Genomic DNA, 55,705 nt, shown 5'->3' on the forward strand with positions numbered 1-55,705 from the left:
TTCTCTTGCACTCTTCAGGATGATTCCAGAGCCATCTGACCTTTTCAGCAAGTTCACTCGTACTCATTGGAGTGAATAAAAGCCCGGTAACCTCATCTTTCACAATGTCAGCCATCGCTCCGAGATTAGATGCTATCACCGGCTTGCAGTGCGAAAATGCCTCAATATTTGCAAGACCGAATGTTTCGTGGACAATAGAAGGCATGACAAGAAATTTTGCATCATTGATAATCTTCCTGCATTCGAGATATGGTTTATAGCCAATGAAATCTATACTTTTTACATTTAGTTCATCAACGAGGGATTTGAAAGTCCTCGCATCAGGCCCATCTCCCACAATTTTTAGCGGGATATCTGGCAGGTCTTTCCATGCACTGATGAGAGTCCGCAGCCCTTTCTCTTCACCGAGCCTTCCAATGAAAACCGCATACTCACCATCGCGATATGTTTCCTGTTCGAACGTATCATCAACAAAATTGGGCTTTAAGAAGAGTTTTTGATCACCAAAGCCTGCATCGAGATAGATTTTCCTCTGTGATTCAGTCAGGCAGATATATCCGTCAATTTTTTTTTTGAAGGTTTGTAAATACCAATGCAGTTTGAGCATAAATGCTATGGGAATCGATTGAAGTTTTGATCCCTTAAAGCACCCGTATGTGATACTTTGAAAATATCCTCCGTCTTTGCATTCATTACAAGTAGTTCCATTCCTCATCATAAACGCCATGGGGCATAAATATCTGAAGTCATGAAGTGTCTGCACTACCGGGACCCCGGCCGTATCCGCCGCGTAGAAAACCGATGGAGAGATGAAAGGGAAGAAATTATGCAAATGAACGATATCGGGTTTTTCATCATCAAGAACCCTTTTTATTTTTTTGTAGTAATTGAACGACCAGGGCACCTGGAGGATGATGGAAAGCTTTTTAAGGGCGCCCGCTCTGTCGAACTCATCATTCGAAGGGTTTATTTTGATAACTTCGTGCCCGTGCTGCTCCAGCAGTCTTGATTCTTTGCTGAATACAATATCGTCGCCGCTCGAAGAGCCGGAACGGTGGGAGTTATGGATGAGAAGAAGCTTCATTCAGAATAAAAGGATTCTGCTACCAGGGGACAGTGTCGGTTATCGGTCTTAATCTTTTTCGAGTTCTTCCTTAACTGCTCTGGAATGTACATTAAGATGTGTAACCGAAGCAATTAATTCTCCCAGGACTTCTTCGAGCTGTTCATCCGAGAGAGTCTCAAGTTCAAGCTGGTTTATCAATTTAACGGTTGACAGGCATTCGTCCTTCAATTCATTCAGCAAAGTTGATAAAGTTGCGCTTATCTTGCTGCTGACTACCGGCATTCTTTCACCTCCCCCGCTTTAACCTTCTCCGGGCCTTTTCTATTTCCTCTGTATAAATCATAATTTCTCTTTCCCAGTACCTTATCAAGCCTGTGTCAGGAACTGCCCTGGATTTTTCTTTAGCTATCTTTTCTGTATGTTCCACAACAAGCTTTTCAAAACTTCGAATCGATTTTAAAATACGTTTCTTGTTCAAACTCCAATCCTTTTAAAGATATTATACTGTTTCTGAAGAAAAAGGTTACCCATCACCTCTTACCCACCTATAACCTCTCACCCATCACCTCTTCATAAATTTTCTTTATAAATTCACCCTTTTTCTCCCAAGTATAATGCTCCCCGACTCTTTTTCTTCCAGCCTCGCCCATCTTTCTCCTCAGATCAGAGTCACTCGCCAATTTGATGATTGCGTCTGAGAGATCATGAATCGTCTGTTCAGGATTGACAGGCTTAATCTTTATGCCGCACTCTTCGGTTACGATTTCAGAAGCACCTGGCACATCAAGGCAAATAACGGGGAGTCCGATTGACAAGGCATCAAACAAAACAGTCACACCACCTTCTTTTAGGCTTGGGTTCACAAAAATTGCACTTTTTCCCATATATTCAAGATATTCTGCAGCACTAACCTGACCTGCAAAATGTACGTTTTGTGATATGTTTTCCTCTTCACATATTTGCTGAAGTCTTTTCCTGTCCCCACCATCGCCGAGAATCAATAGTTTTGCACCTTCATATTTTTGTACAATTGCCGAGAATGCTTTCAGAAGCAGGTCGAATCCCCGCCATGTCTCCAGGCTGCCAACCGCAATAATCTGCATATTATTTTTTCTATCAGCATCAATATTCCGTGAACTGACTGCAACATCTGTTGTAACTAAGACTCTTTTTGAATATTGAAAGGGAATCCTACTTGCTGTATCGCCTGTCTTGGCTAAGATGCGATTTGCTTTTTTACACGTATGAAGAAATAACAAATTTGCTTTTAAAGAAAGCACCATGACATCTCTTAATGTTTCTCTTATTTTGGATTTACAATCAAACGACTGCCTGAACGCGGCCGGGATATGCTCGCCACCACCTAACGGCCCCCAGATAAATGGGATTACAAGAAAAGGCATTAAGGTTGGAAGCCAGATATTACCGAATGTGAGGTGGTGGACAATGGCAAACCGGTTCTGCCTATGACTTTTCCGCGCTAGCCTATATGCACCAAGTTGCCAGAGGGCATAATAGAGATGAACGCCCCTTTTCCCTCTTTTCCAAAAAGTGAGCCATTTAGGAACATCGTAATAAATAAAATGCAGATTCGGATCAGGGTTTTTCCGCAGTTCCTCCTCTATTACATTCCGATTGTTCGCTCTCGTTATCACCCATGTATCGGCAAACCTCGCAATCTGCTTCGCCCAGTTCCACCCCACACCGGGCTCGGAGCCCTTGTTGGGTTCGCAGGCGTAAGCGCTGATTAAAACCTTCGGTTTTCGCTCTTGGCTCATAGTAATTAGCTCTTGGCTCATCGTTTATGGCTCATCGTTTATCGCCGCTATGATCTATCAGCGATGAACTATGAGCTTTTTTTATGGAATTAATAAGACTTGAAAGCATTTTTCCGATGCGATCCCCAAGGTCTTTAATCTCATTGAGTTGTGCATCGCTAATCCACTCCCTATGAAGAAAAATGACAAGCAAAGTAATAGTTTCATATAATGATCCTCTGGCAATATAAAGAAACTGAATAAATTCTTTTTTAGAGTATCTGCCCTTGCCTTCTGCAATATTTAGAGCGACGGACGTAGATGCTGCTTCCAACTGCTCGATAAGCCTGTAATGTTTCCTTTCTGTCTTCATATCTTCGGTAAGATTTATTACCGTATTTGCAAACTCAACAGCCTTTTTCCATACTTCCAAATCCTCAAAAGCAAATTTAACTTTTTTCATACGATTCTTTCTCTATTATTTGGAATTTCTCCATGAGCTATGAACTATGAGCGCTCTCCTAATCACCCATCACCCATCACCTCTTATTAACTCCATCATCCCGGCCCAGGTATCGAGCATGTGTTTGATATTACCTTCTATCCTGCCTTTTTCCCGCTCGATATAAAGAAGACTTATATCAAGGAGATAGCAAAGAAGCAGGGGCATTGATAATTCGTCCCTAATCCCTACTAAACTACTATACTTACTCAACATTTTTTCATTCTTCATGACTCTTTTTAACAAGCCGGCCGGCTTAAGATGTCTGACCAGAATTCCGTCCTGGACAATAAAGTGAAAGATATCAAGCATCGGTGGATATTCTCTTTCCGCGTATTCCCAGTCGAAGACGTACAATCTGCCGTCGTGAAAGAATGTATTCCAGGGAGTAAAATCCCTGTGGCATAAGCCGAATGGAACCAATTCATTCCCGATTTTTTCTTCAATAAAATCTCTAATTTTCCCCAATTCTCTCAATCTCTCATCTTCTGAATTTCTCAACTTCTCAACCTCTAAATCTCTTACCCTCTCTTTCAGCCTCTTCGCAAACTTACTCTCCCTATATTTAATTACCATCGAGGTCTTCAGAAAAATCTCGGCGAGGAAGTCGATATGAGCATCCGAGAGATTACTGTCATATTTTGAATGAGCGCTCTTCAATGTGTCGAGAACAAGAATATCTACCCCTTTCACGGGGCCGTGATAGAGGACTTCTGGAAATAACCCGTTATTAAGACTCAGGTTACGCATATCTTCTAATATGCCGGCCTCGTTCTTCAGGAGTTCGTCAACATCTTTATTGCCGGACACTTTGATATAGCCCAGGATATCGCCGCCTGAATTCATCACCTGAATTGTTATCTTTTTGTGGCATCCTTCAGTCCCCAAAAAAATAGCGTAGTAAAGGTCATCTCGCCCGAATATCTTTTTTATCGCATCGTCATTCTTTCGGAAATAAACGGCGGGCTTTTTGCCGATATTTGTGAATCCTCCTCTGGCTGTCAGGATAGCAAGTTGCTTAAGGATTTTAGCTCTCAGCAAACTCGGTTGATAGAGGGCAAGTGATGAGATAAATAGTTTCTTATCGAAAACAGGGACTATCCAGCGCGGGTTCTTCACAGAAGGGAGAATTGAATATTTTTCATTCTTCGAATCGTGCGGAATGCCACCGGGAAGAAATTCTCCGAGAAAACCAACCAAGCTTGTAATGCTCTTAATCTGCACGCCGAAGAAGTCTCTTTGTCTGCAAGCTCTTTTCTTTCAGAATCAGATATGAGATATCTTTCACTACGTCTTCAACCGGCCTGTTCGTGGATACACGCCGGGCATTGGGGATTGCCGGCAGAACTTTCCGGAACTCGTGCACCTGTCTTTCGAGCTCGGGCAATGACAATTCCTGCTTCCTTTCATGCAACACTTCCGGCTCTGCATCGAGATATATAGTCAGATCGGGTGACGGTATGAACGGAAGGATTAGTTTTACCAGAAATCCTGGAATGTTAAACTGATACCGTTGCAGATCCACAAGGTAATCATAATAATATCTGTCAAAAATAATAATGTGTTTCCTGACTTTTGCCCAATATATTTTGACAGGATATCCTAATATATAATCGACAACATAATATAAAAACCTAATCGATGATTTTATAAAATTCTGTTTGGGATGTTTATGTGGGTTTGGATTAGTTGCAACCTCTTCTGATGGATTCCAGAACTTAAGCTTCCCCATCGAAGGCAATAAATAAGGTCTCCAGTATTGTATCCTGCCACCATGAAAACTTCCTGAAACCCTTTCAAGGAGAAGATTTCCTATCGTTGATTTCCCGCTTCCGTCTGGACCTAACAAGACAATGCTGAACCCTACCGAATGCAATAATCTTTGAATAATTCTCTTGAATTGTGCAATACCATATTGCAACATATATCCAAATGACGTATTTTTTTTTGACCATTTCCTTAACGCATTTCTGTAATCTTTAATTTGATCCCGGAATTTGTTTTTGTCTTCTAATTTTGTTAATTCTCTTATCGAATCACTGATTGCTTCACCGAAAATACCTTCAAGGTTTTTTCTGATATTTGTCGAGGCCTGTTCGACCAAAATTTTCATTTTTTCTATATGGTCTTTTTTTAGATCATTTTTCAGTATTCTTCTCATAACAAGAAACGGATATTCAATTTCTGCTGTAGGAATGAAAAAATTCTTATATTGTTTCTTATTTTCAAGCAACAGACGACTCGGCAATAAATTTGGATACCCTTTTGCGCTGAAATCTGTAAAAAAATCCAGTTGAAGCCTGAATCTCTCATCAATTTCTAAAGGTGATAATATGTAGGCGCATTTGTGATATCCGTGCCAGATTTTTTGAATAATTTCAACGTTATGTCTCGAGGCAATTTGCAGTATCAGTGAATCCAGTTTTTCGAAAGCCTCTTTGTCAATTGCTATATCAACATCAGTCGGGATAATGTCAGGCATATTTTCATAATTATTCATCACGCAATACTCGATATTTAAATCATTAAAATAATCGAATAAATTCGATAATATAACCGAATCTAGTTTCATTGATATTTTGTTGACAAATATGGTGTCAGGGGCTAGATATTAGGGATAAGGGCGGATAGTTTTTTCCCTAAAGGAATAATCATTATTTATGTAAAGCATCATACCCACTATTACAAACAAGAATTCGAAATATCTTAGCAAAAACATTACAGATGCAATAATAAGAAAATGTATTAGTATTTTATCATTTGTGTTCAAAGTTCCATTTAATAATACTGACTTTTTCTTATTCGATTTAATCAAGCCAATTATTAGCATAAAAAGCATAGACATACCCAAAAAACCGACATCTCCAGACAATAAGAATAACCCGCTATTACCTTTAAAGGGGGTATCCCTGAATAGGGGGAATCTCGGAGGCAGATAATCATCGGCATAGAAATGGACATTCCCAAGGCCAAGGCCTGTAATAGCAAAATATGGTTCTTCCTTCAAAAAATCAAACACAGCCTCATCCTGTACTTCAAGCCCGGCTTTATTGATAGTTTTTGCTATGTATGTTTCAGGTTCTCCTCCTGTGCTGAAATGCATGACAAGCATCGTTATGCCAGCAGCAATCAGCAATCCTAGAATATTTCTTGACAATCTGACTCCATAGAGTAATGTTATAAGTACCATTGCTACTCCATACCATATATACCCAGTTGTTGAATAAGTGGCAACAAGACAAATCAAAAATATTATGAGAAATATAAAATCGTACCGTATAATTTTCTTCCCGTTTAATCTATGCAAGAGAATTATAATCATGCCGACTATAAGCGCTATCCCCAAATGCTTTGGCTCTCCGGCCAAAGAATTCATCCTATGTCTCGTTTCTGCTTCCGGAATGACTAATGAACCTCCTTCATAATCAAACCCCGTTGGCCTGTGAATGGGGAACGGATCATAATTCATAAGCATGATGGATAATTCCTGGACAATTCCAAATGCGCTTAAAACAACGACCGAATAAACCATGATCTTCAATATCCTGAAAAGTTCTTCTTCATTTTTTATCACGTAAATAGGCCAGAGAACCAAATTGAGAGTAATGAGAAAAAATCCAATCTGATACATAAACCTACCTTCATTTTTAAAAAACCCTCCCACCACTGTATGTTTGTCGTGCTCAGGAATCATGAATAGAAATAAAACAGTAAGAAAAAGCGCATAGAAAACATAAAACAGCAGCAAATGAAAAAACTTATTATCTTTAATTCTTCTATAGCTTTTCATAATTAATGTTGGCCCATAGACTATCAGCGTTACTGCACTCAATATTTTCCAGATTTCGATATTAGTACCGACCCAGAGATAGAGACTTTTGAATGGCATTGTAAAAATGGCTATATAGAACGCATACAATGGATTTTTGAATAAATAGAATAAGCCTGCAATGATAATCAGAATAACAAAGACATTAAGATAATTTAAGTATAGATATGATAGGATTGATAGCATTTATTCTATTTGCACAACATTGAGAACAATTCTCTAATTTTTCTTGATATATCCTCGACTGTATAACTTCTACTTACCTCAAGAATATTATTGCGTAATATATCTTTTTTTTCTAATGCCTTTTTGATTTTGTACGCAATATCTTTGTGATCTCTCCCACTGGCTAAATAACCTGTCTTATCATTGAAAATAAGGTCGTGTACTCCTGTCACATCTGTAGATACAATGGGCAATCCGCACATTGCTGCCTCAATCAGGGCGATCGGAAAACCATTACCAAAGGAGGTATACACGTAGAGATCAGAAGCATTTAACCATAATGCAACTGCCTTTCTCTCCAACCTTCCCAACATCCTAACATTTTCTGCAATTTGCATTGTTTTGATCTTCTGCTCTAGTTCATCTCTCAAATCACCGTCACCAATCAGAAAAAGGAGTGCATTACTATGCAATTCCTTATTAAGGTATGCAAATGCGTCGAGCAACAAGAAAGGGTCCTTTTGAATATTCAACCTTCCTGTGTTTACAAGGATATCCTGGCCTATAGGCAATTGCAGCAGCTTTCTTGCTTCGATTTTGTCGTGCAATGTAAAAATACTTGGATCGGCAAAATTGGGAATGTAGTGTATCTTTTGTGATATCTCCTTATCAAATTTTACCAGCAAAGAATTATATGATTCCTTATCTGATGCAAGCAATATCATGTCGCTTTCTTTTATGACTTTATTTCTATATCTATCATACAGATTAATCATAAGGGCATTGTTAATAATCTTGTTTCTGTTCACCGCAAAGGGATTCGTTATGCCATGGACGTGATTCACAATCTTGGGAGTTGACTTCTCATTCTTTTTTTTCAGAAAAGGGAAGCTTAAAGGAATTCCATGGAAATAGAGAATATCATATCCTTCCTCAAGAATTTGTTTAGCTTTCAACTGTATGTCAAGTATCACTCTGAATATGTTCGGAATAATTTTTTTTGTTAGTTTTACTTTTGAAAATATCTTCAGTGGATATGTCCTACCGTATAAATTAATGTTCGACACTGAATCATTGTTAGTCGAAACTCCCCATAATGTAATTTCAAATTCCTTGGCCAAATAGGGCAGAATATCAACTATAAAGGACATCATTCCACCCATAGGATATGTCATATAATCCGTTGAACAGATAATCGCGACTCTTTTTTTATTCAAATTATGCTCTTACCCTCTCGAATAATAGCCTTAAATTATGCATGAGTTTAATTAAGCCTATTTTGAAAAATCCATAATCCCTGTAAGTTTTTAAAAAATACTGCCTTTGTCTGTAATGATTTTTCAAAATCCCGATTCTACTTTTATCTTTTCTTGGTGATTGCGCCCTTTTATGTATTATTTGAGTTAATGGCTGGAAATATATTGTTCCTTTATTTTTCAAAACTTTTTCAGCAACTATTGCTTCTTCACATGATAGCCACACATTTTCATCTAAATATCCTGTTTCTTCTAAAAAAGAAGCTCTGAAAACCATACAAGCACCTGATATTTTATATACCGGGACAGGTTTTGTTGATAAAATAGCATGCATATCAATATAGATAGGATTGCGTTTGAATAATTTATTAAACTGATTTCTTATAGTTAACAATAAAACTTCCCCCCAAAATGTTTCATATATATAGGGACCGTCATAAGCACCGGACGGAGTCACAATTTTGGGACCTACTGCAAATACCTTTCCATCATATTCAAATACTTCAACCAATTTATTTATAAATTCATTTTCCAGGATAATAGTGTCATTATTGAGCAAACCTATATATTCACATCCTTTTTTGTAAGCATACTTTGCGCCAACATTATTCCCTCCAGAAAATCCAAGATTGGCATTATTTTTTATTAATACAATCTTTTTATCATTAGGATACTTCTGAAGTTCTTCTTCAAGCTCTTTTACTCCTCCCTGCTCGGCACACTCTCTTTCATATTCGACAATCGCTATCTTTCCTTCAGCCCACGCTTTTATTTTTTCAATGGAACCATCTGACGAAGCATTATCAACGACAATTATCAAAAAGTCGGGATACTCAATCTTCTGCAATGACTCTAAACATTCAATAGTGTCTTGCCAACCATTGAAGTTTAGTACTATTATTCCTACCTTTTTAAATCTAGCAGAGTTGTTTTTTATCATGATTTCTTGGCAAAGACAATTATATTTTCGCCAAAACCAAATTTATTGAACGGAGTTAAAAAGATCATTAAAATTGTATTAATGATTTTTATAAATTTACTGTTTTGAATATCTATGCTATTTCCCTGTTTTCTTGTTTTAATAGCTCGGACAGAATTAATGATTCCATTGCGCGAATTATTTGTTCTTAGACTATCTATAATAAAACCGCAATCTTTTAATAAAATATTCAATGATTTAATATTGAAGACCTGAAAATGTCTTGGACTGTCAATTTGCCAATAATCAGCTTTGAATACTTTGGCAAGCAAAGAGGAAATATTGGGGGTTTCTAATAACAAAACTCCTCCTTCTTTCAAGAGCTTAAATGCTTTTTTTAATGTATAAACAGGGTCAGGCAGATGTTCAATAACGTGGCTTATCTGTATAGCATCAAAATAATTTTCAGGAAAAGATATATTGTCTACTTCTGCCATGAGAACCTTATGTCCTTTGGATTTCGCAATTTCAACTGCCTCGGAAGAAATATCAAATCCATAAGTCTTCCAGCCAAACTCTTTATATAGGTCCAGCTTCCAGCCTCCTCCGCATCCAATGTCCAATATTTTACTACCTTCTGGAAATTGTGCCGCCAGTCTCCAATAAGCAGGCACATAATTTGACAATATTTTATCAATCATTTCTTGATCTCTTTTTTTTAATATATCCTTTATTTTTATCTTAAATCTTCTCTTTAACAACCTCTCCATTCCAGTTTTCCTTGTAAATGAATGATATGAATTGGGAGGGTAATAACTGCCGATAATTTCTTTAGCAGGTCTTTCTTTCAGATAGGCGACATCACAATTTAAACACTTAACAAGAGGAAATTCTTTTAATGTTTTTGAAAATTGAACATCATAGGTATAAAAAAGAAACTGTCTATTCTCACTATAACATACTGGGCATCTTTCGATTTTTATTGAGACAGTATTCGTAGGTTCACTTAGCATATCTTATATTTCTCAAACTCTTAACCTCATTCTTCAGGAAAGTCATAGAAACAAACAGAACCATAAGGAAATAAAAGGCGACCTGTAAAACTATTAATTCGATATACCATGAAATATAGAAAATTAAAGAAAAATATAAAATGATCAAGAGCCTTTTAAAAAGTGACTGCAACGAGTGTGCAATGTGCTTCATAAGGAGCAATTCATTAATAATGAACCATATTAATAATATCCCCACCTTAACAACTGCTATTATCTTTAAATCATTTATAGTTCGCGCAACTATGAAAATAGCAACAAAACTAAGTAAAGATACAATCAAAGTTGACAAGAAATATTTTGTTTGCTGGAAATAAAGTTTATAATAATTATTGTGTAGTATCTGGATAGTTGTTATAAAAGCAACCGACAACATTAAAACTCTTATATATGGCAGTGTTCCTGAATAGTCCGGTAAAAAATAGCTTATAAATGCAACTGCAAATGGATATAAACCAAGTATTATACCCCACATTAAAACTATCACTGATGCCGACAAACTAAAAGCTTTTTTTCTTATTTCTGTCGAAGCAGCTGCCAAGTGCGGAAAAATCACCGTAGAAATAGTATTAGTAAAAACGCTGAAAATACCTAAAATAGTTATTGCAAAAGCATAGAATGCAAATTCCTTGATGGTAAAAAGTGCTCCTACAATCATTACATCTGCATTGAGAATTAAGAATACAATAAAGTTACCAAATAGCAAAGACCATCCCGATGTAATATATTTTGTTAGAATATCGCGATACCGAAATTTCTTTTTGCAGGGAAAACTTATATTTTCTTTTAGAGAATAAGTATAGATTGTGAATATAAACAGAGATGCACCGATATAACTATAAATCATTTTTTCATAATCGAGTATCTTCAAAAAATATAGAATACCTACGCTGCTTAAAAAAAGTAGTGGTTTAAATAAATTTAAGATGCTTACTATTCTAAAGCGTCTAACCGCCTGAAACGTGAATTGGAAAAAAGTGATTATGTTGAGAGCAAATGCATATATTAGTGCTAGGATTAAAATGTTTTTGTTTGTAAAACCATAGAACAAAAAAACTAAAAGGAAAATCAATGCAACAATGGTCAAATGGATAAATAGCACCCAAAAAGTATCACCTATAATGGCACTTAACTCTTTCATTTGCTTTCCAGCCCATTGTAAATAAATACCATCCGTAAACCCAAGATGCAGCAAGCCACTAAACCCGGTGTAAAGGAGAAATAATTTCCAATAGCCATAATCTTCTACTGTCAATATTTTTGGCACTATTAAACCCTGTACAAGACCTATAATGAATACACCAATATTAGCAGTGCCAACAATAGAAAGGTCATTAACAAATGTTGAAATGCTAAAAGAAGGCTTCATCGAATTTCGTATAAGAAGCGGTCAATGGGGTCAAATCTTCAATCTTCACAGGGTATTTGGGGTCAGCCCTTGAATGTTGACAAACAACATAGCTGATAGCTCATGGCTCATAGGAACAAACAAGGTACGAGGAACGAGGTACGAGGTGCGAGGAACGGGGAACGAGGATCGAGGATCGAGGTACGAGGATCGAGGTACGAGGTACGAGGATCGAGGTACGAGGATCGAGGTGCGAGGATCGAGGTACGAGGTACGAGGATCGAGGTACGAGGATCGAGGCACGAGGATCGGGAAAGCATTTGGGGTCAGCCCTTGAATGTTGACAAACAACATAGCTGATAGCTCATGGCTCATAGGAACAAACAAGGTACGAGGATCGAGGTACGAGGTGCGAGGAACGGGGAACGAGGATCGAGGTACGAGGTGCGAGGATCGAGGTACGAGGTACGAGGATCGAGGTACGAGGATCGAGGTACGAGGATCGAGGTACGAGGGACGAGGCACGAGGATCGAGGAGCGAGGCACGAGGAGCGAGGTGCGAGGATTCATTGGGAAAGAAAACTCCTTTTGGTTTTCATGAGGCCGCCGATCATCTGAGAGATTTCCTGTACTTCGCTCAACCATACATTACCTGTTTTTCTGTCGACATAACCAATTTCCATGCCAATATAAATTTGGGTTCTGAGTTCTCCGCATGAGCCTTTTGCATAAGACAAAAAACTCAGGCATTCTTTTTGTGAGGAGCGTTCGAATCCTTCTGCGATGTTACTCGGTATGGATAAGGCAGAGCGTGTAATCTGATCCTTGAAACCGTAATCTTTCAAGGCACGCAAACCTTTAAAGATGTTCACACAAAGGCTGGAAGCCCGCTTCCATACTTCCAGGTTTTCAAATTGCATAGCCGGTCTTCATTCCTGTTTCGAGGAGCGAGGGACGAGGTTCGAGGTGGCTCTCCGGAATATTTTCATCCAGAATATACATTCTTTCAGGCTACGGCAAGTTCAGGAGCACGGCTTATGAGGGCTTTCCTTGCAAGCTTTATCGCTTCAGCAATAGCTTCTCTGGACAAGGATCCCCTCCATTCTTCGATAATTGCATCCCATGACATGCCGTTTGCTACCTGTTCGAGCACATCAGCGACTAAAATGCGTGTGCCCCGAAAAACCGGGCTTCCATGACAAATTCTCGGATCAGTTACTATATATCTTCCTATCGTTTTTGCAGCCATATCTCCACCTCCATTCGTATTATGACTTTTCCCGAATTACATTACAAGTCGACAAGCTGGAAAGAGAATAAGCTCATAGCTTATTGTTGATAGTTGATGCAATATGTGCAATATGGGGTCAGCCCTTGAATGTTGACAAACGATAACAACTGTTCATTGCGTTAATCGAGTTTGTAGAGTTCATTGAGTTTGTTGCGATAATGACGTTAATAGCGTTAATGGCGTTTATTGAGTTTGTAGGGTTCAATCTGCGAACAAACTAAGAAGCTGAAAAGCATTATTTATAAATATCTCCCCGGGGACCAATCGCTTCAACATAAACAATCTTTTCATCAACACTCACATAATAAATTATACGGAGGTCTCCAATGTGATAACGATATCTCCCTTCCAGCCTCCCTTTTAGCTTTTTGATATGGGTGCCTTCCACCGGATTATGGATGATTTCCTGCATTGCCCTATTGATTCTTTTCTGAAGCTTTGCATCAAGTTTTTCATAATATCGAGCGGCCTGTTTATAGAAAACAGCCTTATACATGCTGTTTCACTTGCTCCCATGGCATGAAAGCAGCTTTTTGTTTCTTCATTCGTGCAGTCTCGGCATTTTGAATTTGCTTCATAAGATTCTTGTCAGCCAATATCTCAAAAGTCTCCCGCCATGCTTCAATATCTTCAGCTATGCTTTCCTGTATAAGATGCTTGAATTCTTCTACTGTAAGATCTTTTACTTTTTTAGTCTGTGATCTTGACATGGACATTACCTCCTTTTTCATTATACAAACTTCCTGGCGAAAATATTTGATATGGTCGTAGGGGGTCAGTGCTCCACATTTTCTGAACGGTTTGTTTTATTTCAGGAATACGTTCCTTGCAAACGGTAAATACTGTTTCCTCATCGATATCAAAATAATGATGAGTAATTATGTCTCTCATCCCCTTTGCTTTCTTCCAGTCAATATCAGGATAGCTTGCAAGAATACTTCCAGTAGTGAGTTTATCGATTTCTTTTAACGCCTCTCCTATATTGATCAACTGCATACAGATACTGTCCAGTTTCTCGAGCCCGGTGTCATCTTTCAAAAAGTCTTCACTCGATTGAATATGTTGGAATCTTTTTGTGATCTGTTCCAGAGACCATGAGATGTTTTTGAAGATGCTAATGATAAGAGACTTATCATACATAAATGACGTCCTTCTCTATTCTTGAGCGCAATGATTGATTCATCTTGTCTCTCAGCCTTACAATGTCAACCTTATTGCCCAACGCTTCCTCGATGGTCTGCTTAATGCCAATAAGGTAAAATAAATCCGGTTTTTCGATTTCAACTACAATATCTATATCACTCTGTTCCCTAAACTCGCCTCTGGCATAACTGCCGAACAACCCTATCTTTTTTAAACCGAATTCCTTCTCAAATCGAGCCTTGTGTGCAGCAATAATCCTTATGATATCTTCCTGTCTCATCTTATTAGGAATATTTTAGCATTATATCGCAAATAAGCATGCAAGTTGGCAAACTCATGTCTAATAGCGTTAATTACGTTATTAAAGTGAATAGAGTTTGTTGAGTTCGTTGGGTTTATAGCATTCTTGTAACAAACGCAGATAAGGGAAATCGCGTACGCAGAACCGGATAATAAAGTTATTTTTTGTATGCATTGGTTTTATAATACTGCTTGTACCATTCGACAAACCTGCTGATGCCGTCCCTGATGTTTGTGGAAGGCGCAAACCCTGCATCGGCTGCGAGGTCATCGATATCGAGGCATTTGGGGTCAGCCCTTGAATGTTGACAAACGATAACAACTGTTCATTGCGTTAATCGAGTTTGTAGAGTTTATTGAGTTTATAGCGTTCATTGTGTTTATAGAGAGTTTATTGGGTTTGTTGAGTTCTATCAAAAAACTGTTTGTTGCGTTCAAAGTTCCGGGTTCACGGTGTATTTTTTCGATGAGAGTTGCTCCAGAAGCAATCAGTACACTTCGTCATGTCCACCGATATCTATTAAAAGACCTTCATTCTTATCGATGAACTGGAATATTACCCTACAATCATAATCAATACTTAATGCCCAGAGTCCTTCAAGTTGCCCGGTTAATTTGTGGGTTCTTAATCGTGGACTGAAAGGATTCTTCGAAAATGCTTCCATTGCATCCCAGAATCTCTTTTTCAATTCATTATTGTTTTTAATTTTCTTTATATATATTCGTTTGAACCCCTGATCCCAGATTATCTTAATCACTCTCTAAATCCCTGTAGAAATCTTTTACCGTTCCCCGTTTCACCATCCCCTTTGTGAGATGAGATTGCACCTCTTTCACCCTTTTTGCAATCGCATTTCTTTTCGCTTCAATGAGCTGTTTCCTTATAATGTCTGCTGCAAATTCTTTATCATCAAGGGGCAAAAGATTGAATTCTTCGATTAATTTTGTTATCGTTGCACTACTCATATTCTCCTCCTTGTAATAGTCATTGTATCATAAACAGCTCTTAATCCTCTTCACTGAAGTTGAACGTCTCACAGGGGCAAATCTCCACATTACACTTTTAAAAACTACTAACGCGTTTATAGGGTTCGATTAAAAGACTGTTTGTAGGGTTTATAGGGTTCATTGGGTTTGTTGAGTTCATTGGGTTCAATATAAAACCGTTCCATGTTCAAAGTTCACTTTCAACTACCGTTCTCTGCTCTCTGTTCCAGAGTCAACATAAAGACTGTTTATTACTAAGTTCCTATTTTCTTCTCCGCGCCTTTTTGTAAATTCCCTCTCGTGATCCGAGAAGTGTCACAGTAATTTCCTTGCCTTCTATAAAATAGATTATCCGGTATTCCGGTTTTCTTCCGAAATGGTAAGAACGCTCACCGTGAAACGCACCTACCAGCGGTCGCCCAGCCTGAAAAGGGTTATCGCGGATTATAGGCAGATGTTTCATGACAATTTCTCTCTGGATATTTATTGGCAACGATTTCAGGTCCCGGACTGCTGCGGGGGATAATTCCAGTTCATATCCAGGCATGAAGAATTCTATCGGTATTTTTTTTGGAGATTTTCCAGCTTCTGAAATGTTTTGCCGGCTTTCTTTGCAGACTTGGCATGCATGCCTCTTCTATTTACAAAATCAATAAACCACCGGTCTTCTCTGATTTTGAGATAGCTGATAAAATCTATGACTTCCTTCACCTGTTTTTCAGGAAGGTCTTCAATGTTTTCAATTAATTGCTCCTTCAAATTCGACCCAGGCATTGCTTCCTCCAGCAAAATATTTTATTAGTCATAGTTTACCATAAGCATTTATTGCGTTCATAGCGTTCATTAGGTTTATTGGGTTTATTGGGTTTATTGAGTTCAAGATGAAAACCGTTCAACGTTCCGAGTTCCGTGTTCAAAGTTCACTTTCAACTACTGTTCAAGGTTCCGGGTTCAAGGTTCTCTTTTAAACTACTGTTCTTAGTAAGGTCAATTGGGATCAATTCTTCATTGTTTACAGGTATTTCGTCAGGCATAGGAAAATACAGGGGAAGGCCTCTTCCCTAAGCAACCTGGAGTCTCTTTTCCATCATCTTAATGACATCCTTGAACATTCCTGATGCTTTAAAAACCTCGACACCTATCAGGTTTCCTGACGAGTCGAGCTCAGCATGCACTCCCGGAGAGAGTTCAACAACTTCTGCCTCTTCTCCCTCTTTAGCCAAATAGAGAATATCTTCTTTTTCATCATAAAAAACTTTAAAATCTTCTATCATCCTTTCCTCCATCTTCCATTCCTTACCCTGTTCTCCTTCTGCCCTGCCTTAAGAGGATGAATGGTCAATAGCTTTACAATATCATCTTCATAATCAAATACGACCATCACATCTCTTTTTTTATTATATAAATTCACTTCCATTATTGCGACATAATACTTTGTCTCCTCGTCATAATATCTCTCTGCAGATTGTTTGATGATTACAGCAGGCAAGTCATAGTCGCTTTTTTTACTTTCAGTCTATTTTCTAAATGTTCAGAATATTTTATTTTCATCTTTATCTACTCATCATTAAAGAGGTCAGGTCTCCACATTACACATTGAAAAACACTACCGCGTCTATTGCGTTTATTGCGTTAATAGCGTTCATTGAGTTTATTGGGTTTATTGAGTTCAAGATGAAAACCGTTCTATGTTCCGAGGTCAAAGTTCAAGGTCAAGTCAGCTGGCAGCTCATGGCATTAATGACGTTAATAGAGTTCATGGGGTTTGTAGAGTCGACAGCGGGCACATAAGGGCTCCGATCATCGGAGAGATTTTCTGTAATTCGTTCAAATATTGTCCATCATAGGGTCAGCGAATAGCTAATGTTTCAATGATTTAATGACCAATTTAATATGTTTCTTGAATTCTGGGAGATTATTGTTGATCGTATCCCATACTGCTTCAACATCGACTCCAAAGTAATTATGAATAAGTATATCCCGGAAACCTGCTGCTTCTTTCCACGCTATTTCAGGATACTTATTTCTCACCTCTTTGGGTATATTTTTCACTGCTTCACCTATAATTTCGAAGTTTCTCATAACAGCATCTACAACCAGCTGATTTCTTTTGAGATCACCCAGAGACATATTTTTAGTGTATTTCTCAATCTTTCTGATGCTGTCGAGGATGTCATGGAGGAACAGCAAGGGATCTCTCTGCTTTTTAGACATATTCAACTTCACTGAGGATGCTTTTCTTTAATATTGGTTTGATGGCATTCTTCATGACCAGATCAACCTTTTTGCCGAGTAGGTTTTCGAGATAATATTTCAGTCGCATGAAATTAAAAAAATCTTTATGACCCCGTTGAAAATCAATGAGAATGTCTACATCGCTCTTAGCAGTATTAGAACTCTTCACAGACGAACCGAAAATTCCAATTTCTTTTACGTGGAATGTCTGTTCCATGTATGGCTTAGATTCCTCTAACGTTTCTTTCAACCCAATGAGATTCATAAAATCATTTTACCATAAGGAACAAGGTTCGAGGCACGACTGTTAGTTGAGTTTATTGAGTCTATAGGGTTTATCGAGTTTGTTGCGTTCGGTTAAAAGACTGTTTGTAGCGTTTATTGGGTTCGATTAAAAGACTGTTTATAGGGTTTATTGAGTTCAATACAAAAACCGTTTCCATGTTCAAGGTTTGACAGTCGTGAACTGTGAAGGGGGCATTTTATAGATACTATTTCAACCCCGCCTGTTTCAATATCGAAAGAACTGTACCACGTGGCAGTTCTCTTTTATGATAGGGGACGGTTACTCTCTTTTTTGTGGTTTTATTGTAGTACACCCTGTGGCTACCTGTTTGATGATCGAGCTCAAATCCGTTTTGCAGCAATAATCTGACGACTTGCTCAGCGGTGAGCGACGGAATCTTAGGCATATTTTAGGGTCAATACGCCTTCAAAAGTATTCGAGTCGTCGAGGATTTCTTCTCCCTGTTTTTCAACGCTTTTCAGGTACGCCTCAATTGCATCCTTAGCCATTTCTTTTGCCTCTTCAACTGTTTCTCCGTAGGTAATACATCCCGGCAAAGATGGCACAATAACCGTATATCCTCCCTCCGGTTCAGGCCTTAACACAATCCGGTATGACAATTCTTTAGTCTTCATATGCACCTCACAAGATTATTATACCATGCCGAACAGGAGAACAAACTCTGAGTTGATAGCTCATAGCGTTAATGACGTTGATAGAGTTCATTGGGTTTATTGAGTTTATTGAGTTCATTGCGTTTGTTGGGTTCGATTAAAAGACTGTTTGTTGCGTTCATTGGGTTCAATCTGCGAGCAAACGAACAAACCTGGTTTTATTCAATCTCATATGCGGGGCTGACGGTAATCTCCTCAATGCGCTCAAAATGTTTCCTGTTTCTAGTAAGAAGCGCCAGATTTTTTGCCCATGCCGTAGCTGCAATAAGATAATCGATAAGCATGTCCTGTCTTTCACCATACTTCCTGATCAATGCAAAATATTTCCGGTTGATTTGGTCGTCTATTCTGAGCACTCTTGTTTTTAAGAGCAGATTCATTATTTTCTGTCTTTCAGAATCTTTCAGTCCTCGTTTCGACAGGAGTTCTTTTGTGGTAAGAATTGAACAGTGCAGCACAATATCTTTTGATTTGAATAATTCCCTGGCCGGTTTTACTTCCTTCAGTGCATCAATAAATATATCGGTATCTATCAGGAGTTTGATTTTTGCCATTCAATAAGTTCTGCAATGAATTTTTTCCCGGTCTTCACTTTTTTCGCCTGTTTTTTTCTCAATTCTTTCACATATTCACTGCTGTCCGGGATATCCATGTATGAAAACTCTTCTTCTTTTTCTTTAAGAAACTGTGCGAAATTGACCAAGACTTTAAGCTTATCATTTGGCAAATCTCTGGTGATATTGAGTATCTCTTTCTTATAATCAACAGCAAAGCCCATAGTCCCTCCAATGGTAAAAAGTTGTTATACTCCATTGTATCATATTCATTGCAGCATCTCACAGGGGCAGGTCCTCCACAGTACACTTTGAAAACTACTAACGCGTTTATTGGGTTTATTGGGTTTATTGCGTTAAATCAGTGAGCAGGCTATCAAGTGGAAAAGCCTGCAAGCGTCCAAACTACCCAGCGGTTCGTATCCATTTGGCACGTTTTGCTGACAAAATCACGAGATAATCTCTGAATTGCTCCTGTGAATAAAGACGTAGGAAGGGCATCAGTATTTTCAAAACTTTTTCAGAGGTTGTTGGATGAACTTTCAACCGAATAACTCCAAGATGCCTGCTCAGAGGCAAAATAACCCAATCGCCAAAATGCTCATCAAGCGTTATCAGAATGCGACTTTCAGATATAGCCTTATTCAGAATCTGCCGGTCATCCGCCCTTGCCTGTCATGTTTCTGATGCACGAATGACATCGTGTCCCTTTTCGCGTAACGCTTGTGCTACCTCCCTGATCAAGATAAAGCCTTAAGCTTTCAGGCATGTACGGCTTTGAGGTCTGTATGGTCTATTGTTGCTCTCGCATAGCTGAGAGCGGCATGAATATCGTCACGGGTTAATTCGGGATACCCTGAGAGTATTGTATCCCAGGTTTTTCCCTCAGCCAGCTGCTCAAGAATCACGGTTATAGGAATTCTGGTTCCCTTAATCACCGGTTTTCCGTTGCACACTCTTGGATCAAGTTCGATTCGTTTTTTTAAGTCCATAATATAATCCACTCACCAATCATTATAGCACAGCTGGCAAGGGAACAAGCCAGCGGGCTGGAAAGCCGGCAAAATAGTTCATTAAGTCAAGGAAAAGAACAGAGTCAGGTCTCCATATTTCACATTTAATGACCGTAAAGCGTGAGTCGTGAACTGTGAAGAATTCTTCGCTGATACGCCTATGTTTTATAAATATTATCGTGGTGATCAAAATCAAAGAGTGTTACAATTTATTGTTTCTCGTCTGTTTCGTATACGAGAACAAACGAACCGCCGACAGGGACTCTCCGTTTGTTCTGCAAGGGCTTTCTGAGAGGTTTAAACCGATAGGGGTCGATAAGTATATCCTGCACTTTATTATGAATGAGGCGGAGGAGCTCCTTATCTTTTTTCTGGAGCTTCTTGAATTTCCTGTCAAGGCTTTCCTTGACGGCAAGCCTGTACATTACTTCAGACCGTATCTTTTCCTAAAATCTTCTACCGGAATAGTCTTTTCCAGTCCAATATCTCGCATTCGCAGGATAAAATCTTCCCGCAGTTCGGGTTCATCAAGAAGCCCCTTTTTGATCTCCTTAACCTCCTGCTGCAAATCAACGACCTGTTTATAAATATCTTCAAGGGCAACGTTCTTCATGTTTTATAGCCTCCTAAAACATATGATAGCATATCTTTGGAACGAACAAGCCGGCAAGCGGGCAAACGAATAGCTGATAGCTCATAGCGTTAATGACGTTAATAGAGTTCATGGGGTTTGTAGAGTTTATATGGTTCTTTGTGTTTATGGAATAAATATACCGTATGGTCTTTATCCATAAATAGCAACTGCTTCGAAGAATTCATGTTCGTACACAGCCAGAGATCAGGATCAGGCATCAACTTCACACACTGAAAAACGCAAAACGTACATCTTATGCTGTTTTTTTGTGCAGTTCCTTGTAGGGCCTGATTTTTGCCAGCAAAGTCTGTTTTTTTTGTCTTGCGGCATAGAGATCATGCTGATTCTGGAGGTTCAGCCACAGCTCTGGCGTTGTTCCGAAGTACCGGGAGAGCTTGATCGCCATTTCAGGGCTAATGTTTCTCTTTTCATTCACAATCTCATTGACAGTCCTGAATGTCGTATCGAGCTCTTTTGCCAGCTGCGACTGTGAAAGGCCGAGCGGATCAAGGAATTCTTCCTTTAATATCTCTCCCGGATGTGTCGGCTTCCTTGTCATGTTCGACATCCTGCTATCACTCCTCTCTAATGATAATCGGAAATTTCAACTTCATATGCATCAGATTCTTTGAATCGGAATACTATCCGGTACTGGTCGTTGATTCTTATGCTATATTTCCCTCTATATTTTCCCTTTAGTGCCTCAAGCCGGTTGCCGGGAGGCGCTTTCAAATCCTCCAGAGTCCTTGCCGCATTCAAATAATCAAGCTTCCTCAAGCCTGTTTTGCAAACAGCTTGTGAGAATTTCCGGCTCCGCCCTGTCATGAACAACTCTTTGGTCTCTCTGTCTGCAAAAGACCGTATCACGAACTTGTTACAGTATAACACATAAGGTTATATACTTCAACCGAGCAAGCTGACAAGCCGATAGCACATAGCTGACAGGGGAAAATGCCATTAAAATGGGGCGCGTCTCAATATTTGACATTAATTCTGTTCATAGCGCATTGCGTTTGTTGAGTTTGGTGAGTTTATAGCGTTCTTGTAACAGACGCAGATAAGGGAAATCGCGTACGCAGAACCGGATAACAGAGCTATTTTTTGGATGTGGCGGTTTTATAATACTGCGTGTACCATTCGACGAACCTGCTGATGCCGTCCCTGATGTTTGTGGAAGGCGCAAACCCTGTATCGGCTGTGAGGTCATCGATATCGGCATATGTTGCAGGAACGTCTCCGGGCTGGATCGGGAGGAGGTTTTTCCGTGCTTTTTTCCCAAGGCACTCTTCGAGCGTCTCAATGAACCTCATAAGCTCAACAGGATTGTTGTTGCCGATGTTATACAGCCTGTACCGTGCACAACTCGATGAGGGGTCAGGCTTGTTTCCGTTCCAGCGTTTGTCAGAACCGGGGATTCGCCGGATTATCCGCACAACTCCCTCGACGATATCATCGATGTAGGTGAAATCTCTCTGCATCTTCCCGAAATTGAAAACGTCGATCTGCTTCCCCTCAAGAATAGCCTTAGTAAATATGAACAACGCCATATCCGGCCTGCCCCATGGGCCATACACCGTGAAGAACCGTAGCCCGGTTGCGGGTATTCCATACAGATAGCTGTAAGTGTGCGCCATCAGCTCATTCGCCTTTTTTGTTGCGGCATACAGGGAGATGGGGTGATCGACATTATGATGCGTGGAAAAAGGCATTTTGGTATTCAGTCCGTACACGGAGCTTGACGAGGCGAACACAAGATGTCTCACTCCATGATGCCTGCACCCCTCGAGAATGTTCAGAAACCCGTATATGTTGCTGTCCATATAGGCATAAGGGTTGATCAGCGAATACCTCACTCCCGCCTGGGCAGCGAGATTGACCACATAATCGAATTTTTCTTCCCTGAAAAGTCTGAGAACCTTGTCCCTCTGTTCAAGTGCCATTTTATGGAACCTGAAATTCTCTTTATCCCGTATCTGTTTCAGCCGCGCCTTCTTGAGATTCACATCGTAGTAATCATTCATGTTATCGATGCCCACAACGTGATACCCTTTTTCGAGAAGCCTTCTGCTGAGATGGAAGCCGATAAACCCTGCAGCGCCGGTAACAAGAATCTTTGAGGCGGTTCTTTTTTTGTTCATAGAATGTATTTCCTTTCCACACTCAGGCTTTCAGGATCTTTTTGCTCTTTATTCCTGCGGTAGCGTTCCGCGTGTCCACAACCAGGCGACTGTTCTTCACAATCCATGAGTAGTTATACTGGGAATGGTTGGTGATGATCACTGTGCAGTCATACTTCTTCAGCATCTTTTGCGACAGCGCAATGCTCTTCATCGAAAGGTGCGGATAATGACGCATACCGGAAATAGAGAGAATATGGGGGTCGTTGTATTCCACCCTCGCTCCCTTATCTTTCAGGATGTCGATTATCTCGACCGCGGGTGATTCCCGTATGTCATCGGCGTCTTTCTTGTAGGCAACACCCAGAACAAGTATCTTTGCATGCTGCAGGCATTTGCCGTGTGTATTCAGTCCGTCTATGATTTTTGCGACCACGTAGTGCGGCATTGCCGTATTGATCTCACCCGCGAGTTCGATAAACCGGGTGTTAAAGTCGTACTCCTTCGCTTTCCATGTAAGATAGAATGGGTCGATGGGAATGCAGTGCCCGCCGAGACCGGGCCCCGGATAAAACGGCATAAATCCGAAGGGCTTGGTCGAGGAGGCCGCAATGACCTCCCAGATATCGATTCCCATCCTGTCGGCAAGCATCTTCATCTCATTCACCAGCGCGATATTCACCCCGCGGAAGATGTTCTCGAGCAGTTTCGTGAACTCGGCAACCTCGGGCGAAGAGACGGCGATAACAGTATCAATGGTCTGTTCGTATAACGTTTTCCCGGCTCTGATACACGCAGGAGTCATCCCCCCGACGACTTTCGGGATGTTTTTTGTAGTGAAACTGGGGTTGCCGGGGTCCTCGCGTTCAGGAGAGAAGACGAGGAAAAAATCTTTTCCTGCCTTCAGCCTTTTGCGTTCGAATTTCGGCAGAAGGATTTCCCGCGTAGTGCCCGGATATGTCGTACTTTCGAGAGAGATGAGCTGCCCTTTCCGCAGATAGCGTGCTATCTCGTCAGAGGTCTTCTCCACATAGCTCAGGTCCGGCTCCTTGTTCTTCTTCAATGGGGTAGGCACGCAGATGATGATACAGTCCATTTCCGCGAGCTTCGAGTAGTCAGCCGTGGCCCGGAATCTCTTCTTTTCCTTTAACGCCTGTATTTTTACGGAGGGGATATGCTTGATATAGCTCTCGCCCCGGTTCAGCCTGTCCACTTTTTTCCGGTCGATATCGAAGCCTGTCACCGGAAAGCCTTCTTCGGAATAGCGTATGACCAGGGGAAGCCCCACATAGCCAAGGCCGATGATCCCGATCCGTGCGGTCCTCGATTGTATCTTGCCGATTAGGTCCATATTATCTCCTCTTTATAATCAATGGCCGATTTTCGCGCATATACTTCAGGAGGCATCCCAAGATTTTCCCGTCAGGGTCTGAGATACCATGCATATGTCCTGCGTATGCCTTCTTCAAGGCTGATCTTCGGCTTCCAGCCGAGGGACTGAATCTTCGACACGTCAAGGAGCTTCCGGGGGGTGCCGTCCGGTTTCGATGAATCCCATACGAGTTCTCCGTCAAAGCCGATGATGTCTTTCACCATCATTGCAAGATCCCTGATAGTGGTGTCCGTTCCTGTGCCTATGTTCACAAACTCGCCGATCTCCCGGCTTCCGTATCTCTCCATAAGAAACACGCATGCCTCTGCGAGGTCGTCGACATGCAGAAACTCCCTGTAGGGGTTTCCGGTTCCCCAGAGTTCCACACGCACCTGCATGTCACGAGAGACCGGGTTTTTCATTCCTTTCGAAAAAAGCCGAATCCCGTATCGTGAAAGGATTCGGAGAACATCGCGTTTATGAATATGATTTTTTCCGGAACTGCCAAGAGGATATTTTTTCAGATCCTTCCCTGCTGCATCAAAATCGCCATTGCGGAGGCATTTGCCGAGATGCATTTTTCTGATAAGCGCGGGCAGCACATGGGAGGTCATCAGGTTGAAATTATCATATGTGCCATAGAGATTTGTCGGCATGACGGAGATGAAGTCGGTTCCGTACTGCTCGTTGTAGTATCTGCAGAGTTTTATGGCAGATATCTTGGCTATCGCATATGGTTCGTTTGTTGGCTCAAGAAGACCGGTCAGAAGATACTCCTCTTTCAGGGGCTGCGGAGCGAGTTTCGGATAAATGCATGATGACCCGAGGTTGAGAAGTTTTTTCACGTTGCACTTATAGGCTGCATGAATAATGTTTGCTGCGATCATGAGGTTGTCATAGATGAATTCAGCCTTGAAGGTGCTGTTCGCAATGATTCCGCCGACCTTTGCCGCTGCGAGGAAGACGAAATCCGGCCGTTCCTTTTCGAAGAACCGCTCGGTCTCCTTCTGCCGTCTGAGGTCAAGCTGCCGTGAAGTCCTTGTTACGAGATTCGTAAACCCATGCTCTACAAGTTTCCGGAGGATTGCTGAACCGACAAGCCCTCTGTGGCCGGCGACATAGATTCTGGAATCTTTTTTCATGATACGTCCAGATGAATACCGGAATTCAGCATGTGATTCTCAGCACCGTTCCCTTATCTTTTCGTATTTTGCGAAGTCGTGCCTGGTATATGTGAAGCCTTTCTTTTCGCATATCCTGATTCCGTCGCCGACCGGGGTAAGATGGATGAGTTTCATGTCATAGTCGACCATGATCTTGACCAGTTCACTGAAGGTCGTACGCGGCGTCCATCCAAGTTTCTTCCGCGCCTTCGTGATATCAGCCTTCAGAAAATCGACCTCGGTAGGCCGGAAATATTTCGGGTCTATCTCTATTATGGTATCTCCGGCACGAAAGGTCGCGCATAATGACGGGTCCAGAGAACGGATCTTTCCCTTCTGCCTGACACCCTTGCCCTTCCATTCTATCTCGATACCCACATAGCTGAACGCTTCCTCAAGGAATTCCCTCACCGAATGACTTTCGCCTGTGCCGATCACAAAGTCTTCGGGGCTGTCCTGCTGGAGGATCAGCCACTGGCATTCCACATACTCCGGCGCAAATCCCCAGTCCCTTTTGGAATCAAGATTGCCGAGATAAAGTTTCCTCTGTTTGCCTGCCAGCATGTTTGCGAGTGCGCGGGTGATCTTTCTCGTAACAAACGTTTCCCCCCTGCGGGGAGATTCGTGGTTGAAAAGAATGCCGTTGCATGCGAACATGCGGTACCCTTCACGGTAATTCACTGTCATCCAGTAGGAATAGACCTTTGCTGCCGCATACGGGCTGCGCGGATAAAAGGGGGTGTGCTCATTCTGGGGCGGAGGCGAGGCGCCAAACATCTCGGATGAAGATGCCTGGTAAAACCGCGTCTTTATCCCGCTTCTCCTTATCGCATCCAGCAGCCTCGTGGTACCGATGGCGGTGATATCCCCGGTATATTCCGGCATGTCGAAGCTGACTTTTACATGGCTCTGCGCGGCAAGGTGGTAAATCTCCTCCGGCCTGATATTGTAAATGATGTCGGCAAGCTGCCCTGAATCAGAGAGGTCGCCGTAATGAAGGAAGAGCCGCGTGCCGGGGATATGGGGGTCTGTGTACACATGGTCGATCCTTCCGGTGTTGAAGGCGCTCGACCTTCTGATTAAACCGTGCACCTCGTAGTTCTTCGATAAGAGCAGTTCTGCAAGATACGAACCGTCCTGTCCGGTGATGCCGGTGATCAATGCCCGTTTCATGTCAATTCCCTTCCTTTGTATTTAGTATGTAATGCAAAATCTCTGCACAATCCTGAGAAGAAGGCGTACGGCAATCCAATTTTTATATTGATGCATGAGATTGCTTCGTCGCTCTGCTCCTCGCAATGACACCAAAATGACAAGTTTTAGAATGTCTGATACTGCGCTATGCTTCGTTCCTGCCGTACACATCATCTATGCGCACGATGTCGTCTTCGCCGACATATTCCCCGTTCTGGACCTCAATGATCTCGAGCGGAACCCTGCCGGGGTTTTCGAGCCTGTGGCGGGTTGATTTCGGGATATATACCGACTCGTTTTCATGGACAAGTTTTTCGATCTCGCCGATCGTCACCTTTGCTGCTCCCCTGACCACAACCCAGTGTTCAGACCGGTGGTAATGCATCTGCAGACTCAGACGTGCACCCGAGTTCACCACGATCCGCTTGATCTTGTACCGCTCCCCCTCCTCGAGGACCGTATAGTTTCCCCACGGACGGTACGTGGTCACATGTTCCGATGCCTCTTTCCGGTCTTCCTGTTTCAGGAGTTCCACAACCTCGCGCACCTTCTGGGTCTCCCCCTTTCTTGCGACCAGCACCGCATCTTCCGTATCAACAATCAGGCACTCCTCCATCCCGATCGTCGATATGAGACGCTTGCCGCTGATGATGAGGGTGTCCCTGGTATCGATGGTCAGGGTGTCCCCCATCTTTATGTTGCCCTTCTCATCCTTGTCAACCACGTCGTAGAGCGAGTCCCATGAGCCGATGTCGTTCCAGTAAATATCAAGCGGGAGTATCACCATCTTGTCTGATTTTTCCGCCACCGCATAGTCTATCGATATTGACGGCATCTGCCCGAAATCGGACAGCATGCTGTCAAAAGTCAGGTCGAGCATGTTCCTGATACCGGGCGCGAACCTTCTGAACTCGTCCGCCATGGTTCCGATGCTGAAGGCAAACATTCCCGAATTCCAGTAGTAATCTCCTTCTCTGATATATCGTTCCGCGGTATCGATATCGGGTTTTTCGGCAAATTTCTCAACCCGATAATACACGGGGGGAAGGTCTCCCTCCGTCTTGCTCTGTGCTCTTTGCTTTTCGCTCTTCGCTTTGATATACCCGTAGCCTGTTTCAGGTCTTGTCGGCTGAATGCCAAACGTCACGATACTGCCCTTTCCCGCAATGTCTCCGGAAAGGCTTACATATTCTGCAAACCGTTCTGCAGGCCTGATGATGTGGTCTGCAGGAGAGATGAACAGCACCTCGTCTTTTTTGCATCTGAGTTTCTCGGTGCAGTATTTCATGCCGAGCGCAATGGCCGGCGCAGTATTCTTCCCGACAGGTTCGAGGATGATATTGCTGACTGCAGCACTGTTCCGGTCTTCAGCTATTGCGCTAAGGTCGGACAGGACGTGGAATTTGTATTCGCTGTTCGTCATGACCACAATGTCGCCGGGAGAAAAGACATGCAGGAGCCTCTCGATCGTCTCACGGAGCAGGGATTTCTCACTGTTGAGCTTCAGGAACTGTTTCGGGTAGTTCTTCCTGCTCAGAGGCCAGAGTCTTGTCCCGGAACCTCCTGCAAGGACAAGCGCTTTCATGCTGCTGCACCCGGGGTGAAGAGTTCCGTATCACCTGCACTGGTAAGGAATCCGAATCTTTCCATGCTTCCTCCTTCCGGTATTGCACATATCGTTATTGTCCGTCTCATACTTCGGCTTCAGCCTTTTTCAGTTCCGCCCTCAGAAAAGCCTCATACCGCTTCAGGCTTTCTTCATCTTCCGCCTCGAAGCGGAGGACTATTACCGGCTGGGTGTTGCTCGAACGCACAAGTCCCCACCCCTTCTCGAACACAACCCTGGCCCCGTCTATGTCGTAGATCTTTTTTATCGGGAGAGGTCCGCTCCCTGATGAGGCGTAGTCCTTGCACCTTTGGACCAGCTTTGCGACTATCTCCCGTTTCTGATCGTCACGGCAGTCCATGCGTATTTCAGGGGTATAATGCATCCGTGGGATATCCGAGAGCAGTTCCCGGATGCCCATGCCAGAGATCTTCATGATCTCGACGAGCCGGAACGTGGTATAAATGGCATCGTCATACCCGAAGTAGTCATCGGCGATAAAGATATGTCCGCTGAACTCCCCGGCGAGGAGCGCGGATTCCTTTCGCATCTTGTCCTTCACAAGTGAGTGCCCTGTCTTCCACATGACCGGCACGCCGCCATTCTTCCCTATATCGTCAAACATAAGCTGAGAGCATTTCACATCACCGATGATGACCGCGCCGGGTTTCTTCTTCAGGATGTCCCGTGAGAGAACGATCATTATCTGGTCTCCCCATATGACGTTTCCTGCCCTGTCGACAACGCCTATCCTGTCTGCGTCACCATCATATCCCACGCCAATATCTGCATTTTCATTTTTTGTCAGGTGTATGAGATCAGTAATATATTCAACAACGGTGGGATCAGGATGGTGATTCGGGAATCTGCCGTCAGGTTCACAGTATAGCGGAAACACTGTGCACCCCATCGCCTCAAGAATATCAGGGGCGATGATGCCGGCGGTGCCGTTTCCTGCATCAACGACCACTTTCAGTATCCTGTATTTCCTGTCTGCGAGATAGGAAAATCGTGCCGTCATGAAACTGCGGTATGCAGCGACAATATCAAACGTCTCAACTGTACCCGGCTCCCGGTTTTCCCGCCAGTCATGATTCCGGATGATCTGCCTGATCCTCTGGATCTCATCTCCGAAGATCGTCTCCCTGCCAATGCTCAGCTTGAACCCGTTGTATTCAGGTGGGTTATGGCTGCCGGTCACCATGATGCCGCCGTCAAGATCCAGGTGATGGAGGGAGAAATACTGCAGGGGCGTCGGGCAGAGACCCACGTCGTATACATGTATTCCGCCTGCGGTAATTCCCCGGATAAGGGCTGCTGCCAGTGCGTCTGAACTGACCCTCGCATCCCTCCCGATACTCACCCGTTTTGCCAAAGGATTCACCTGTCTGAGCCGCGTCACAAATGCCCTGCCGAGCATTAAGGCGAAGTCCTCCGAGAGTTCCTCTCCTGCAATCCCGCGTATATCGTATTCTCTGAATATCCTGTCTTCCATCGTCTGCATGCCTTCGGGCTTATGCCTTTACCTTGCTTTTCACCCATTCCATGTTTTCCCGGTACCACTGCACCGTTCGTTCGATCCCTCCGGAAAAATGCGTCTTCACCTTCCATCCGAGGTGTTCGGTGATTTTATGCGAATTGAGGGAATACCTGAAATCATGCCCCGGTCTGTCCTTCACGAATTCTATGAGGTCTTCAGGTTTTCCAAGTATCGCAAGAATACTTTTCACTACATCTATGTTTCTCTTCTCCTCGCCGCTTCCGATATTATAGATCTCCCCGGCCCTTCCTTTTTCGAGTATCTCGAACACCGCACCCGCGCAATCGGACACGAATAGCCACTCTCTCACATTTTCCCCCTTTGCATACACCGGGACTTTTCTGTCGCTCAGCGCATTCATGATGATTACAGGGATGAGCTTTTCAGGATACTGCCAGGGGCCGTAGTTGTTCGAGGGCCTGACCGTGATCACCGGCAGTCCGTGCGTCCTGTGATATGCACGTCCGAGCATGTCAGCAGCAGCTTTGCTGACCGAATAGGGGGAACTGGGGTTGAGCGGCGTGGTTTCATGGAACTGACCGTCTTTCCCGAGATCGCCGTACACCTCATCAGTCGACACATTGATGAATCTGCCGATTCCATATGTTTTCGCGATATCAAGAAGCACCTGTGTGCCTTTCACGTTGGCGTCGATAAACGGGGATGCGTCATCGATGCTTCTGTCGACATGGCTTTCCGCCGCCCAGTGTACGACCGCTTCCGGCCTTTCCGTCGCAAAGATTCTCTCAAGGGACGTCCTGTCGGTGATATCCACCCTCTGAAAGGAGATGCTCTGCATGACTTCCCGGACTCTTTGCATGTCACCGGCATAGCTGAGCGTGTCGATAACAGTAATGGCATATCCCCTCTGTACGCCCTGTCTCACGAATTCGCTGCCGATAAAGCCCGCCCCGCCTGTGACGAGGAGTTTCTGAATCATACTTTCTCCTTTCCAAACACGCTATTTACATAATTATCTATGCCGAATTTCCAGTCCGGGATCTCGACGTTCAGATCTTCCGCGAGTTTCCGGTTTGCCATGGCAGAAAAAAAAGGCCTTCTGGCCGGAGAAGGGAAGTATTCTGAAGCCACAGGGATAATGAGGTTGCGCATGCCGATTCTTTCCAAAAAATAACGTGCCACCTCATAGCGCGTGGCATATCCGCTGCTCGTAAGATGATAAAAACCCCTCAGGCCACGGTTCACCGCAAACATCGTGAGGTTCACGATGTTCCTTGTATATGTAGGAACCGATATCTGGTCACAGACGATCTTCAGTACCCTGGTCTTCTTTGCCCATTCACACAGCTTGAAGAGAAAGTTCTGTTCGCCCTCTCCGAAAACCCAGCTGACCCTGAACAGCAAGAAGTTATCATAGTCCTCCCTGAGAAAGTTTTCCCCAAGCAGCTTTGTTTTCCCATAATTGTTTATTGGGTTTGTTGGATCTTCTTCTGTGTAGAAATCCTCTTTTTTCCCGTCAAATACATAATCGCTGCTGTAATGGACCAGAAGGGCAGCATTTCTCTTACATGCAAGGGCGAGGTTTCTCACCCCCTGCGCATTTACCTTGTATGCACTGTCGAAATCGTCCTCAGCCTTATCCACAAAATTGTATGAGGCACAATTCACCACAACATCAGGGCCATACTCTGCCAGCGCCTTTTTCACGCTTTCAGGGCTGGTGATATCCATGGCATTTTTCTCAAGAGCTGTTACTTCATGAGCAAAGCTTTCGAGCGACTTCCGGAATTCCCTCGCGAGCTGGCCGTTTGCTCCGGTGATCAGGATTTTCATGAAACTCCGGATTCAGGCAAATGAAGAGAGGAAGGGTACAGCCTGCAACAGGCCGATAGTATGATCCTGCTCTCTTTGCAGGGAGATACCTTTTGTATTTTCACTGTTTATGATTTCCCGTACGTAAAGTTATTGTCTGCATCCTTCAGAAAAGGATGCCTGCTATCCTTGTCGGACAGCACAGGGTTTTCTACCGGCCATTGGATATTGATATCGGGATCGTTCCAGATAATTCCCCGGTCATTCTCAGGCGCATATTCCTGGGTGCATTTATAGAGCACACCGGCAGATTCATCCAGCACGACAAACCCATGGGCAAACCCGGGCGGTATGTAGAGCATACGATTATTTTCTTCAGAAAGTTCGGCACCTGTCCATTTGCCAAAGGAGGGAGACCCTTTCCGGATATCTGCGGCAACGTCGAAAATCCTTCCCTGCACGCACTGGACCAGTTTCCCCTGTGCATGAGGATTCTTCTGGTAATGGAGGCCGCGCAACACCCGGCCGGATGACCGTGAAAAATTGTCCTGTACGAAGTATTCGCTGATTCCTGCCCGGGCAAATCCTGAGTACCTGTATGTCTCCATGAAAAATCCCCGTGCGTCTGCGAAGACCCCGGGTTCGATGAGAATGACTTCGGGAATTGTAAGGCGATGAAACGTAAAAGGCATGGCTATGTGTTTCTGTGCAGAGTATCGGGAATCAGAATTACCAAATATCCGAATCCGTGCGAGTCACTCTGCTCATTTGATGAGCCGCAGGAGATATTTTCCGTATTCGTTATGGTTGAGGTTCTGGGCAAGTTTCGCAAGCTGCTCCTGATTGATATAGCCTTCTTTAAAGGCAATTTCTTCAATACAGGCTATCTTCAGGCCCTGTCTTTTTTCTATGGTAGCGATAAATTCGCCTGCTTCAAGAAGGCTTTCATGGGTGCCGGTGTCAAGCCATGCATATCCCCGTCCCATAAGTTCGACCCAGAGTTTGCCCTTTGAAAGATAGTCCAGATTGACATCGGTAATCTCAAGCTCTCCCCGCCGTGAAGGCCTGATGCTTTTTGCAACCTCAATAACCCTGTTGTCATAGAAATAGAGCCCTGTTATGGCATATTTGGACCTGGGATTTTTGGGTTTCTCCTCAATCGACAGGACATTCCCTTTTTCATCGAATTCGACCACGCCGTACCTTTCAGGATCTTTGACGTAGTACCCGAATACTGTCGCGCCCCCCTTTGTCCTGACGTCATGGGACGCCTTTTTGAGCATATCCGTAAACCCATGTCCGTAAAAGATATTGTCGCCCAGCACAAGGCATACGTTGTCAGTTCCTATGAATTTCTCACCCAGGATGAACGCCTCTGCGATGCCTCCGGGATGAGGCTGTTCCCTGTAGGAAAAATTGAGTCCCAAATGGGACCCGTCACCGAATATGGCAATAAAACGGGGAAGGTCCTGGGGTGTGGAGATGATCAGGATATCCCTGATCCCGGCGAGCATGAGCACGGAAAGCGGGTAGTAGACCATCGGTTTGTCATAGATGGGCAGCAACTGCTTGCAGACACTGATCGTCACCGGATAAAGACGTGTGCCGCTGCCACCTGCAAGGATTATTCCTTTCATAATTGCGTTATTGTATCTGACAAACCCGTACGCTTACAAGCGAAAGAAGGCAGGCTACCGCCATTACATGTCCGGAAGGCATGTTCGGGTTACCTGCAGATACCCTAAACCGATACATTGTACCTGCTACTTTGCTTTCTGCTGCCGGCAGCTTACCGCGTGCTTCTCACGGCATGCTGCTCACGCTTCCTGTCGTGTCACGCCACAGCCAGGCAAAAGCTGTCGAGTTCCACCCTAATGTGAATCGTATTCAGCAGGATCATTACTCTCTCTGATCCTCTGATTTCCTTTTCAAATATTCCGCAGAATTCCCTGAATGGGCCATCCTTTATACGGACTGCGTCCCCTTTGGCAAACCTTTGCATTCCGACCACTACAAGGTTGTCAGATTGCATATTATCCCTGATCGTCTCCATCACTTCATCCTGCACAGCCACAGGACTGCGTTTGCCGACGATATACCTCACGCCACGGGTAAATGTAATAAGGTGGGAATACCTGTCCGCATCGAAATTGGCAAAAAGATAACAGGGGAAAAGATTCTCAATCACGTCAGCAAGCCTGTTGCGACGGAATTTCCTCATCCTGATTTTTGGATTGAGAACCTCGATTCCGATCATCTGAAGGCGGGAGGCTACCGAGTCTTCTTTTCCGTGTTTTGTATAGATGGCATACCACATAATTTTATTTAAACATAATTATAATATATTTTTCGTAACTTATTAAGATATTTTGATTCTTCGGACATTTCCCCGACCAGTTCCTCTTGCACCTTGAGAAGAATATGTTTCTTCTCATAATTTCCGTCGGAAAAAGAAATCTACGGTTCTTCCGGGGATTCGGCACCAATCCTTGAATTCGCAAAAGCCATGCCAGAGATGGCCGCAAGCATCAGCGCATTTGACGGGATATGGAGGTTGAAATCGAATGCACTATGGACAGATATTGTCACTATTGATGACAGAAAGGATATCTTCAGGAATCCGGTTTTTCCATCCCACTTTCCCCTTGTTATGCAGATCATGAGAAGGATCAGGACAGCAAGCAGCAGGACTCCGCCTATTGCCCCTGTTTCAAGTATGAATTCGAGATAATCGTTATGTGCGTGGTCATACAGCAGCACTATTGGTTCAGGGGAATAAAGCTGAAACACATCGAGGAATGTCCCGAGTCCGCTGCCGGTAAGAGAGAAATCACTGAACGCCCTGAGTGTCTCTGCCCAGACCGCAATCCGGGCCTCTCGCGTGATGTCAGTCCTGTAAAACCTGTCGATCACAGGGTCGATTCCGATATACAACAGATAGAGGAACACGACAAGGAGGAAAGATGCAAGCGCCCAAATCTTTTTGGCCTTGAATTTCTTCCAGAAGAAGAAAAGGGCGAATACGGATATGCCGACCAGGAAACTGACAATTCCGGCCCTCGACAGCGAGAGAAAAAGGGAGACGGACATAATCACGCCGAAAAAGCCGAACAGCAGTTGCCTCTCGCGCCGCCGCCTGGTGAATGCGAGACCAAGGGTGAGGGGGACGAGCATGCCCATCAGCCCTGCATAATGATTTCTGTTCAGAAAAGGGCCAAAAGGGCTGCACTGGGGTATGTCCCTTATCCAGTAAATTTTTCCGTTCCATGCAGCCTTCTGGAGGATGGCGAATATGGCAAGTCCGAATCCGAAATATGCCAGTATCATGAGCATCTTTTCAACCGCATGCCTGTCCCGCATGCTGTATGCAAGAAGGACAAAAAAGGCGGCATAGGTCGCCATCCGGGAGAATTCGACCTGCGTCCTGTAGACATGAAGGCTTATATGCCCCGGGGCATTCACATCAACCGCATAGAAAGAATACAGTTCTGAAGACCGTGGAGACAGGTATTCCAGAACTGCCTGAGGAAACGGTATCATCTGTACTGCCAGGAAACCAAACAAAAGCGCCAGGGAAATGAACAGGAGTTTCTCCTGTGTTCCTCCGGCAGGATTGACCGTTTCGCTCTCTTCCACGGCTGCCCTCCTCACGATGAGCTGGAACATGCAGAGGCTCAGGACCGATACCTGGAGGACTGTCGCAGACCACATTTCAACAGCGCCGAAGCTCAGCACTGAAAATATGATAAGCGACGGAGCAATGACCGCTATTTTTGTACCAGTATGATCCCGTCTATCCATGCGCTCCCGCTGATTTTATTGTCCAGTTTGTCTGATCGTTCCCTGCGTATTTTTACGGTCAGCATACTGCATTCTGGGGGAACCTCGAATTCAATGCTGACCTCCCGCCAGAAGTTAGTGCCGGTGACAATATCCGACCTCTTATGCAGGCCTTTGCAGTCATGGCCGTCTACTGACAGAAAAAGGCCGTTCTTTGTGGTAATTGCGTGCGACTTGATATTTCCCCTGAGCAGGTACTTCCTCCCCGGTGAAACCCTCACAACCTGCGAGGCAACCGAAATGTCGGGATTCTGCATTCCATCGAAGGTTACGCCGAGGGAACGGTCTCCGAGAATATGCACATCCCTGTCAACAAATACATCGACACCCTTTGTCTCACTGATTTTCCAGTCAAACCCGCCGTTCAGTATCGGATACTCAAAACTTCCGTTCCACAGAGGTGCATTCATGCCACTGTCGTCCTCCTTGAATCTGCGCTCCCTGTATTCAGCCCAAATGCCTTCTGCCTCCTGATAAAAACGCCTTGATATCAGAAAATCAAGATACCGTATCAGCAGTTCATCTTCAACCTGTGTCCCTTTCATGGTATTCCATAGTTCTCCTGATTCACGTATCCTTTCTGAAGACATCAGGTACAGGAGATACCTTTTATAGTACTGATAGGAAGCGGGGATGAGATTCAAGAGGAGATACCGTGAATCCACGGGGATTTTCCAGAGCATGTCATATGCATCTTCCTGTCTCTCCGGCTTGAGAAGGACAAACTCCCTGAAGTGCTTCACTGACTTTTCGATATTGCCGTTTATCAGATGGAAAACCCCGGCTTCCCACATAACTGACGGGTTTTTTGGTATCAGTATGACCGCTCTTTCGATGGCGTATCCCGCTTCATCCGTCATTCCCGCGGTCTGATATGCCTTTGCGAGGTCAAGCCAGCACCCGCCCTGCAGCGGGCTGAGCCGCAGGGACTGCCGGTAATAGGCAATCGCCTTCTTTACCTCGGGATTCTCACGGTAATAATAATAACGGCCGAGAAGGTAGTTGGGAGTGGCGTTCCATCCGTCGAAATATACCGCGGTGAGAAGACGCTTTTCGCTTATGTCACTGAGGTAAAGCTGACCGATGAATGGTTTGGATATGAACCAGAGAGAGAAAAGATAGAGAGGGAAGACAAGAGAAACGATGAGAAGTCTGCGTTCATTTTTCTTCATTACTATAATAGTATTTATAGTAATTGTAATAGTAGCTGTATCTCATTGCACCCTGGTCGACCGAATTAAGCACCACCCCCAGTATCTTTGCGTTTACGCTGAGAAGCAGTCTTTTTGCCTCCTGAACTGCTTCCTTCGACGTTTGTCCTGACCGCACGACCATGATGACACCGTCCGTCCTGCTGCTGATGATCAGGGGGTCTGCGATGCCGAGAACCGGAGGGGTATCGATGACTATAAAGTTATACAACGGATAGAGTCCGTGAAGCAGGTCCTGAAAACGATATGATGTAAGCAACTCTGCAGGATTGGGGGGGACCGGTCCGGCTGCAATGATATCGAGATTATCTATGGTCGTCGGCTGTATGAGGCCGTCATCGAATTCTGCATTCCCTGACAGGAAGGTTGAGAGTCCTTTTGTGGTTTCAAGTTCAAACACGCGGTGGAGCCTCGGCTTTCGCATATCGGCATCGATGAGCACGACCTTTACGTCCGATTTCGTGAGACTGATGGCGGTGTTGATACTGGTTGTGGTCTTGCCCGCAGACCTTTCAGGACTCGTTACCATCAATATTCTCGGAGGCTTTCCGCCCGTCGACAGGAGGATAAATGTTCTTATGGAACGGTAGGCCTCTGCAATGGGGCTCCTGCCATCCGAATGGGATATGTATTCCACCGGCAGACTTTCTTTGCTCCCGGGATAATGGGGCACAAGCCCGAGCGGCGGAAGGGATACTTTTCTCTCGATGTCCTCGGGCGTTTTTATCGACCGGTCAAGGTATTCGGTAAAGAGTGCAAGCCCTATCCCGCCGAAAAGCCCGACAATGAGAGAAAGAAGGATATTCAGCGTTTTGTTCGGTTTGAAAGGATCTTTGGGAACTTCCGCATTGTCAAGGACCTGAATGTTGCTTGCGGTAAGGCTGGCCGACACGCCGGTTTCCTTGAGTCTCTGGAGGAGGCCGTTATAGAGTTCCTTGTTCGTATCCGCCTCTCTTTTCAGTATCTGATACTGGATTGCGCGCTGGTTGAGGTCAAGGGCCTCCTTCTTCTGGGAATCAAGTGTGACCATCAGCTGCTTCTCGCGTTTTACCGCAACCTCATAATCCTTCCTTACACTTACTACAACTTTTTTTGTTTCCTGATCAATCTTCTTCTTTACCTGGTTTGCATGTTCCTTCAGCCTCACCATCTTCGGATAATCCGGCTTATATGTCTTTAACAGCTCATTGTATTCTGCTTCAAGCGCTGCGTAGCTCTTTTTCAGCTCCATGATGAGCGGATTGTTCATCACCACAGAGCTGGATTCCTGTTCTCCGCTGTGTATTTCCCGGTAAAGCGCCTCTCTGCTGATTCTTTCTGCGGTTGCAGCGGTCATCTCGGTCGAGAGCTCGGAGAGCTTTTTCGACACAATACTTTCGCTGTCAGTGCCCTTGCCTTTGTCATCAGTTTTTTCGAGGAAGATGATCTGGTTTTTTGCAGCATACTCATTCAGCTTTTCTTCAGCCTGCTCCACTTTTGCCTTCATTACCTCAAGCTGTTTTTCGAGCCAGGCCCTGGCCTGATGTGTTGCCTCAAACTTGGATTCGATATTCAGATCGATGAAGGCCTCTCCGATTGCATCTGCTGCCCTCGCCGACAGCTGAGGGTCATAGGATACAAAACTCACATTGACAAGCCTTGACTTCTGGAGAGGAACAACGTCGATCCTGTCCAGAAACCTGTCGATGAGTTGTGAGCTTATGCTCACATCTTCAAGAAGGCTGTCCTGAGCCAGAAGCTCGCGTGAAGCCAGTCTGTTTTCCTTTCTCTCTTCAGGAACTGAAAATTCCGGGTAAACCGCAAGGTTAAGCGTACGAATCACCCGTTTCGCAAGATTTCTGGATTTTAAGACCTTGTATTGCGTCTGATAGTAGTCTTCTTCCGTCCTTTCAAGCCCGACGACATCCTTGAAGGCAAGAATGTTCGGATTTTCTTTTTCGATCTTCACGGTAATTGCAGACTTGTACAGGGGCTTTTTCAGAAATGTGCCGATAGTCACAGTCGTGACTATCGCAATCAGGAACGTGAGGACAACCCATTTCCTTCTCAGGATAATATTCAGATAATCCCTGAGATGGACTTCCTCCTCAGATGTTCCGGAGGAATAATACACCGGCTGGGGAGACGTCAGGTCATACTGACGGGGTTTGTCAAGCGCCCTGCCCTTCTCTTCGTTGGTGCCCTGTGCCATTCTCGGTCCTTCAGAATCCTTTTCCGAATGTGATAAAACCTTTCAGCGTACTGATGAACCCGCTGAAAAAGTTTTTCATCCCGCTCTCGGGCACAATGATAATATCGTTTTCCGAAAGCAGAATGTCCGGGAGTTCGCCCTTCCTGATCGCATCATAATCCGCGGTGATAATGTCCCTGTCACCCCTTCCGTTGTCCCTGAATATCCTTATGTCACTCTGGTGCGCCTCCGGAGCAAGTCCCTGGGCCATCGTAATCGCCTGAATAAAGGTGGTCTTTCCTTTCATGGTAAACGCCCCCGGGGTTTTCACTGCCCCATCTACAAACACCACTCCGCCCTTGGGCAGATTGATAACATCCCCGGCAAAAACAGGCACGTTCAGGCTAAAATTACTGTTTACAAGGAGTTCATTGAGATCGATCACCATCGTCTCAGCCCTGCTGTTCGGCATGTCTTTTACTGACGGACGGATCACATAGCAGATGTTTCCTGCATCTTCTTTCAGGCCGCCTGCGGTCATGAGCATGTCAATTAGATATCTCTGCCCGGTGACTGCATAGACCTGCGGATTGTTGACCGCGCCCACAACCGATATTCTCTGGCTGTGGTATTCCTTTACAAAGACATTGACCACGGTTTCCTGGACATACCTGTCGAGTCTTTTTGCTATCTCCTTTTCGAGTTCCGAAGTGGTCATGTTTTTTGCCCTGATGATGCCGACAAGCGGCAATGCGATATCACCCTGGGAATTGACCCTCACTGTTTTTTTGAGGTCTTCCACATTGTATGCTTCGATCTCAAGGAGATCTTCCGGTCCGATGCGGTAGTCATCCGTTGCGCTTGTCCTGCTCGCCGCACTCACCATAATGGCTTCATTCAGTTTTTCGGTCTTCTTTTTTGCTGAAAGGTCAAGGGTCGGCGGGGTCTTGGATGCATGGTCAGAAGCGCACCCTGTGAAAAGCATGAACAATGCAATACACAAAGACAGAATAGGCTGTTTCCTGCACATGAAACAGTTTATTTTATAAACCCTGCAGGACTGTGAACCCCATCCCCACGATATGAATCTAAGGCAGTCACACCTGCACCGGTAATGAATGCTCCTGTTATCATCAGCTGAATTGATGCGTCATTCAGTCCGTTTTCTGCCGGGGTATATCCCAATGCCTTGTCTTCTCCTTCAAGGGAAGCAAAAAGACGCTCACCGGTATTGAGGATTCTCGCTTCGAGCGCCGGACCGCTTACGGCAATCCCCCCATGGAGGCTTCTGATAAATGTGCCTTCGGGACCGCGAATGATCATGCCCTGGATATTCTTAAACGAAGGAGCGCCGGGACCAGCCACAAGGGAATAATATCCGCCTGTCTGCCGGGTGACAGAAACGGTCGCTTCTTTTGTAGTTACCGTCAGGGAGGCAGATGGGGGTACCGCAAATAATACCGTGCCTTTCTCAAGCGCAACAGAGTAATTGCCCTGTGCTGCCTCAATAGAGACTTCGGTCGCCTGTGCAAGGTCAATCCTTGCACCATCTTTTGTGGTGATGAAGACAACCCCGTCACTTGTGCGAATCTTTGAAGATTTGAACAGCGGGTAGATATCAGGAACCCGGCTCCATTTTCCGGTCGACGAACTGATCTCAACACCGCCTGTAGACTTAATTTCCCCGAATGCCACGGTGTCCTGCGCTGAAGCGCCGGGAGAAAAGCATACCCCTGTCAGTACAGCAGCGAAGAGTGCACAGCATGTTATCAAGAAACAGTATCTTTCCATAAAAATTACTAAATACTTAAACCACTACTTTACACTTTTAGCGAATTTTCCAGAAAAAGTCAAGTTTTATTTTTATATAATGCAGTTACTTTATTTAATAAAAGAAATGCTTGAAGTGTACGTGATAACCCAACGAACCTCAGTTCCCGCTGCGGACAAAAGGTTCTGACGGCCAGGCCTCCGGCCCGTGTTATCACACGATTCAGGCTCCGCCGAAGCCGATGCTCACCTTCCCTTCCTCAACTATGACCGGCACTTTCCGTATGCCCCCTGAAAGCACCAGCATCTCCTCAAACTTCTCGCTGTCTTCAATTACATCGAAATACTGTGCTGATTCTCCGAAAGCCGCAAGGGCCTTTCCGGTATAGGGTCAACCCTTTTTTCCATAGATGACTATACCTTCCATTGTCGCTCCCTTCCTCCTTCATGAGATCCCTGATAACTGCTCTGTGTACTCCTATGCATTGAGATATCTCCGGGGGTTTTCTGTAATACACCTGTGCACCATCTGTCTCGCATAGCCTATGCGTATGAGTCTGCCGGCAGACTCGGTCACTGTCATGCTTCCGCCGAGAAGTCTGCCCTTTGCATCAGAAATGGCTTTTTCCGGACGTTGAGAAGTGTTTGTCCCCTTCACCATATCCGACACGATGAGAATCCTTTTGTGATCTTTTGCGCGGAATATCAGGCCGAGCGTCTCCGGGTGAAGATGATACGGGTCTGCGATAACCTCAATATACACATCCCTGTTTAGGAGCCCGAACCCGGCTATCCCGGGTTCCCGGTGATGCATCCCCCGCATGGCATTAAAGATATGGGTAATCCCGCGTGCTCCCGCCCTGAACCCGGCCTCTGCTTCGGCAAACGTCGCATCAGAGTGTCCCATATTGACAATCACCCCCTTCTGGGAGACTTCTTTTATCAGCCGCAGCGCTCCCGGCATTTCAGGAGCAATTGTAATAATCCTGACCACCTCTTCGAATCCCTCAGTGAGTCTCCTGTAGGTGTATTCTGCCGGATTGCTCAGAAATCGTTTTTTGAGCGCCCCGCACTGTACCGGATTCAGAAATGGGCCTTCAAGATGTATCCCGATAATTCTTGCTGCCCCTTTTCTGCTGCCCATTGCCTGCTGTACATCCATCGCCTTGGCAACTGTCAGCATGTGGTCTCTCATGGTGTGTATCGCAGACGGATACACCGAAAGGACTATTTCAGAGACCCCTTGCGCGCCATGGAGCTCAGCGATTTTCAGGATCTCCTCTGCCCTGGTCGTCTGCGTGTCATACCCGGCAATACCATGCGTATGGAGGTCGGTGGTTCTCATCTGAAAGTATGATACCACAGGAAGAACAGGCCTCCGCACGAATTGTTACAGGGCAGTTGGAGTTTTCCGCGGAGAACTGTATTCTATAATTAATGACACACATGAACCGTGACCACATTACCCTGGGTAACTTCACCATGGATAGTCTTGATCAGCTCATCCGCAACGCTGCTGCGTTCGGCGATATTGGGAGCAGGATAGCATTTCTGTCCGCACATCTCATCGGTACGGAGTATGCGGAAGCAACTCTCGTGGGAAGCAGCGATATCCCCGAGGCATTTGTCATTAATCTTCAGGGCGTGGACTGTTTTACCTTTCTTGAATATGTCGAGGCGATGCGCCTGTCAGGTTCTTTTCCTGAGTTCAGCGAGAACCTACAAAGAGTGCGGTACAGGGACGGAATAGTCGATTTCTCCCGCAGAAACCATTTCTTCACTGACTGGAAAGAATGGAATGCAGGGCATATCTCCGATGTGACAGAAAATGTCGGATCATCTGCGGTGCGGAAGGTCACGAAGAGGTTGAATGACAGGGAAGACGGGACGCTTTTCCTCCCCGGCATCATGCCCGTTCAGCGGGATATCCGCTATATTCCTTCTGAGCGTATTGACGACGCGGTAAAGGCGTCATTAAGAACAGGAGACTATGCGGGGATATACACCGAACTCAAGGGACTGGACGTCTCGCATGTCGGGATTGTGATCAGGGAGGGAGAAACTCTCCGGCTGAGACACGCTTCCTCGCAAAAACAGATGAAAAAAGTTGTTGATCAGGATTTCAGCAACTACATGTCGGACAAGCCCGGCATTCTCGTATTCAGGCCGGTGATGAATTCGGCTTGAGCTTTCCGTTATGCATCAGACTTCAGATCAGCGATCGCCTGCCGCAGCCACCAGAGACACCCCAATCCCGGCAGGGCAATAAGAAATGTCACGAAGAAGAAACTTGCCCATCCGATGGATTCCACGAGAAACCCGGATGTGGGGGACACAAAGATCCTCCCAAGGGCAGCGAGCGAGGAAAGAAGCGCATACTGAGTTGCGGTATAGCGCTGATTGCACATCGCCATGAGCAGCGACACAAATGCCGCAGTGCCCATGCCACCAGTCAGATTTTCGAAGGCTACGGCAAAGACAAGGATGCCGTAACTTTTTCCCGCCAGTGCAAGCATCATGAATGAAAGGTTCGAGACTGCCTGGAGGATGCCAAACACAAGAAGCGAGCGGAACAGCTTCAGGCGCACCATGAGAGCGCCGCCGAACATGGCGCCGATTATTAACGACGCGATCCCGAGCCCCTTATTGATTGTGCCTACCTCACTGACGGAAAACCCGACCCCTTTGATGAGAAACGCCGTGGTGAGGGCACCCGCATAGGCATCACCCAGCTTATACAGGATGATCAGCAGCAACAGCCATAAGGCAAAGTTGCGCGAAAAGTAATCCTTCATCGGCCCCCAGACTGCTTCCGTCATGGTGGACGGAGGAACTGCCTTCTTCTCTGGTTCCGGCCCGATGAGCGCGGAAAGAATACCAATCCCCATCACTGCCGCCATCAGCAGATAGGTCTGTCTCCATCCGAGATGATCGGAAAGGATGAGCGCAAGCGCGCCTGACACGAGCATGGCAATGCGGTAGCCCATGACAAACACTGCTGCCCCGACACCGCGTTCCTGTTCACGAAGAACATCCGTGCGGTACGCATCAATCACGATATCCTGTGACGCAGACGCAAATGCCACTGTAAGGGCAAGCATCGCGAGCACTGCAGGGGCCTGCTGAGGAGAGCTGAATGCCATTGCGGTAATGCCCGCGACAAGACTCAGTTGAGTGATGACAATCCAGCCCCGCCGCCTGCCGAGCCACGGCGGCACAAAACGGTCCATAAACGGCGACCAGAAGAATTTCAGCGTATAGGGGAGGCCGACCAGGGCAAAGAGTCCTATCGTGCGCAGATCGACCCCGGCAACTGTCATCCATGCCTGCAGGGTTCCTCCTGTCAGCGCCAGCGGAATGCCCGAGGAGAACCCGAGAAAAGTGATAACCGCAATCCGCTTGCTGGTAAATACCTTAATATATGGAGAGATATCAAACGAAGCTTTCATCCCCTCAGCCCATTTTCGGCATACAATTCATTACGGTCACTATTATAGCAGGGAAAGCCACGGGCTTTTTTTTTGCGGAAAAATCCCGTGACTTTGATATTCAATTTTCTTTACCGTGCGGTTCTTTAAAAGGGAAAAAGGCAGAATTATACATGGAGAGCTTTTTCTCATCGGTAAGAATTCCTGCTATTCGACTTATTTTCTGCGTTTTTTCAGATTCTCATGGACGTACAATGTTTCAGCGTAAAAAAATAATGCATATCAAAATAGTATAATAGAAAAACATAACCCGTAGACGGAGGTGTAACATGAAGGTATCGGAGTGGTCATTTACACCGTTTCAGGGCCTCGGGGAAGCTCTCAGAAAACATAACTGCACGCTCAATCAGAAGCACATCCCTGTAAAGAAACCCGCCGAAAATAAAACAGATGAAGAAATATTCCGCGAGGCAATGGCTGATGTGAAGGAAATCAGTGAGTTCAGGGCAATGCCTCCGAAAAAGCCGCCTGAATATACCCCTTCCCCCCGGAAGGATGATACCCTCGAGATATTGCGCCAGATTGTTGACAGGGAAAAGAAGATAAAAATCTCGGATACCGGTGAATACATGGAATGGACAAATCCGAAAATCAGGAAAGACATTTCCGAAAAGCTGCATCAGGGCTGTTTTTCTGTGCAGGACTATATTGATCTCCACGGCATGACCCTTACGGAAGCAGAAGAAGCCTTCAGTTCCTTTATCAGGCACGCAGTAAAGCATAATCTGTTCTGTATTAAGGTAATACACGGAAGAGGCCTCAGATCTCCCAGAGGTCCGGTGCTCAAAACAGCCCTCGAGAGATGGCTGCAGGGGACATTCAGGAAATGGGTACTCGCGTATACCACTGCAAAGGACTGCGACGGAGGACTGGGCGCAACATATGTAATATTGAAAACAAAATAGGCTGAGGATAGAGTATTTGCGCGGATTCTTTTGCTGATAGTCAACTACAATATATGAAAACAAAGAGGCAGAAGCCTTGCAGGAAGGAACGACCGAGAATGAGCAAAAATACTCTATCCTCTGGATAATCAGAAAAATATTATGAATAATATGGGCTCAGAGGAGATCCGGATATCAATAATACGATCAGGGTAAAGATCTATTATGAGGACACTGATGCAGGCGGCATCGTTTACTATGCAAACTACCTCCGTTTCATGGAGCGGGCAAGGACAGAACTGCTCGCTGAAAAGGGGATCGATATCGCAGAGTATCACACAAAAGGATATTTCTTTCCTGTGGTGCACGTCGACATATCCTACAGAAGACCTGCAAAACTCGGAAATATTCTCGATATCAGAACCGAAGTCATTGAGATCAACAATGCATCCCTCCTCGTAAAACATGAGGTATACAGAGACGCCATGCTGCTTGTCGAGGCAACCGTGAAGCTCGCCTGCATTACCACGGAAGGGAAACCCCGGAGATTGCCGGAAGAGTTCCAGAGATTATCGCCTGCCGGCAACTGAACACACACGCATACAGGATTATTTCATGGAAAGAAATCTGGTTTTTTTTATTTTCCCTGAATGATTACGGTTCCAGGGCAGCCGATCTTTCCCTCCACAGAATACCTGCATGCACGAAACAGACCGATCGTCCACAGATTCGTCATGAGATGTTCTGTGATGCAGGATGCGGTGAATACAGATTCCTCCTGACACAGTGACAGATACACCACAAGCTGGTCAGCCAGGTGCGGGTCAACCGCCGCACCGGTCGAATAGTACGCAAGGAATTCCTTTGCTGCATCTTCTCCCACAGTCTCAGCCCTTTTGCCCCGCTCACCGAGCGAAGTGAAGCCTGCGACCGCATTTGCAGACTCTGACTGAAGATAAAGAAACGTTCCCTGCCCGGGTGTCGGCACATTCTGCGTGCGAATGTCCACGGCACAGCGGAACTCTCCAGGGGTCGCATGTATCGCCTCCATCATGGCGTTTCCCTGTCTTTCTGCGATCGACAACGGGAGGTTGCCGACACCTGAATATCCCCGCAATGTGAGCAGATCTCCTCTTTCCCTGTTCCTGAAAGGAGCCACCGTTTTCACAGGAAAAATCTCTGCCCTCACCCTTCCTCCACCCTTCGGATAAAAACCATACGCATCAATCGCAAGGCGTGTTTCGATGCCGATCCGTCTCAAACATGCGGCAAAGACTCCCTCGAGGTAATGGAAGGAAGGGCTGAAGGGGACATGGGTACCCCCTTTGAGCGTGAATACAGATATTGTGTCGGAAAAGATAAGAGAGGGAATGATTGTGTGAAGTACCAGAGAGGTCGAACCTGCGGTTCCCACATCCAGGAAGTAATCTCCGCTTTTCACCTTGCCCGGTGAGAACAGCAGTTCTGTCGAGCCTTTGGTATCGCCGGAAACCTCCGCACCAGATATCAGTTGCGCCGCCCTGACACAGGTAAGGTGCTGCGGCATAAGTCCCGGCTTTCTCCGTCCTCTTCTGATATTGAAGATCCTGAACGGTTTTCCGAAAAGGCAGGAAAGTCCCAGTGCCGTGCGCAGTATCTGGCCTCCTCCCTCCCTGTAGCTTCCGTCAATCTCTATCACCATTGATACTTTATCAGACTCACCCTGCAGATTCCAGCGGGGTATGGTCTATACGCAGGCCCGTTATATTGACAGGCTCGCCAGATGTCTGATGATACTGAGAAGACACCATCCTCTCCTCTCCTCTCCTCTCCTCTCCTCTCTTACTCCCCTCAATGGGGGGGGATAAGAACCGCCATGTACAATGTACGGAAGACCAAAAAACAATAGAATATGATCCGAAATACTGCTACAATTAGTGAGTACGGCCAGACTCACCTGCGTGAAAAATATTCAAAGGGAGGACAAAAACCATGGATCTGAAAAATATCATTGCGATCGGGAAAGAAGGAGTGCAAATAAAAGATATCAATGCCCTGAGACAAGGCATTGACAGCCTCGTATATGAGGCAGTATTTTCGGACGGCGAGAAAAAAACCGCCCTCCTGGTGCTGATAAAGGAAATTGCCAAGGCAGCCGGCGCCATACCGTCTTCCATTCAGTCGCTCTACGAGGAAATGGGGAGGAGTTATCCGGGATTCACCGTCCCTGCCATAAATATCCGGGGGCTGACATACGATGTGGCAAAGGTCATCTTCAGGAAAGCAATGGAAATGAAGGTCGGGCCCTTCATTTTCGAGATCGCACGTTCTGAGATCGGATATACCAAGCAGAGACCGCTCGAGTACTCCGCACTCGTGCTTGCCGCTGCCGTCAGTGAAGGATACCTTGGACCAATATTCATTCAGGGCGACCATTTCCAGCTGGTAAGGAAATACTTTCTGGCTGACGCAAAACCCGAAACGGATTATGTGAAGGGGCTGATACAGGAAGCGATAGAGGCCGAATTCTACAATATCGATATTGATACCTCGACCATTGTGGACATCGACCGGGAAACACTCAGGGAACAGCAGAAACCAAACTTCGAGATGACGGCAGAGCTGGCTGCGTACATCCGGAGCATTCAGCCTGAAGGAATCGACATCTCCATCGGTGGAGAGATCGGGGAAATAGGCGGCAAGAACAGCACTCCTGACGAACTGAGGGCGTACCTTGAAGGCTTCAAGGAGACATTCACCTCAGGCAAGGGACTGAGCAAGCTCAGCGTCCAGACCGGCACCAGCCATGGCGGCGTGGTACTGCCTGACGGAACTCTCGCAAAAGTCAAAATTGATTTTGAAACACTGCGAACGCTCTCTGACCTCGCGCGAAAGGAATTCGGCCTTTCCGGATGCGTGCAGCACGGGGCCTCCACGCTCCCTGAAGATGCCTTCCACATGTTCCCGGAAACCGGCACATCTGAAGTCCATCTCGCCACCGGGTTCCAGAATATCATGTACGACAGCGCTGCCCTTCCCGCAGAATTCAGGGAAGAAGTTTATAATTTTATCAAGCAGGAATATGCGAAGGAAAAGAAGGAAAACCAGACCGAGGAGCAGTTTATCTACAGCACGAGGAAGAAAGGCTTCGGCCCACTGAAAAAGAAATGGTGGGATCTTCCCGCCTACGTGAAAGATCCTATCATGGATGAGCTCGGGGCGAAGTTCGCGCTTCTCTTCGAGAAACTGAAAGTAACCAATACCACCGAGATCGTCAAAAAGACGGTAAAACCTGTAGTGGTAAAGAAGGAGATAGACAGGGGACTCATCGGGCTGTAGATAGTTTTTCTGTTTGATGGTGACCAAAAGGGCAGACAACCTCTGCCCTTTTTTCGTGCATTGTTCGGATTTAAAAATCAGAACCGGTTAGCCCTTCACCTGTTTTCCTGTAGACACGTGCACGAATTACTTCTTACGCCCGACAACGGTAAAGCTGTAGCAAAATCCAGCAATATGCTATAGTCATTGCGAGTGTAACGACGCAATCCCGTCTTGTCATCTAAGATTGCCACGTCCCGAAAGCTTTCGGGACTCGCAATGACCTGGTTACCAAACGCTTAAGTTACGTATCGATGGATCCGGGCATATATGAAAATGCCTCGCGGGAAGGAACAGATGAGCGAAAATGCTCCGTCCTCAGCATAATCAGAATAATTTATGAATAATATTGACTGAACGGCACTTGAAAAATACATACGATTGATGCATATTAATACATATAAAATATATTGACAGCAGGGGGAATTTATGAAGACTACACTCAACATAGAAGACCGGCTGCTTGACAAGGCAGCAAAGTTAACCGGCATTAAGGAAAAAACATCCCTTGTCAGACTTGGACTCGAAGCACTTATCGCGAAAGAAAGCAGCAGGAGACTCGCAAAACTTGGCGGAACTGAAAAGAAATTAGGAAGTATTCCTCGCAGAAGATCAGCAGGCAAATGAAATGGTTCTTGTTGACACTTCGGTGTGGGTTGCACATCTTCGGTCCGGCGACATCGGACTTGAAAACCTGTTGAATGACGGCCATGTTGTTTGTCATCTCTTCATCGTCGGTGAACTCGCATGCGGCAATCTCTCAAACAGGTCTGAAATTCTTTCTCTCTTGCAGGCCCTGCCTCTGGCGAATCATGCAGAACATGAAGAGGTGATGCGTTTTATGGAGAATTACTCACTTATGGGGAAAGGATTAGGGTACATTGATATGCATTTGATTGTTTCGGCTCTCTTGACTGGAGTTCCAATCTGGACACTCGACAGAAAACTTAAAGAGGTTTCTTCAAAGCTGGGGTTAGGATTATAAGGTTGTCCCGATAGTTTGAGAAAGGAAAACATATGAAACAATGGTATGAGAAACCCTTTGAGAACTATGCAGACAGATACGACAAAGAAGAATTCACAAGATGTGGCAATACCATCACTGGAATTGATTTATCAGAATCAATGCTGGTAACAGCGAAAAAGCCTGTTCTGTGCAGGATAGTATCCTGAACGCATCACACAACCGCTTTCAGGATGAGGAAACTGATGAGAAATGCCAGTGAGGGGGCGATGACCCAGTTTGCCATGATCTTCCTGATCAGGCCAAACTTCACCGTCTCCATACCCTTCGACATTCCGACTCCGCTGATTGCCCCGATAATGCAATAGGTCGTCGAAACAGGCATGCCGAGAAAGGTGAAGAAAAGCACGCACATCCCTGCCCCGAACTGCGCGGCAAACCCGGAATAAGGGTCGAGGGTGGTAATCCCTTTGCCTATCGTCTCAATGACCCGGTGGCTTAAGATGACCGCTCCGAGGAATACGAACAGAGACCCCGCAAGAGATGCCCGCAGCTGTTCGATCAGCCCTGAATGGATGACCGGTCCTAGAATTGTTGCAAGTTCATTCGCGCCGGTGTTGTAGGAGATGAGAATACCGCTGAAAAGCAGGAGGGATCTCAGGATTTTTTCGATCCGGAAGAGGGACAGTTTCGAGATGGTCTTTTCCATCGCTCTGTACAGCAAAAGGGCAGTAAAAAAAGCAATCACCGGGGAAATGATCCATGAGATTATGATTTCAAAGAGTGCGGTAAAGTTCACCGCTGTCCCTGCGGCAACCCCTGCCCCTGCCAGACTGCCGATGATAACCTGGTGTGTTGAGAGGGGCAGTCGCTTCCAGTTGGAAACAATGATCAACAGTGCAGCCACTGAAAGGGATACGCTGAGAATGGGGAGGGTAATCTCCACGAGGTCCTTACCGACCGTCTCCATCACTTTTTCCCCCTGCACCAGAATGCCGATCAGCACAAAACACCCGAACAGCAGCACAGCCCTTCGCAATTTAATGATCCCGCATCCGATACATATTCCGAGGGCGTTCGAGGTATCGTTTGAACCTATGCCGAAGGCGATAAGAAAGCAGGCTGCAACAGGGATGAGTTCAGTCATTGAGCAGGATAATCACGCAGGGTATCATGACATCATCTCATGCTCAGGTTTATGATATGGAGATAGTCGCTCGCATCTTCGATCACATCACTGATATGGGTAAGATACGAAATGAAATCCGAGAGTATTCTGCCTTCCCAGAAGTCTTTTACCTCTTTCTTCCTCAGTTTGCTGATCAGATCGAATTTCAGGTCATCAATCTTTTTCTCAAAGATCCTGATGGCGAGGGTCTTTTCCCGCAGATCTCCCTTATCGAACAGGGTATCAAAGGCGATCATGAGCATCTCGCACATCTGCCGGTTGATATCCGCGATCTTCACACAGTCTTCCCTGACCTCGCGGTCAATCTCTGGCCCAAGGTATTCAAATTCAAAGGCGGCGTCTTTCAGCGCATCAAACGCCTCGTCGACGATCTCGACAAACCTGCAGATGTTCGTCCGGAGAAATGGCAGGAAGGCACCCTCATAGATAGTGGAAATGATCTCCCTCCTGACACTGTCCCCCTCCCTTTCGAGATCAGCAACACAATACATCTGTGCCTTATCCCATGCCTCCAGCCCGTTTCTGAAACACCCTGAGGCAGAAAAGAGGATCTGCATGTGTTTCCTGATGTTATCGATAACCTTCTGCTCCGTATTGCCCCCAAAGACATTTTTAAGCACCGTGTCCCTCTCTTGCCTTTTTGATCAGTTCTGCAGACATGACATCCAGCAGTGAGATAATCCCGCTGATTTCCTTGCCTTCACACACAAAAACCCTGCTGATATTGAATTTTGTCATGAGACTGACCGCATGGTCCAGCTCCACTCCTTTATTGATGCAGACCAGCGGTTTTGAAGTAATTTCGCCTACCTTTGTCTTATTGAGGTTCAGGTTCTTCACGAGCACCTTGAAAACAATGTCCCTGACTGTGATCACACCGTAGACATCGTTTTCGTCTCCGGGCTTCACAAGCAAGGAACGGATTCTTTTATCGATCATCCTCTCGATGGCATCATAAATAGAAGCTTTGCCATCGATCATTTCCACCTTTTTCGTCATTACCTCTTCAACCTTCATGGTTCACCCCCTGCACGGATTATTGTCAGCAGTGTTTTTGGGGATATTCTCCCCGGCGCATATGACTGTCTGATTTCCTGAAATATTATGAGAACTTCGTGGCATTGTCAATGAAAATGTGCACTGTATGGCCGTCTTCAGGCTTTCCGGGGAAGTGATGATAGCAATTACTCTCTGAAGTTTGATAGAGTAGAAGAGTATGTGTGTACATGGAGGTCCTATGCGCATTCTCTCAATCATGGCTGCAGTATTCATCATGCTCTCCTCCTCTTTTGCATCCGGAGAGGTGAGCCAGAAAACCTTTACGGAAAAGGAGATACGGAAAATGGCGGAAACAAAGGCAGTAATCGAGACAAAATTCGGCAACATGGAAATCAGATTCTTTCCTGAAGTCGCACCGAATCATGTAAACAATTTCATCGATCTCGCCAAAAAGGGATTCTATGACGGGACGACCTTCCACAGGGTTATTCCCGGGTTCATGATCCAGGGCGGGGATCCCAATTCAAAAAGTCCTGACAGGTCCAGGCACGGAATGGGAGGTCCCGGCCATACAGTGAAGGCAGAATTCAATGACAAACCTCACAAAAGAGGAATCCTCTCCATGGCACGGTCTGCAAATCCCGACAGCGCAGGATCGCAGTTCTTCATCTGCGTGGCTGATGCACCTTTCCTTAACAGGCAGTACACGGTGTTTGGAGAGGTTGTGTCAGGCATGGAAACGGCTGACAAGATCGTGAACGCGCCGAGAGACCCGAAGGACAATCCTCTCGAACGCATAGAGATGAAGGTCACTATTACTGAAAAATAAGAGAGGAGGCTGCGACCGTATGCGCATGAATACGGCAATATCACTGCATATTCTTGCCCTGTGCAAAGTGCTGCTGCTGGTCCCTGCAGTGTTTCTTGCCCTGCAGACCTTTTCGCAGCAGGAGGTCGGCGCCGAAACCAGGGTCTTCCGGCTGAAAGACCGCAAGAACATCAGCTATACACAGATGATACAGGAAATCAGGAATGCCGATCTTGTCCTCATCGGCGAGGTGCATACGCAGGCATCCCATCACCGGAATCAGCTTCGCATCATAGAGGCGCTGCACGGCACAAAAACCCCTCTGGCTGTCGGGTTTGAGATGTTCACCGCAGAAAACCAGAAAATTCTCGACAGATGGGTAGCCGGCACGCTCTCATCAAACGCCTTTATTGACAGTTACTACAGAAACTGGAATTACCCGTGGACACTTTACCGGGATATCTTTCTTTATCTGAGGAAAAAGAAAATCCCTGCAATCGGCCTGAATCTGCCCCCTGAGATCACCCGCAAGGTCTCCACCTCCGGGTTTGCCTCCCTCACGAAAGAAGAGCTTGCAAAACTTCCTCCCGAAACAGGCTGTGCGGTGGACGAGAAATATATGAAGTTTATCCGGAGGGCGTATGCGATGCACGGACATGGCGGCAAGGAATTCATCTATTTCTGCGAAGCGCAGCTTCTCTGGGACCAGACGATGGCGCGGAATCTCCTGAAGTTCAAAAAGAAAAACCCGAAAAAGACGGTCGTTGCGCTGACAGGGAACGGGCATGCTTGGAAACGCGGCATCCCCGAACAGGTACGCGCGCTGTCTCCCGGGACCAAATACCGGGTAATTCTGCCGTATATCCCCAATTACATCGAGCCCCGGCTTGTCAATGCCGAGGACGCTGATTATATTGTGCTGCAGTAACCGTATTCCGGGAACGATACTCTGGCAGACGTTTTTAAAAGAGACTTGACTTTATAGCCTGCTGATTTTTATTATTGGTATTTCGGGGCGTAGCGCAGCCTGGTAGCGCACACGGTTCGGGACCGTGGAGTCGAAGGTTCAAATCCTTTCGCCCCGACCAGCTTTTTTATCCCCCGATTTTCGACATGGTGCGGGAAGACGCTTTCCCTGCATTCATGATCGCCCTGAGTCCGGCGTTCTGTATATGCACCCTGTGCCCTTCGGGTTTCACCGCGATAGAAAGCCTGAGAAGCCGCTCTATTTCATGATCCGGCGCATCACTGCGCAGCGCGGGTTTCAGGTCTATCTCGGATTCCGAGAAGAGGCAGGGTCTGAGCTTGCCGTCGGCGGTCAGCCTGAGGCGGTTGCATTCCCCGCAGAAATGGTTGCTGAGCGGGCTGATGAAGCCGAGAACTCCCGGTGCGCCATCGAACCTGAAATAGCGGGCAGGGCCTGATTTCCGGACGGAAACGGGGCTGATGCGTCCGACCTTGTGAATGATGTTCTTGATCTCTTCCACAGGGATAAATTTTTCAGGCTTCCAGATGCCCTGTGCGCCGAACGGCATGAACTCGATGAATCTTACCTGATAGGGATGTTCGAAGGTCATACGCGCAAAATCGGCAATCTCATCATCATTGAGTCCCTTAATGGGGACCATATTGATCTTAACCGGCAGAAGGCCTGCCTTTTCTGCAGCGCCAATCCCCCTGAAAACCGCATCGATATCCCCTCCCCTCGTGATCTCCCGGTACCTGTCAGGCCTTAATGAATCGAGGCTGACATTCACCCTGAACAAACCGGCGGCAGCAAGCTCTTCCGCAAGGGGCTCAAGCAGTATGCCGTTTGTCGTTACACTGAGATCGCTGAGTTCCCGAATGCTCTTTATTAAGGAAATAAGGCGGCTGACATTTTTTCTTATGAGGGGTTCCCCGCCGGTTATTCTGACCTTTCTGACGCCGCTTCCGGCTGCGATTCTGAGGACCCTGTAAATCTCCTCATAGCGGAGGATTTCTTTATGCTCAATCGGGACGATGCCGTCCGAAGGCATGCAGTAGGAGCACCGAAGGTTGCATCTGTCGGTAATGGAGACGCGCAGATAGTCTATCGTGCGCGCAAAATTATCCCTGAGACTGTTCATTGTTTCTTTTTTACATTCTTCTTTTCTGATTCCTCTATCTTCTTCTTCGCAAGCTCTGCCTCCCTCGATTTCGGGAAACGCTCCACGAGCTGCTCAAGGAGCACTTTCCCCGTCTTCCGGTCTCCTATCTCGAGGAATGAAAGGCCCTGCTTGTAGAGGGCGCCGGGCGCCTTCTGGCTGTTCGGATACTTTTTCAGGAGTGTCTCATAGGCAAGGATCGCTCCCTCGAAATCCTTTTCATTATAATATGTCTCCGCTATCCAGAAATATGCATTGTCTGTAAGATCATCCTTCGGGAAGTCCTTAATAAACTCTTCGAATTTGGACCTCGCCTGCCGGTAATTCTTGTTCTTGAACGTTGCATATGCGTCCTCATACCGCGCAGCCTTATCGGCAGGCTTTGCCGATTTCTCCGTCGGCATTTCCTTCCGTGGCTCTCCTGACACTGCCTCTTCCTTCTGCTGTTCTTTCAGGGCTTCACGCTGCTGCTTCACCTGCTCTTCAAGCGCGGCAAGCCTGGTTTTGATCTCCTTGAACTGTCCTTCCATGCCCGTGATCTGCACTTTCAGGAGGTCCATTTCGGATACGGAGGTTTTCAGCGTCTTCTCCATAAAATACTTGTTCTCTTCGAATTTGCCGCTCAACTGCTGGAGGTCACGTGAAAGCCCCGAAAGCGTGGACTGAATCTCGGCCTGGCTTTCCCGCATCACGTTTACAGACTCCTCCCTCGCAACCCCCGTCGTCCTGTCTTTCAATTTGTTCAGGTCATCCCGCGCAGAGAGCGTATCCCTCTGCAGTTTGCTGACATCCTGCCTGACAAGCATCAGATCATCCGTGGTCGCACAGGATGAGGAGAACAGGACGACAAGACACATGGCACACAACAGGGCACGCGTCCGGTTATTCCGCTGCATCTGATGACATCGCGGCATTCTCTTTCCGTTCATCTCAGCACGACAAAATGATCACGCCTGTTCTTTGCCCAGCAGGCTTCTGTTGCCTCAGTGCACATGGGCTTCTCCTCACCATAGCTGACCATCTCGATACGGCTGGATGCGATTCCCAGGGCGATAAGATAGTCCCTTGCTGCCTTTGCCCTCCGGTCGCCGAGTGCGAGGTTGTATTCGCTTGTTCCCCTGTC

70 protein-coding genes, 1 tRNA gene and 1 pseudogene (1 of these 72 cut by a window edge) are annotated in these 55,705 nt (G+C 45.6%); 10 read left to right on the forward strand and 62 right to left on the reverse strand.

Going from position 1 to position 55,705, the window contains the following annotated elements:
• The 54 genes and pseudogenes from AB1552_04780 to AB1552_05045 all read right to left on the reverse strand — a co-directional run.
• Positions 1 to 1,084: glycosyltransferase family 4 protein (locus AB1552_04780; GenBank protein MEW6053093.1), on the reverse strand; the 1,084-nt coding region annotated here is incomplete at its 3' end.
• Between the two features lie 48 nt (positions 1,085 to 1,132).
• The gene (locus tag AB1552_04785) at positions 1,133 to 1,348 is read right to left on the reverse strand and encodes a hypothetical protein (protein MEW6053094.1); all 216 of its coding nucleotides are present in this window, start codon (positions 1,346 to 1,348) and stop codon (positions 1,133 to 1,135) included.
• A gap of 4 nt (positions 1,349 to 1,352) precedes the next feature.
• On the reverse strand, positions 1,353 to 1,544 hold the full coding sequence (locus AB1552_04790) for a hypothetical protein (protein MEW6053095.1): 192 nt from the start codon (positions 1,542 to 1,544) through the stop codon (positions 1,353 to 1,355).
• 67 nt (positions 1,545 to 1,611) lie between these two features.
• Positions 1,612 to 2,865 (reverse strand): glycosyltransferase, encoded by a 1,254-nt coding sequence (locus AB1552_04795; GenBank protein MEW6053096.1) that lies wholly within the window; start codon positions 2,863 to 2,865, stop codon positions 1,612 to 1,614.
• A gap of 10 nt (positions 2,866 to 2,875) precedes the next feature.
• A complete protein-coding gene (locus tag AB1552_04800; protein ID MEW6053097.1) occupies positions 2,876 to 3,286 on the reverse strand; it encodes a four helix bundle protein in 411 nt (136 codons plus the stop codon).
• Between the two features lie 69 nt (positions 3,287 to 3,355).
• Positions 3,356 to 4,549, reverse strand: a complete 1,194-nt coding sequence (locus AB1552_04805) for a phosphotransferase (GenBank protein MEW6053098.1) — start codon at positions 4,547 to 4,549, stop codon at positions 3,356 to 3,358.
• Positions 4,539 to 5,807 (reverse strand): hypothetical protein, encoded by a 1,269-nt coding sequence (locus AB1552_04810; GenBank protein MEW6053099.1) that lies wholly within the window; start codon positions 5,805 to 5,807, stop codon positions 4,539 to 4,541. Before AB1552_04810 ends, AB1552_04805 begins: the two co-directional genes overlap by 11 nt.
• Positions 5,808 to 5,936: 129 nt before the next feature.
• Complete coding sequence (locus AB1552_04815; GenBank protein MEW6053100.1) at positions 5,937 to 7,157, reverse strand: hypothetical protein; 1,221 nt, start codon at positions 7,155 to 7,157, stop codon at positions 5,937 to 5,939.
• A 188-nt stretch (positions 7,158 to 7,345) separates the two neighbouring features.
• Positions 7,346 to 8,536, reverse strand: a complete 1,191-nt coding sequence (locus tag AB1552_04820; protein MEW6053101.1) for a glycosyltransferase family 4 protein — start codon at positions 8,534 to 8,536, stop codon at positions 7,346 to 7,348.
• 1 nt (position 8,537) lies between these two features.
• Positions 8,538 to 9,515 (reverse strand): glycosyltransferase family 2 protein, encoded by a 978-nt coding sequence (locus AB1552_04825; protein MEW6053102.1) that lies wholly within the window; start codon positions 9,513 to 9,515, stop codon positions 8,538 to 8,540.
• A complete protein-coding gene (locus tag AB1552_04830) occupies positions 9,512 to 10,507 on the reverse strand; it encodes a class I SAM-dependent methyltransferase (GenBank protein MEW6053103.1) in 996 nt (331 codons plus the stop codon). The genes AB1552_04825 and AB1552_04830 overlap by 4 nt, the downstream gene beginning before the upstream one ends.
• Positions 10,497 to 11,915, reverse strand: coding sequence for an oligosaccharide flippase family protein (locus AB1552_04835; GenBank protein ID MEW6053104.1), 1,419 nt, complete (start codon positions 11,913 to 11,915; stop codon positions 10,497 to 10,499). The genes AB1552_04830 and AB1552_04835 overlap by 11 nt, the downstream gene beginning before the upstream one ends.
• A gap of 545 nt (positions 11,916 to 12,460) precedes the next feature.
• Positions 12,461 to 12,814, reverse strand: a complete 354-nt coding sequence (locus tag AB1552_04840; GenBank protein MEW6053105.1) for a four helix bundle protein — start codon at positions 12,812 to 12,814, stop codon at positions 12,461 to 12,463.
• A gap of 86 nt (positions 12,815 to 12,900) precedes the next feature.
• The gene (locus AB1552_04845) at positions 12,901 to 13,143 is read right to left on the reverse strand and encodes a DUF433 domain-containing protein (protein ID MEW6053106.1); all 243 of its coding nucleotides are present in this window, start codon (positions 13,141 to 13,143) and stop codon (positions 12,901 to 12,903) included.
• Positions 13,144 to 13,420: 277 nt separating this feature from the next.
• On the reverse strand, positions 13,421 to 13,681 hold the full coding sequence (locus AB1552_04850; protein MEW6053107.1) for a type II toxin-antitoxin system RelE/ParE family toxin: 261 nt from the start codon (positions 13,679 to 13,681) through the stop codon (positions 13,421 to 13,423).
• Positions 13,674 to 13,895, reverse strand: a complete 222-nt coding sequence (locus tag AB1552_04855) for a hypothetical protein (protein MEW6053108.1) — start codon at positions 13,893 to 13,895, stop codon at positions 13,674 to 13,676. Before AB1552_04855 ends, AB1552_04850 begins: the two co-directional genes overlap by 8 nt.
• A complete protein-coding gene (locus AB1552_04860; protein ID MEW6053109.1) occupies positions 13,876 to 14,325 on the reverse strand; it encodes a DUF86 domain-containing protein in 450 nt (149 codons plus the stop codon). Before AB1552_04860 ends, AB1552_04855 begins: the two co-directional genes overlap by 20 nt.
• A complete protein-coding gene (locus AB1552_04865) occupies positions 14,318 to 14,608 on the reverse strand; it encodes a nucleotidyltransferase domain-containing protein (GenBank protein MEW6053110.1) in 291 nt (96 codons plus the stop codon). Before AB1552_04865 ends, AB1552_04860 begins: the two co-directional genes overlap by 8 nt.
• 508 nt (positions 14,609 to 15,116) lie before the next feature.
• Complete coding sequence (locus AB1552_04870) at positions 15,117 to 15,386, reverse strand: type II toxin-antitoxin system mRNA interferase toxin, RelE/StbE family (GenBank protein ID MEW6053111.1); 270 nt, start codon at positions 15,384 to 15,386, stop codon at positions 15,117 to 15,119.
• Entirely contained in the window at positions 15,379 to 15,594 is a 216-nt protein-coding gene (locus tag AB1552_04875; protein ID MEW6053112.1) for a hypothetical protein, read from the reverse strand. Before AB1552_04875 ends, AB1552_04870 begins: the two co-directional genes overlap by 8 nt.
• Before the next feature lie 283 nt (positions 15,595 to 15,877).
• Positions 15,878 to 16,162 (reverse strand): type II toxin-antitoxin system RelE/ParE family toxin, encoded by a 285-nt coding sequence (locus AB1552_04880; protein ID MEW6053113.1) that lies wholly within the window; start codon positions 16,160 to 16,162, stop codon positions 15,878 to 15,880.
• Positions 16,163 to 16,170: 8 nt separating this feature from the next.
• The gene (locus AB1552_04885) at positions 16,171 to 16,389 is read right to left on the reverse strand and encodes a hypothetical protein (protein ID MEW6053114.1); all 219 of its coding nucleotides are present in this window, start codon (positions 16,387 to 16,389) and stop codon (positions 16,171 to 16,173) included.
• Positions 16,390 to 16,676: 287 nt separating this feature from the next.
• Entirely contained in the window at positions 16,677 to 16,889 is a 213-nt protein-coding gene (locus AB1552_04890; GenBank protein ID MEW6053115.1) for a DUF2283 domain-containing protein, read from the reverse strand.
• Positions 16,886 to 17,104, reverse strand: a complete 219-nt coding sequence (locus tag AB1552_04895; GenBank protein ID MEW6053116.1) for a hypothetical protein — start codon at positions 17,102 to 17,104, stop codon at positions 16,886 to 16,888. Before AB1552_04895 ends, AB1552_04890 begins: the two co-directional genes overlap by 4 nt.
• A gap of 371 nt (positions 17,105 to 17,475) precedes the next feature.
• A complete protein-coding gene (locus tag AB1552_04900; protein ID MEW6053117.1) occupies positions 17,476 to 17,829 on the reverse strand; it encodes a DUF86 domain-containing protein in 354 nt (117 codons plus the stop codon).
• Positions 17,822 to 18,115 carry a nucleotidyltransferase family protein gene (locus tag AB1552_04905; GenBank protein MEW6053118.1) on the reverse strand — a complete coding sequence of 98 codons (294 nt, stop codon included), beginning with the start codon at positions 18,113 to 18,115 and terminating at the stop codon, positions 17,822 to 17,824. The genes AB1552_04900 and AB1552_04905 overlap by 8 nt, the downstream gene beginning before the upstream one ends.
• A gap of 226 nt (positions 18,116 to 18,341) precedes the next feature.
• Positions 18,342 to 18,542, reverse strand: coding sequence for a type II toxin-antitoxin system HicA family toxin (locus AB1552_04910; GenBank protein MEW6053119.1), 201 nt, complete (start codon positions 18,540 to 18,542; stop codon positions 18,342 to 18,344).
• A complete protein-coding gene (locus AB1552_04915) occupies positions 18,535 to 18,771 on the reverse strand; it encodes a type II toxin-antitoxin system HicB family antitoxin (protein ID MEW6053120.1) in 237 nt (78 codons plus the stop codon). Before AB1552_04915 ends, AB1552_04910 begins: the two co-directional genes overlap by 8 nt.
• Before the next feature lie 197 nt (positions 18,772 to 18,968).
• A complete protein-coding gene (locus tag AB1552_04920) occupies positions 18,969 to 19,364 on the reverse strand; it encodes a PIN domain-containing protein (GenBank protein MEW6053121.1) in 396 nt (131 codons plus the stop codon).
• A complete protein-coding gene (locus AB1552_04925) occupies positions 19,343 to 19,588 on the reverse strand; it encodes a hypothetical protein (protein ID MEW6053122.1) in 246 nt (81 codons plus the stop codon). Before AB1552_04925 ends, AB1552_04920 begins: the two co-directional genes overlap by 22 nt.
• A gap of 181 nt (positions 19,589 to 19,769) precedes the next feature.
• Positions 19,770 to 20,024, reverse strand: a pseudogene (locus AB1552_04930) (DUF5615 family PIN-like protein).
• A 101-nt stretch (positions 20,025 to 20,125) separates the two neighbouring features.
• On the reverse strand, positions 20,126 to 20,356 hold the full coding sequence (locus AB1552_04935; GenBank protein ID MEW6053123.1) for a DUF433 domain-containing protein: 231 nt from the start codon (positions 20,354 to 20,356) through the stop codon (positions 20,126 to 20,128).
• A 230-nt stretch (positions 20,357 to 20,586) separates the two neighbouring features.
• The gene (locus AB1552_04940) at positions 20,587 to 20,802 is read right to left on the reverse strand and encodes a type II toxin-antitoxin system mRNA interferase toxin, RelE/StbE family (GenBank protein ID MEW6053124.1); all 216 of its coding nucleotides are present in this window, start codon (positions 20,800 to 20,802) and stop codon (positions 20,587 to 20,589) included.
• Positions 20,802 to 20,990, reverse strand: a complete 189-nt coding sequence (locus tag AB1552_04945) for a hypothetical protein (protein MEW6053125.1) — start codon at positions 20,988 to 20,990, stop codon at positions 20,802 to 20,804. The genes AB1552_04940 and AB1552_04945 overlap by 1 nt, the downstream gene beginning before the upstream one ends.
• 274 nt (positions 20,991 to 21,264) lie before the next feature.
• Positions 21,265 to 21,570, reverse strand: coding sequence for a HigA family addiction module antitoxin (locus AB1552_04950; GenBank protein ID MEW6053126.1), 306 nt, complete (start codon positions 21,568 to 21,570; stop codon positions 21,265 to 21,267).
• A 26-nt stretch (positions 21,571 to 21,596) separates the two neighbouring features.
• Positions 21,597 to 21,878, reverse strand: a complete 282-nt coding sequence (locus AB1552_04955; protein MEW6053127.1) for a type II toxin-antitoxin system RelE/ParE family toxin — start codon at positions 21,876 to 21,878, stop codon at positions 21,597 to 21,599.
• A 227-nt stretch (positions 21,879 to 22,105) separates the two neighbouring features.
• Positions 22,106 to 23,149, reverse strand: coding sequence for an NAD-dependent epimerase (locus tag AB1552_04960; GenBank protein MEW6053128.1), 1,044 nt, complete (start codon positions 23,147 to 23,149; stop codon positions 22,106 to 22,108).
• 22 nt (positions 23,150 to 23,171) lie between these two features.
• On the reverse strand, positions 23,172 to 24,479 hold the full coding sequence (locus tag AB1552_04965) for a nucleotide sugar dehydrogenase (GenBank protein ID MEW6053129.1): 1,308 nt from the start codon (positions 24,477 to 24,479) through the stop codon (positions 23,172 to 23,174).
• 71 nt (positions 24,480 to 24,550) lie between these two features.
• Complete coding sequence (locus tag AB1552_04970) at positions 24,551 to 25,642, reverse strand: GDP-L-fucose synthase (GenBank protein MEW6053130.1); 1,092 nt, start codon at positions 25,640 to 25,642, stop codon at positions 24,551 to 24,553.
• Positions 25,643 to 25,681: 39 nt separating this feature from the next.
• On the reverse strand, positions 25,682 to 26,836 hold the full coding sequence (gene gmd / locus AB1552_04975) for a GDP-mannose 4,6-dehydratase (GenBank protein MEW6053131.1): 1,155 nt from the start codon (positions 26,834 to 26,836) through the stop codon (positions 25,682 to 25,684).
• Between the two features lie 166 nt (positions 26,837 to 27,002).
• Positions 27,003 to 28,442: a mannose-1-phosphate guanylyltransferase/mannose-6-phosphate isomerase gene (locus AB1552_04980; GenBank protein MEW6053132.1), complete on the reverse strand. Its 1,440-nt coding sequence runs from the start codon at positions 28,440 to 28,442 to the stop codon at positions 27,003 to 27,005.
• Between the two features lie 106 nt (positions 28,443 to 28,548).
• Positions 28,549 to 29,958: a phosphomannomutase/phosphoglucomutase gene (locus AB1552_04985; protein MEW6053133.1), complete on the reverse strand. Its 1,410-nt coding sequence runs from the start codon at positions 29,956 to 29,958 to the stop codon at positions 28,549 to 28,551.
• 19 nt (positions 29,959 to 29,977) lie between these two features.
• Positions 29,978 to 30,943, reverse strand: a complete 966-nt coding sequence (rfbB, locus tag AB1552_04990; GenBank protein ID MEW6053134.1) for a dTDP-glucose 4,6-dehydratase — start codon at positions 30,941 to 30,943, stop codon at positions 29,978 to 29,980.
• Entirely contained in the window at positions 30,940 to 31,797 is an 858-nt protein-coding gene (gene rfbD / locus AB1552_04995) for a dTDP-4-dehydrorhamnose reductase (GenBank protein MEW6053135.1), read from the reverse strand. The genes rfbB and rfbD overlap by 4 nt, the downstream gene beginning before the upstream one ends.
• Before the next feature lie 107 nt (positions 31,798 to 31,904).
• Positions 31,905 to 32,468, reverse strand: coding sequence for a dTDP-4-dehydrorhamnose 3,5-epimerase (gene rfbC, locus AB1552_05000; protein MEW6053136.1), 564 nt, complete (start codon positions 32,466 to 32,468; stop codon positions 31,905 to 31,907).
• Positions 32,469 to 32,540: 72 nt separating this feature from the next.
• Positions 32,541 to 33,413, reverse strand: coding sequence for a glucose-1-phosphate thymidylyltransferase RfbA (gene rfbA / locus AB1552_05005; GenBank protein MEW6053137.1), 873 nt, complete (start codon positions 33,411 to 33,413; stop codon positions 32,541 to 32,543).
• Positions 33,414 to 33,610: 197 nt separating this feature from the next.
• Positions 33,611 to 34,093 (reverse strand): transcription termination/antitermination NusG family protein, encoded by a 483-nt coding sequence (locus AB1552_05010; GenBank protein MEW6053138.1) that lies wholly within the window; start codon positions 34,091 to 34,093, stop codon positions 33,611 to 33,613.
• Between the two features lie 140 nt (positions 34,094 to 34,233).
• Complete coding sequence (locus AB1552_05015; protein MEW6053139.1) at positions 34,234 to 35,577, reverse strand: O-antigen ligase family protein; 1,344 nt, start codon at positions 35,575 to 35,577, stop codon at positions 34,234 to 34,236.
• Positions 35,544 to 36,788: a hypothetical protein gene (locus AB1552_05020; GenBank protein MEW6053140.1), complete on the reverse strand. Its 1,245-nt coding sequence runs from the start codon at positions 36,786 to 36,788 to the stop codon at positions 35,544 to 35,546. Before AB1552_05020 ends, AB1552_05015 begins: the two co-directional genes overlap by 34 nt.
• Positions 36,775 to 39,018 carry a polysaccharide biosynthesis tyrosine autokinase gene (locus AB1552_05025; GenBank protein MEW6053141.1) on the reverse strand — a complete coding sequence of 748 codons (2,244 nt, stop codon included), beginning with the start codon at positions 39,016 to 39,018 and terminating at the stop codon, positions 36,775 to 36,777. Before AB1552_05025 ends, AB1552_05020 begins: the two co-directional genes overlap by 14 nt.
• A 10-nt stretch (positions 39,019 to 39,028) precedes the next feature.
• Positions 39,029 to 39,982 (reverse strand): polysaccharide biosynthesis/export family protein, encoded by a 954-nt coding sequence (locus tag AB1552_05030; protein MEW6053142.1) that lies wholly within the window; start codon positions 39,980 to 39,982, stop codon positions 39,029 to 39,031.
• A gap of 53 nt (positions 39,983 to 40,035) precedes the next feature.
• Positions 40,036 to 40,692, reverse strand: a complete 657-nt coding sequence (locus tag AB1552_05035; GenBank protein MEW6053143.1) for a FecR domain-containing protein — start codon at positions 40,690 to 40,692, stop codon at positions 40,036 to 40,038.
• A gap of 298 nt (positions 40,693 to 40,990) precedes the next feature.
• Positions 40,991 to 41,194, reverse strand: coding sequence for a UXX-star (seleno)protein family 1 (locus AB1552_05040; GenBank protein ID MEW6053144.1), 204 nt, complete (start codon positions 41,192 to 41,194; stop codon positions 40,991 to 40,993).
• 51 nt (positions 41,195 to 41,245) lie between these two features.
• Entirely contained in the window at positions 41,246 to 42,130 is an 885-nt protein-coding gene (locus tag AB1552_05045; GenBank protein ID MEW6053145.1) for a hypothetical protein, read from the reverse strand.
• Between the two features lie 83 nt (positions 42,131 to 42,213).
• On the opposite strand from AB1552_05045, the gene AB1552_05050 reads away from it, so the two are divergent.
• Entirely contained in the window at positions 42,214 to 42,954 is a 741-nt protein-coding gene (locus AB1552_05050; protein ID MEW6053146.1) for an N-acetylmuramoyl-L-alanine amidase-like domain-containing protein, read from the forward strand.
• A gap of 8 nt (positions 42,955 to 42,962) precedes the next feature.
• Here the strand turns inward: AB1552_05050 and AB1552_05055 are convergent, their stop codons facing one another.
• Positions 42,963 to 44,216 carry an MFS transporter gene (locus tag AB1552_05055; GenBank protein ID MEW6053147.1) on the reverse strand — a complete coding sequence of 418 codons (1,254 nt, stop codon included), beginning with the start codon at positions 44,214 to 44,216 and terminating at the stop codon, positions 42,963 to 42,965.
• Positions 44,217 to 44,524: 308 nt separating this feature from the next.
• Between AB1552_05055 and AB1552_05060 the strand changes: the two genes are divergently transcribed.
• Positions 44,525 to 45,160 carry a Smr/MutS family protein gene (locus AB1552_05060; GenBank protein ID MEW6053148.1) on the forward strand — a complete coding sequence of 212 codons (636 nt, stop codon included), beginning with the start codon at positions 44,525 to 44,527 and terminating at the stop codon, positions 45,158 to 45,160.
• Positions 45,161 to 45,357: 197 nt separating this feature from the next.
• The gene (locus AB1552_05065) at positions 45,358 to 45,729 is read left to right on the forward strand and encodes a YbgC/FadM family acyl-CoA thioesterase (protein ID MEW6053149.1); all 372 of its coding nucleotides are present in this window, start codon (positions 45,358 to 45,360) and stop codon (positions 45,727 to 45,729) included.
• Between the two features lie 47 nt (positions 45,730 to 45,776).
• Here the strand turns inward: AB1552_05065 and rtcA are convergent, their stop codons facing one another.
• Complete coding sequence (gene rtcA, locus AB1552_05070; GenBank protein MEW6053150.1) at positions 45,777 to 46,820, reverse strand: RNA 3'-terminal phosphate cyclase; 1,044 nt, start codon at positions 46,818 to 46,820, stop codon at positions 45,777 to 45,779.
• A gap of 290 nt (positions 46,821 to 47,110) precedes the next feature.
• Between rtcA and AB1552_05075 the strand changes: the two genes are divergently transcribed.
• The 4 genes from AB1552_05075 to AB1552_05090 all read left to right on the forward strand — a co-directional run bounded on the left by AB1552_05075 (position 47,111) and on the right by AB1552_05090 (position 49,669).
• Entirely contained in the window at positions 47,111 to 48,457 is a 1,347-nt protein-coding gene (locus AB1552_05075) for a class II fructose-bisphosphate aldolase (protein MEW6053151.1), read from the forward strand.
• 468 nt (positions 48,458 to 48,925) lie between these two features.
• A complete protein-coding gene (locus AB1552_05080; GenBank protein ID MEW6053152.1) occupies positions 48,926 to 49,123 on the forward strand; it encodes a type II toxin-antitoxin system VapB family antitoxin in 198 nt (65 codons plus the stop codon).
• Position 49,124: 1 nt separating this feature from the next.
• Positions 49,125 to 49,481, forward strand: a complete 357-nt coding sequence (locus AB1552_05085) for a type II toxin-antitoxin system VapC family toxin (GenBank protein ID MEW6053153.1) — start codon at positions 49,125 to 49,127, stop codon at positions 49,479 to 49,481.
• A 32-nt stretch (positions 49,482 to 49,513) separates the two neighbouring features.
• Positions 49,514 to 49,669 carry a hypothetical protein gene (locus AB1552_05090; GenBank protein ID MEW6053154.1) on the forward strand — a complete coding sequence of 52 codons (156 nt, stop codon included), beginning with the start codon at positions 49,514 to 49,516 and terminating at the stop codon, positions 49,667 to 49,669.
• Between the two features lie 5 nt (positions 49,670 to 49,674).
• On the opposite strand, the gene AB1552_05095 is transcribed toward AB1552_05090, so the two are convergent.
• The 3 genes from AB1552_05095 to AB1552_05105 are packed head-to-tail and all read right to left on the reverse strand — an operon-like array spanning position 49,675 to position 51,666.
• Positions 49,675 to 50,607, reverse strand: coding sequence for an inorganic phosphate transporter (locus tag AB1552_05095; GenBank protein MEW6053155.1), 933 nt, complete (start codon positions 50,605 to 50,607; stop codon positions 49,675 to 49,677).
• A 32-nt stretch (positions 50,608 to 50,639) separates the two neighbouring features.
• Positions 50,640 to 51,269, reverse strand: a complete 630-nt coding sequence (locus AB1552_05100) for a TIGR00153 family protein (protein MEW6053156.1) — start codon at positions 51,267 to 51,269, stop codon at positions 50,640 to 50,642.
• Positions 51,262 to 51,666 (reverse strand): CBS domain-containing protein, encoded by a 405-nt coding sequence (locus tag AB1552_05105; protein MEW6053157.1) that lies wholly within the window; start codon positions 51,664 to 51,666, stop codon positions 51,262 to 51,264. Before AB1552_05105 ends, AB1552_05100 begins: the two co-directional genes overlap by 8 nt.
• A 220-nt stretch (positions 51,667 to 51,886) precedes the next feature.
• Here AB1552_05105 and AB1552_05110 point away from each other — a divergent pair, with 220 nt between their 5' ends.
• The 3 genes from AB1552_05110 (at position 51,887) to AB1552_05120 (ending at position 53,544) form a co-directional block, all read left to right on the forward strand.
• Positions 51,887 to 52,477, forward strand: a complete 591-nt coding sequence (locus tag AB1552_05110) for a peptidylprolyl isomerase (GenBank protein ID MEW6053158.1) — start codon at positions 51,887 to 51,889, stop codon at positions 52,475 to 52,477.
• 19 nt (positions 52,478 to 52,496) lie between these two features.
• The gene (locus AB1552_05115; protein MEW6053159.1) at positions 52,497 to 53,384 is read left to right on the forward strand and encodes a ChaN family lipoprotein; all 888 of its coding nucleotides are present in this window, start codon (positions 52,497 to 52,499) and stop codon (positions 53,382 to 53,384) included.
• A gap of 83 nt (positions 53,385 to 53,467) precedes the next feature.
• Positions 53,468 to 53,544, forward strand: a tRNA-Pro gene (locus tag AB1552_05120).
• Between the two features lie 6 nt (positions 53,545 to 53,550).
• Here the strand turns inward: AB1552_05120 and moaA are convergent.
• From moaA to pal, 3 genes are all read right to left on the reverse strand, one after another.
• On the reverse strand, positions 53,551 to 54,564 hold the full coding sequence (gene moaA, locus AB1552_05125; GenBank protein ID MEW6053160.1) for a GTP 3',8-cyclase MoaA: 1,014 nt from the start codon (positions 54,562 to 54,564) through the stop codon (positions 53,551 to 53,553).
• The gene (ybgF, locus tag AB1552_05130) at positions 54,561 to 55,388 is read right to left on the reverse strand and encodes a tol-pal system protein YbgF (protein MEW6053161.1); all 828 of its coding nucleotides are present in this window, start codon (positions 55,386 to 55,388) and stop codon (positions 54,561 to 54,563) included. The genes moaA and ybgF overlap by 4 nt, the downstream gene beginning before the upstream one ends.
• Positions 55,389 to 55,507: 119 nt before the next feature.
• On the reverse strand, positions 55,508 to 55,705 hold the end of the coding sequence (pal, locus tag AB1552_05135) for a peptidoglycan-associated lipoprotein Pal (protein MEW6053162.1). It continues 390 nt past the right edge of the window; the window shows 198 of its 588 coding nt (coding positions 391–588); the start codon falls outside the window, past its right edge; the stop codon is at positions 55,508 to 55,510.

The organism is Nitrospirota bacterium (genome assembly GCA_040754395.1).
Classification (GTDB): Bacteria; Nitrospirota; Thermodesulfovibrionia; order Thermodesulfovibrionales; family SM23-35; genus JBFMCL01.

Bases quoted from the DNA above. Each gene is read 5' to 3' on its own strand.
- AB1552_04970 (MEW6053130.1), bottom strand. From the start codon at position 25,642: ATGAAAAAAGATTCCAGAATCTATGTCGCCGGCCACAGAGGGCTTGTC.
- AB1552_04910 (MEW6053119.1), bottom strand. From the start codon at position 18,542: ATGCCTAAGATTCCGTCGCTCACCGCTGAGCAAGTCGTCAGATTATTG.
- AB1552_05105 (MEW6053157.1), bottom strand. From the start codon at position 51,666: ATGAAGGTTGAAGAGGTAATGACGAAAAAGGTGGAAATGATCGATGGC.
- ybgF (MEW6053161.1), bottom strand. From the start codon at position 55,388: ATGCTTGTCAGGCAGGATGTCAGCAAACTGCAGAGGGATACGCTCTCT.
- AB1552_04940 (MEW6053124.1), bottom strand. From the start codon at position 20,802: ATGTACAGGCTTGCCGTCAAGGAAAGCCTTGACAGGAAATTCAAGAAG.
- AB1552_04880 (MEW6053113.1), bottom strand. From the start codon at position 16,162: ATGCCTGGATATGAACTGGAATTATCCCCCGCAGCAGTCCGGGACCTG.
- AB1552_05010 (MEW6053138.1), bottom strand. From the start codon at position 34,093: ATGTGGTATGCCATCTATACAAAACACGGAAAAGAAGACTCGGTAGCC.
- AB1552_04965 (MEW6053129.1), bottom strand. From the start codon at position 24,479: ATGGACCTAATCGGCAAGATACAATCGAGGACCGCACGGATCGGGATC.
- AB1552_04840 (MEW6053105.1), bottom strand. From the start codon at position 12,814: ATGCAATTTGAAAACCTGGAAGTATGGAAGCGGGCTTCCAGCCTTTGT.
- AB1552_05115 (MEW6053159.1), top strand. From the start codon at position 52,497: ATGCGCATGAATACGGCAATATCACTGCATATTCTTGCCCTGTGCAAA.
- rfbB (MEW6053134.1), bottom strand. From the start codon at position 30,943: ATGATTCAGAAACTCCTCGTCACAGGCGGGGCGGGCTTTATCGGCAGC.
- AB1552_05015 (MEW6053139.1), bottom strand. From the start codon at position 35,577: ATGGATAGACGGGATCATACTGGTACAAAAATAGCGGTCATTGCTCCG.
- AB1552_04960 (MEW6053128.1), bottom strand. From the start codon at position 23,149: ATGAACAAAAAAAGAACCGCCTCAAAGATTCTTGTTACCGGCGCTGCA.
- AB1552_05085 (MEW6053153.1), top strand. From the start codon at position 49,125: ATGGTTCTTGTTGACACTTCGGTGTGGGTTGCACATCTTCGGTCCGGC.
- AB1552_04900 (MEW6053117.1), bottom strand. From the start codon at position 17,829: ATGTCTAAAAAGCAGAGAGATCCCTTGCTGTTCCTCCATGACATCCTC.
- AB1552_04825 (MEW6053102.1), bottom strand. From the start codon at position 9,515: ATGATAAAAAACAACTCTGCTAGATTTAAAAAGGTAGGAATAATAGTA.
- AB1552_04925 (MEW6053122.1), bottom strand. From the start codon at position 19,588: ATGGGCTTTGCTGTTGATTATAAGAAAGAGATACTCAATATCACCAGA.
- AB1552_04875 (MEW6053112.1), bottom strand. From the start codon at position 15,594: ATGAGTAGTGCAACGATAACAAAATTAATCGAAGAATTCAATCTTTTG.
- AB1552_05075 (MEW6053151.1), top strand. From the start codon at position 47,111: ATGGATCTGAAAAATATCATTGCGATCGGGAAAGAAGGAGTGCAAATA.
- AB1552_04935 (MEW6053123.1), bottom strand. From the start codon at position 20,356: ATGGACTTAAAAAAACGAATCGAACTTGATCCAAGAGTGTGCAACGGA.
- AB1552_04905 (MEW6053118.1), bottom strand. From the start codon at position 18,115: ATGAATCTCATTGGGTTGAAAGAAACGTTAGAGGAATCTAAGCCATAC.
- AB1552_04810 (MEW6053099.1), bottom strand. From the start codon at position 5,807: ATGCCTGACATTATCCCGACTGATGTTGATATAGCAATTGACAAAGAG.
- AB1552_05030 (MEW6053142.1), bottom strand. From the start codon at position 39,982: ATGCTTTTCACAGGGTGCGCTTCTGACCATGCATCCAAGACCCCGCCG.
- AB1552_04850 (MEW6053107.1), bottom strand. From the start codon at position 13,681: ATGTATAAGGCTGTTTTCTATAAACAGGCCGCTCGATATTATGAAAAA.
- AB1552_04950 (MEW6053126.1), bottom strand. From the start codon at position 21,570: ATGACAAGGAAGCCGACACATCCGGGAGAGATATTAAAGGAAGAATTC.
- AB1552_04865 (MEW6053110.1), bottom strand. From the start codon at position 14,608: ATGAGACAGGAAGATATCATAAGGATTATTGCTGCACACAAGGCTCGA.
- AB1552_05055 (MEW6053147.1), bottom strand. From the start codon at position 44,216: ATGAAAGCTTCGTTTGATATCTCTCCATATATTAAGGTATTTACCAGC.
- AB1552_04835 (MEW6053104.1), bottom strand. From the start codon at position 11,915: ATGAAGCCTTCTTTTAGCATTTCAACATTTGTTAATGACCTTTCTATT.
- AB1552_04785 (MEW6053094.1), bottom strand. From the start codon at position 1,348: ATGCCGGTAGTCAGCAGCAAGATAAGCGCAACTTTATCAACTTTGCTG.
- AB1552_04860 (MEW6053109.1), bottom strand. From the start codon at position 14,325: ATGTATGATAAGTCTCTTATCATTAGCATCTTCAAAAACATCTCATGG.
- AB1552_04885 (MEW6053114.1), bottom strand. From the start codon at position 16,389: ATGCCTGGGTCGAATTTGAAGGAGCAATTAATTGAAAACATTGAAGAC.
- AB1552_04890 (MEW6053115.1), bottom strand. From the start codon at position 16,889: ATGATAGAAGATTTTAAAGTTTTTTATGATGAAAAAGAAGATATTCTC.
- AB1552_04945 (MEW6053125.1), bottom strand. From the start codon at position 20,990: ATGAAGAACGTTGCCCTTGAAGATATTTATAAACAGGTCGTTGATTTG.
- rfbA (MEW6053137.1), bottom strand. From the start codon at position 33,413: ATGAAAGGAATAATCCTTGCAGGTGGCAGCGGCACACGTCTTTATCCG.
- AB1552_05020 (MEW6053140.1), bottom strand. From the start codon at position 36,788: ATGAAGAAAAATGAACGCAGACTTCTCATCGTTTCTCTTGTCTTCCCT.
- AB1552_05025 (MEW6053141.1), bottom strand. From the start codon at position 39,018: ATGGCACAGGGCACCAACGAAGAGAAGGGCAGGGCGCTTGACAAACCC.
- moaA (MEW6053160.1), bottom strand. From the start codon at position 54,564: ATGAACAGTCTCAGGGATAATTTTGCGCGCACGATAGACTATCTGCGC.
- AB1552_05090 (MEW6053154.1), top strand. From the start codon at position 49,514: ATGAAACAATGGTATGAGAAACCCTTTGAGAACTATGCAGACAGATAC.
- AB1552_04855 (MEW6053108.1), bottom strand. From the start codon at position 13,895: ATGTCAAGATCACAGACTAAAAAAGTAAAAGATCTTACAGTAGAAGAA.
- AB1552_05050 (MEW6053146.1), top strand. From the start codon at position 42,214: ATGAACCGTGACCACATTACCCTGGGTAACTTCACCATGGATAGTCTT.
- AB1552_05080 (MEW6053152.1), top strand. From the start codon at position 48,926: ATGAAGACTACACTCAACATAGAAGACCGGCTGCTTGACAAGGCAGCA.
- AB1552_04830 (MEW6053103.1), bottom strand. From the start codon at position 10,507: ATGCTAAGTGAACCTACGAATACTGTCTCAATAAAAATCGAAAGATGC.
- AB1552_05060 (MEW6053148.1), top strand. From the start codon at position 44,525: ATGAAGGTATCGGAGTGGTCATTTACACCGTTTCAGGGCCTCGGGGAA.
- AB1552_04800 (MEW6053097.1), bottom strand. From the start codon at position 3,286: ATGAAAAAAGTTAAATTTGCTTTTGAGGATTTGGAAGTATGGAAAAAG.
- AB1552_04980 (MEW6053132.1), bottom strand. From the start codon at position 28,442: ATGAAAGCGCTTGTCCTTGCAGGAGGTTCCGGGACAAGACTCTGGCCT.
- AB1552_05095 (MEW6053155.1), bottom strand. From the start codon at position 50,607: ATGACTGAACTCATCCCTGTTGCAGCCTGCTTTCTTATCGCCTTCGGC.
- AB1552_04795 (MEW6053096.1), bottom strand. From the start codon at position 2,865: ATGAGCCAAGAGCTAATTACTATGAGCCAAGAGCGAAAACCGAAGGTT.
- rfbC (MEW6053136.1), bottom strand. From the start codon at position 32,468: ATGCCTTTTACGTTTCATCGCCTTACAATTCCCGAAGTCATTCTCATC.
- AB1552_04920 (MEW6053121.1), bottom strand. From the start codon at position 19,364: ATGGCAAAAATCAAACTCCTGATAGATACCGATATATTTATTGATGCA.
- rtcA (MEW6053150.1), bottom strand. From the start codon at position 46,820: ATGGTGATAGAGATTGACGGAAGCTACAGGGAGGGAGGAGGCCAGATA.
- AB1552_05110 (MEW6053158.1), top strand. From the start codon at position 51,887: ATGCGCATTCTCTCAATCATGGCTGCAGTATTCATCATGCTCTCCTCC.
- gmd (MEW6053131.1), bottom strand. From the start codon at position 26,836: ATGAAACGGGCATTGATCACCGGCATCACCGGACAGGACGGTTCGTAT.
- AB1552_04985 (MEW6053133.1), bottom strand. From the start codon at position 29,958: ATGGAAGACAGGATATTCAGAGAATACGATATACGCGGGATTGCAGGA.
- AB1552_04915 (MEW6053120.1), bottom strand. From the start codon at position 18,771: ATGAAGACTAAAGAATTGTCATACCGGATTGTGTTAAGGCCTGAACCG.
- rfbD (MEW6053135.1), bottom strand. From the start codon at position 31,797: ATGAAAATCCTGATCACCGGAGCAAACGGCCAGCTCGCGAGGGAATTC.
- AB1552_04845 (MEW6053106.1), bottom strand. From the start codon at position 13,143: ATGGCTGCAAAAACGATAGGAAGATATATAGTAACTGATCCGAGAATT.